Here is a 49,641-nt window from a genome sequence, read left to right as displayed (position 1 = left end):
CTCGGTGCTGTTGCTGTGGAACGCGTTCGACTCCAAGGAACAGCTGAGGGTGGCGGCCGACGCCCGGATGATCGCCGACAGCAAGCGGCGCGCTGCGGCGCTCGGCGACTTCGCGGCGCAGCAACGCAGCACCGCCGAAGAACTGGCGGCACTGCACGAGCTGCGCACCTATCTCGTCAACAAGGCGCTGGGCATGTCGCCGCTGTACGGCCTGGACGCCGGCCTCGGTGCGGTGGAACAGCGCTTTCGGGAGTGGATCGGCCGCGACAAGATCGGTGACGGCCAGGCATACACGCGCATCGCCTGGGTGGATGCGGCCGGGCAGGTGCTGGTCGACACGGGCTACGACCCCGCCACGCTGCTCGAGCCTGCAGGCCCTGCAGGCCGAACCTCGTTCGAGATGCATCTGGAGCAGCGGGCCATCGTGACGGCCGCTCCGGTGGTCTTCAAGGGCGAGCTCGTCGGGACCGTCGTCACGGTCGGCGATATCGGTCAGCTCTATCACTCGCTCATCCAGATGGTTGCCGAGGGCTCGTATCGCGAGACGCTCGTGACCATCGACGGCCGCGAGATCGCCACCCCGGCAGGCCCCCTCGCCTTCGCTCCCGAGCTGGCGGCCGAGCTGGCACGGCTGCCACCGGGCCGGCCCGCCCGCGTCGCGCCCCTGTCGGCTGCGGCTCGGGACGCAGGAAAGGGCGATGCCGTCGCCATCGCGACCCCGGTCCCCGGCATGGCGGCCGTGCTCGTCACGACGCTGTCGCGCGACGAGATCTATGGCGATCTCAGTTCCTCGGTGTTCCTGTTCTCGCTGAGCGCGTTTCCCGTGCTCCTGCTGCTCGCCGCAGTGCGAATGGATCGCCTGCAGGGACGTGCGCGCGCACTGGAGCTGGGCGCCGCCCGCTCGGACGCTCAGCGCCACATCCTGCAAGGGCGCAACGCGTCGCTGTCGGAGGAGATCCGCCGTCGCGAAGCGATCGAGGCCGAACTGCAGCGCCACCGGGACCATCTGGAAGAACTGGTCACCCGGCGAACCGCCGAGCTGAACCGGCTGTTCCACGCGCTGCCGGACAGCTACTTCCGCATGGCGCGCGACGGCACCCTCCTGGAACATCGAGTCGGACGCGAAGCGGGCCTCTTCCCGGTTCCCGAACAGTTCCTGGGCCGCAAACTGCAAGACATCGTGCCGGCGGACACGGCGCAGAAGGTGACGGCGGCGCTCGGCGAGCTGGCGCACGGCGCCGAGCAGTGCATCGCCGAATGCGAAATGACTCTGGCCACGGGGCGTCAGTTCTACGAAGCCCGCGTGTTGCCGCTCGATGAAGACCAGCTCTTGATGGTGGTGCGCAACGTGACCGAGCGCCGTGAGTTCGAGGAGGTCCGAGAGGCCAACCGGCGCGAGGCCGAACGCCTGGCCCGCGTGAAAAGTGAATTTCTGGCCAACATGAGCCATGAGATTCGAACCCCGCTGAATGCCGTTCTCGGCCTGGCCCAGATCGGCACCCGCGACCGCAGCGGCCGCGCAGCGCCCGAGAACTTCCAGGGCATCCTGGACGCAGGCCGGCATCTGCTGAGCATCGTCGACGACATCCTGGACTTCTCCAAGCTCGAGGCCGGCAAGTTGAGTGTCGAGCGGCGTGCTTTCCGTCTGTCGGCTGCCGTCGATGCGGTCGTCGGCCTGGTGGCTGGCCGCACCGCCGCCAAGGGCCTCGCGCTGCCCGTCGCTCTGGCGCCGGACCTGCCCGACTGGGTCGAAGGCGACGCACTGCGGCTGAAACAGATTCTGGTCAATCTGCTGAGCAACGCCGTCAAGTTCACCGATCGCGGCCAGGTGGCGCTGACGGTCCGCGCCGAGGCCGGCTCGGTGGTGTTCGAGGTGGCCGACACCGGCATCGGCATGGAGGCGTCACTGCTCGCGCGCCTGTTCCAGCCGTTCGAGCAGGCCGACGGCTCCACGACCCGCCGCTTCGGCGGCACCGGTCTGGGCCTGGCGATCAGTCACAACCTGGCCATGCTGATGGGCGGCGAGATCCGGGTCGAAAGCCGCCCGGGACAGGGCAGCACCTTCACGGTGCGCCTGCCTTTGTCCACCGCCTCCCCGATCGAGCCGCTACCGGTCGGTGCGACCGCCGAAGGCCCGCGGCTCCCGGGCCTGCACGTGCTGGCCGCGGAGGACAACGACGTGAATCGCCTGGTTCTGCAGGCCCAGCTCGAAAGCGAGGGTTGCCACGTCGTGTTCGCCAGGAATGGCCTGGAAGCGCTGGCCCGCGTCGCGCAGGCGGGCGCGTCCGCCTTCGACGCCGTGCTGATGGACGTTCAGATGCCGCTCATGGACGGCATCGAAGCCACCCGGCGGCTGCGCGACTCGTCGCCCACGCTCCCGGTGATCGGACTGACGGCCTACGCCTTGCCCGAAGAACGCGAGAGATGCCTGGCCGCGGGCATGGTGGACCATGTGGCCAAGCCGGTGGACATCGACCGGCTGGTCGACTGTCTGCTGCATCACGTGATTCGACCGCCGTGCCTGGCTGCTGCGGGTTGATGCCCGTTTGAGCGTGCCGCGCTCGGGCGTGCAGACAAAGCCGGCCGCGATCCGGACATATTGCAGCGCGCAGGCCACGTCACCGAACTGAAATCTGTTTTCAAAGGTGGTGTCACGAAGCGGTCGGATGCTCGGTGCTCGTCCTCACAGGAGAGCGCCATGTACGAAGTTCCCATGCCGACCCAGCCGCTGCACAACCTCACCGGGTCCGCAGCCGCTGTCGTTGCACGCCGGCGGCCGCCCTTGCCCGCGCCGCCGCACTCCGCGGCTCCCGGCGGGCTGACCGTGAGCTGGGCCCGCAGCGAAAACGACATCCGGGATGCGCAACGCCTGCGCTATCGGGTGTTCGTCGAGGAGATGGGCGCTCGCATCGCGACACCGCCCGGCACGCCGGCCGGCATCGACGTCGACTTGTACGACCCGTACTGCGAGCACCTGCTGGTGCGCAGCGCGGGCACACATGGAGAACGCGGCGAGGTGGTCGGCACCTACCGGGTCCTCACCCCGGCGGGTGCGCGCCGTGTCGGCGGGCTGTACAGCGACAACGAGTTCGACCTCACGCGCCTGCGAGCCCTGCGCCCGCGCATGGTCGAGCTGGGGCGCTCCTGCGTGCACCCGGATCACCGGTCCGGCGGCGTGATCATGACCATGTGGGCGGCCCTGGGCACCTTCATGCTCACCAATGGACTGGAAACGATGGTCGGTTGCGCCAGCGTCGGCATGCGCGACGGCGGCCGGCTCGCCGCGGGGCTGTGGCGACAGTTGAGCATCACGAACCTGGCGCCGATCGAGTGGCGCGTCACGCCGCGCCTGGCGTTGCCGGTCGACGACCTGATGCCGGCCGGCGAGGTCGAGCCGCCTGCCCTGATCAAGGGCTATCTGCGCTGCGGCGGTATGGTGCTGGGCGCTCCCGCGTGGGACCCGGCGTTCAACACGGCGGACCTGCCCATGCTGATGCGCATCGAGGACCTGCCGCACCGCTACAAGCGGCACTTTCTGGGCGCGTGAGGCGCTGGCGGCGAGTCAGCGCCAGACCTGCAGGGTCGCTGCGTCGTTGGACGGTGTCACAACGGCCGGCGCCGCTGCGCCGGCGCCACGTCATCGACTCGACACGCCACTGTCACGGTTCAGCCACGCGGCTTGACGAGACTGCCGAAACGCTGCCGCAAGCCCTGGCGCCAGCGGCTGCGGAGCAAGGCCGCGCACTCCGCGAACCCGTAGACGAGCGACGCCAGGATGACCGGTGGCCTAGGTGGAAATCGATCGCGAGAAGCGTGCATGTTGTCTCCCAGTTTGAGCTCGTGAATGTGAAGGACAGAGATGACAACTCGATGGCAGAGCGCTGCGCCGTGAACCGGTCACTGGGCCGTGGGTGACGCCGCCGCACGGCTGCCGACCGAACTCGCCGACATCGCACGACTTGCAAGCGACGCCGGCCCGCATGCCGTAACGCAGACCGTGGCGGAAGTGGTCGTCGACGGGACGCCGCTTCCCGTCTATGCCGTCGTGCTCGGCAGTGCCGACCCCAGCCATCCCGGCGTGGGCTTCTTCGGCGGCGTGCACGGGCTGGAGCGCATCGGCACCGAGGTCGTGATCGCCTGCCTGCGCGCGCTCGTTCAGCGGCTGAAGTGGGACGCGACACTGCAGCGCCTGCTCACGACGCTTCGGATCGTCTTCATGCCGCTCGTCAATCCCGGCGGGCTGTGGCGGGGAACGCGGGCCAATCCGCAGGGCGTCGATCTCATGCGCAACTCGCCCGTGGAATGCGCGCAGGCTGCCCCGCCCCTGCTCGGCGGTCAGCGCCTGAGCGCGGCACTGCCGTGGTACCGCGGGCCCGCCGGCGCGCCGATGCAGATCGAAGCGCAGGCGGTGTGCCGGGTGGTGGAAGAAGAACTGCTGTGCCGACCCTTCGCGCTGACGGTTGATTGCCACTCCGGCTTCGGCCTGCGCGACCGCCTCTGGTTCCCGCATGCCCACACGCCGGTGCCGGTGCGCCACCTCCCCGAGGTGCTGGCACTCACCGAGCTGCTGGACGACAACCTGGCGCACCACCGCTATATCGTCGAGCCGCAGAGCCGGCAGTACCTCGCTCATGGCGACCTCTGGGATCACCTTTACCTGAAGGCCGAACGCGGCGGTCGCGTGCTCCTGCCCTTGACGCTCGAAATGGGCTCGTGGCTGTGGATCAAGAAGAATCCGCGCCAGATGTTCTCGCGCCAGGGGCTCTTCAACCCCCTGATCGAACACCGGCAACACCGCGTGTTGCGCCGGCACATGGGTCTGCTCGAATTCCTGCTTCGAGCGGCGTGCAGCTACCGGGCCTGGTGCCCGGCGCAAGCGCAGCGCGAGGCGCTGCGCGAACGGGCGCTGCAGCGCTGGTACGCGGCAGGCAGGCCGTCATGAGCGCATGGGTCCTGCTGCGCGGTCTTGCACGGGAAAGCGCCCACTGGAGCCGGTTTCCCGAGGCCTTGCAGAGCCGCCTGCCACCCGGTGCGGCGATCGTCGCGCTCGACCTGCCCGGCACCGGCGTCGAACGGTTGCGGCGCAGTCCGGACACGGTGCCGGACATCGCCGCGCAGTGCCGCCGCTCGCTGCAGGCCCGAGGCGTCGCCGGACCGATCCACCTGATCGGCCTGTCGCTCGGCGGGATGGTCGCGGCGGCGTGGGCCCGTCAGTGGCCCGCAGAAGTGCGCGGCCTGGTGCTCGTGAACTCCAGCGCGGCGCCCATCAGTCCCGTTCACCATCGCCTGCGCCCGAGCGCCTGGCCCGCGTTGCTGCGCATCGCGGCGACGCGCGACGCAAGGCGCGCGGAACGCGCCGTGCTGCGTCTGACCAGCACAGGGGGCGCGTCGGACACCGAACTGCTCGAGCGCTGGACCGACGTTCGCCTCGAGCGCCCCGTCTCGCCGTCCAACGCCTTCAGGCAGCTTTGCGCCGCCGTCCGCTACCAGTTGCCGGCAAGGTCACCCGACATGCCGGCGCTCGTGGTCTGCAGCCAGGGCGACAGGTTGGTGAACCCGGAATGTTCGAGACGCCTCGCCCATGATTGGTCTTGCCGTGCGGTGCAGCACCCCTGGGCCGGGCACGACCTTGCACTCGATGACCCGGGCTGGCTGGCCGAGCAGGTCGCCGCATGGCATCGCACGGCGGCGACATCTTCGTGAGCCAGCCCTCACAGCGGAAAACCGCCGACAGACCGTCGTTGTTCCATGCTCGAGCCGCAATCGCAGGACGACGCGCATCCTGCGACGCGAAAGCGAACGAATATCGTCGTGCCGCTCACGGAGTCGCTTTGACCCGCGTGCTGCCGCCGTGCGCCTGAATCGTCGCATCGATACGCTGTTGCGTGAGAAAAAACTCGTCATCGCCTTCGCGCAGCTCCGACCCGATGCCCGATTTGAACCACTGCCGCCGGTCGCGCCTTAGCGCCCCGTGGGACGATCCCACTGCCCGGTCTGCGGCGTCGTCTGTCCGTCGAGGAACGGCTTCAATGCCGTTCGAGACCCCTGCCTGCCCACCGGCGCGATGCACCGCAGCAGGTCCTTTGCCGTCTTCACCTCCCCGCCATTCGGCGTCTCCATTTCTTCTTCGGCATGCCCATTCGTAATGCACAGCGCTGGATGATCGAACGGCGCCCGCTCGAAGCGAACGCGGTCATCGGTGAGCGCGAGAAGGAAGGCAACAAGGTCGTCCTGCTGCGCTTCCGACAGCCCCAGAGGCTGGATATCCGGGTCAAGGTCCGCCCGATTCTCCTCAGCGAAGTCGCCGCCACGGTTGTAGAACTCCACCACCTGCTTGAGCGTCGCGTTCCCGCCGTTGTGGAAATAAGGCCCTGTCAGCTCCACATTTCGCAAGCCCGGCGTCTTGAACGCCCCATCCACCGCGACACGGTCGCCGGGTTGGACATCGGGCTCCTTGGACCGATCAAACGGCTTGCCGAGCAAATGCGTCTTTCCCTGTTGAGCGATCCTCGTTTCCGATAGCGGATTGCCAAAAGGATCCTTGCCGCCGACCCCGAGATCCTCCGATGTCGGGCGCACCCCGATGTTGTAGAAGCCATTGTCATAAACGGCCTGCGCGCCGTCGCCCATGAACATCCGCTCCAGGCGTTCGTTGAGCACGTTGCGAACCGAGGCGTTGGTCAGCTCCGCGCCACCGTGGCAATTGATGCACTTGCCCTGGCCGATGAACACATTCAGTCCCTTGCGCTGCTGGGGGGTCAGAGCCGACTTATTGCCTTCCAGAAACTTGTCGAAGGGCGTGTCGTCTGCAACCAGTGTTGCCTGGTATAGCTGCAGGGAAAGGCCGAAGAACAGCGCGAAATTTGCTTCGATGTGCTCAACGGTCTCCGGCCCCCTAGAGCCTGGTCCTCTCCCGCCGCCCGCCTCGCTCGCCCGCCGGACCAGGTCCATGGATCGCTCTTGGGGCGCCACCCTCACCCGCCCGTTTCTCCAATAGGCCGGCTGAAAGGCCTTGCGGATCAAGTCGCCGTAGGACACGTTCAAGCCGTCGCCGCGAGGATCCGCGACCGGGCCGAGCACGCTGTCAGTTCGATGCACCTTTTGCTTGCCAAGCGGCTTGACCTTGAGCAGGTTGCGACCCAACTCGATGAACGGCCGACCGTTGCAAGACATCTCGAACGCGCTCACCGGAGGCCCTGACGCCTGCGACGCCAGGCTGGAGAAAAGAATGGCTATCGGGATCTGCTGCAGTTGCCCGTCGATCTCCTTGAACACCAACGCGTTCGGGTTTCTGCGACCAAAAGGATCGACGCCATTGAAGTCGCTGACGGCGCGACCGTCCCAAAAATTGCGGAAGTTGAAAACAGCGTTGATCGTCGTGGGCGTGTTGCGCGACTCGACTTGTCGGACGTTCAAAGCTCCCACATGAAACCCGTTGCCACCTTTCTCGACGGCTTCGGGCAAGTCAAGACAGCGGTCTGGCTCCTTGCCGCCGCCGCTGATGAAATCGGCTCGGAACGCGCCCTGAGATGAAGCCACGTCGTTTTTTTCGGAGGTGCGTGAGTCGGCACGGTCGGGATTCAGGTGCCGTGTGAATGGAAAGTCTTCCGCAGTCAAGACGTGGTTGGGCCCGCCGACCTGGAAGGTCTTGTCCCCGGCGATCAGGCCGGGATTGAGCTGATTCCTGATCCGGTTATCCGCGCCGGCTTGGAAGTGGCAGCTCGCGCAGGCCTGCTTGTGATCGCTGCCCACCTGCATGTCCCAGAACAGCGCCTTGCCCAGCTGGATCGCCGCGCGCTTGTCGCGAACGAATTCGCTCAATACCGCGTCGGACGGACCGGGCACCGGGACAGTCTTTAACGAAGCGAGCGGGGCGTCCCCTTCCTGCGCCTGCGTCCATACGCTCGCGCCGAGAAGGGAGCCCACTAGCGCAGCGGCGCCAGCACTTAGAACAACGGATCTGGTGCGCGGCGTCGAAACCGGCCAAAAGTACTTCACCTGGCATCCCCATTGAAAAACACACTGCGAATCCATCCAAACACTGGATCTCCTGGTAATGGTTGTAAGCAGCGGTAAGGCGAACTTTGCCGGCTGCCACCGGCACGCGCCATAGGGAATGCGACGAGCTCTGCGGGCGCCTCGCTTGCTCACCGAGCACCTGTTGCGCGCTAGCGCACCGACGGCTGCTGGCCCCTGTTATCTGCTCTTGTCACGGCGGCGCATCTCGCGCGGCCTCCACTTCCGCAGCGCAGAGGTGATCAGGTCGAGATGCAGCTCACGTTGGCATTTGATCGCCGAGATCGACAGCCCTGAAGCGGTCCCCCGCAAGCCGAAGCCGGAGAGCAAAGACCAACTTGACTGGCCGCTGCATGAACGGCGGCGACATGACCGAATGCGAGGTGCCGACGCGCCAGGTCGTCTTCAGCTTCAGCACCAACTGCTCCGCAGCAATGCACTGTGGCGGTAGGTCAGCGCCGGGCTGGCGATGCAGCGCCCAGGCGGCCTCTTCGACACAACCCTCGACGTAACCCGGCCGTTGCGGGCTGCCTGTTCTGTCCCGAGGTCAGGGCCAGCGCGCCCGCGCCAGCACCCACACACCACCGGCCAGCGGCAGCGCGAGCAAGGCAAAAGCCGAACCCAACGCGCCCAGCGCCGCACCTGCGGCGCCGAACACAGGCGGCCCGATCACGACGCCGAAAAAGGTGAAGAACAGCGTGCCCGCCGTGGCCGTTCCGGCCTGTCCAGAGGGCGCCACGCGGGCCACGGTGGCCAAGTAGACACCGTTCCAGCCCACGGCCGTGGCGCCGAACACGCACAGCAAGGCGATCACCAGCGGCGCCGGGCTGCCCGGCTGCAGCAATGGCATGCTCAGCGCGCAGCCCGCCATGCCCAAGGCCAGACCCAGCAACACGCGGCGAGGGCCTAGCCAGCGGTCTGACACGAAGCCCCAGCCGATGCGCGCCCCCACGCCCGCCACCTGGGAAACCGCCAGGGCGGCGCCTGCGGCGGCCAGTGTCCAGTGCAGGTCGCCGGTGAGGAAGCTGACCAGGTACGAGGTCAGGCTCACCTGGACCATGGAAAAGACGAAGCTGCACAGCGCCATGGCGCGCAGCACGGCATGCGTGGCGACAAATCGCATCGGTGCCAGGACTTGGTGCAGGTCCGGCCAGGGCGCGCCGTGGTCGCGCTCGCGGTCCAGTTCAGGGGCCAGCGGTGCCGCGCTCGCCGCCGCCACGAGGCACAGCACCGCCAGCCCGATCAACGCCCCAACGGCGCCACCCAAACCCGCCAGCGGCGGCACGAACAGGCCGGCAATGACACCGCCCAGCGGCACGCCGGTCTGCTTGATCGAGAACACCAGCGAGTAGTGCCGCGGGTCCGTCGTGCGCGACAGCATCTGGCTGCTGGCCGGCGTGATGGGCCCGTAGCCCAGGCCGATGAAGAAGGCACCCAGCACCACCAGCGGCAACAGGGGCGTGGCGAGCAGCAACAGGCCGGCCGTGCTGCACAGCAAAGCCATCTGGCTGGCGCGGATGGGCCCCCAACGGCGCACAGCGAAGGCGCCGATCTGTGTTGCGAACATCGCGCCCAGGTACACCAGCGCCACGAAAAGACCCACCGCCGCCGGCCCCAGCTGCAGGCTTTGCAGCAGCAAGGGCGCGGCCACCGTGGGCCCGATGACGGCGGCCGACGATGCGGCCTGCACGAAGGTGGTGACGGGCAGCGCAGCGCGGCGCACGCGGTCGCTGCAGGTCATGGCTGCGGCTTCAGACAGAGGCGCGTCGCGTCGCCGCATGAGCGTGGATCAGGTCGGTGAGGCGGTTAGCGAGCATAGATTGCGCTGCCTCACTGCCCAAGTCACGTGGGGCGTGGGCAGCAGACCAGGGACACCTACCGCCAGCAGCAGATGGTGCGGCGGCGGCGGCTCGACGTCGAGCACGCTGATGGCCGCGCCGGCGATTACGCCTTCGCCGGCTGGCCACCGGCATCACGCCCATGGGCACGCGCAACGATCTGGTCGTAGTCCAGCGGCGGCAGGTGCCGCTTGAGCCGCGCGCCGGCGCGAGAAACCTGCGCCGGCAGTGGATGCTGGATCAAGCCCTCGAGCATGCCGGCGGCCTCGATGAGCCCCTGGACGCCGATGCCGGTGTCGTAGTCCATGCACGCCAGCATGTGAACGATGTCCTCGGTGGCGACATTGCCGCTCGCACCCGGTGCGTAGGGGCAACCGCCGATGCCGCCCAACGACATGTCGAAGCGGCGGATGCCGGCCTCGATCGCGGCGATGGTGTTGACACCACCCATCGCGCGCGTGTTGTGGAAGTGCGCGGTCAACGCCAGCGCCGGGTGGCGCGCGATCGCCTGCGTGCACAGCGCCTGCACCTGGGTCGGAAAGGCCATGCCGGTGGTGTCGCACAGCGTGATGCCTTGCACCCCAAGTGCTGCGAAGCGGTCGATCCAGCCCATCACCGTCTCGGCAGGAACATCACCCTCCATGGGGCAGCCGAAAACGCATGACAGCGACACATTGACCGGCACCCCGGCCGCTTGCGCCAGCTCGATCACCTCGGCCAACTGCGCAAACGACTGGTCACGCGTCATGCGAAGGTTGGTCAGGTTGTGCGTCTCGCTGCACGACATCACGAGGTTGAACTCGTCGACCTGCGCTTGCAGCGCGCGCTCGGCGCCGCGCCGGTTCGGGATGAGTGCGGTGTAGACGACGCCGGGCACGCGCCGGATGCGCTGCATGACCGCTTCACCATCGGCCAGCGCTGGAATTGCCTTTGGCGACGTGAACGACGTGACCTCGATCTTCGCGTAGCCCAGGCCGCTCAGCCGATCGATCAGCGCGACCTTGTCGTCGGTGGGGATGAAGCGGCCTTCCATCTGGAAGCCGTCGCGGGTGGCCACTTCGTTGATGAACAGGCGGGTGCGGTTGCCGGTTTGCATGCCGAGTCTCCGGGTGTGGTGTCAGTCGATGCGCGCGGGCCAGCCGGCGCCGCGCTGGAGGTCGGCGTCGTGCTGGCCCAGACGCGGCGCGGCGTGGCCGATGCGGCCGGGCGTCGCGCTCAGCTTGGGCACCACGCCCGGCACCTTGAGCGTGTGGCCATCGGAAGTAGGCGACTCGATGATCATCTCGCGCGCCAGGTACTGAGGGTCGCTGACGATGTCGGCCACGGTGTAGACGCGGCCGGCGGGCACGCCTGCCGCTTCCAGCGTCGCCAGCACCTGGTCGCGGTCGAAGTCACGCGTCCACGCGGCGATGGCGGCATCGATCTCCTCGACGCGCTGGACGCGGCCGTCGTTGTGCGCCAGCGCGGCGTCGTTCTCGAGATCCGGCCGGCCGATGGCCTTCATCAGGCGCTTGAAGATGCTGTCGCCGTTGCCCGCGATCAGCACGTACTGGCCGTCGTTGCTGGGGTAGGCGTTGGTCGGTGCGATGCCGGGCAGCGCGCTGCCGGCGGCACCGCGAACCGCGCCGAAGGCTTCGTACTCGGGCACGAGGCTTTCCATGATGTTGAACACCGCTTCGTACAAGGCCACGTCCACCACCTGCCCGAGCCCGCCGTTCACCTCGCGGTGGCGCAGTGCGGTGAGCACGCCGATGACCCCGTGCAGTGCCGCGAGCGTGTCGCCGATCGACACGCCGACACGCACCGGCACGCGCCCCGGTTCGCCGGTGAGGTGGCGCAGCCCGCCCATCGCCTCGCCCAGCACACCGAAACCCGGCTTGTCGCGGTAGGGGCCGGTCTGGCCATAGCCCGAGATGCGCAGCATGATCAGCTTGGGGTTGTCGGCATGCAGCCGCTCCCACCCCAGCCCCCAGCCCTCGAGCGTGCCGGGCTTGAAATTCTCGATCAGCACGTCGGCCTCGGCGGCCAGCGCGCGCACCGCTTCTTGCCCCTCAGGGCCGCGAAGGTCGAGGCACACCGAGCGCTTGTTGCGCGACTGCACCTGCCACCACACCGAGGTGCCGTCCCGAAGCATCCGCCACTTGCGCAGCGGGTCGCCGACGCCCGCCGGTTCAACCTTGATCACGTCGGCGCCGAACTCGGCCAACGTCTTGCCCGCGAACGGGCCGGCAATCAGCTGGCCCAGTTCCAGCACCTTGAGACCTTTGAGAGCTTCCATCTGCGCGACCCGGTGGATTCGATGGCGCAACTCTAGGTGCCGGTCTTCGCTGCGGGAATTGCCATCTGGCGATTACGTCTTCGCGATCGACGAATGGGGTCTGGCTGCGCCCGCCGACACGCCGAAGGCCGTCGTGGACAAGCTGACCGGCGAGATCGCCCGCATCGTCGCCACGCCGGCGTTCAAGAAGAAGGCCGCAGACCTTGGCGCCAATGGTGACTACATGCCGCCCGCGCAACTGGGAGAGTTAAACAAGGCCGAGCTCAAGCATTGGGCCGAAGTGGCCAAGGCCTCGAAAATTCAGGCCGATTGATCGCGGGCGGGTGACCGTGGTCGACCATCTGGATCATCTCGTGCTGACGACGGAACACGAGGCCGAATGCATCCGCTTCTACACCGACGTTCTCGACATGCACTTCGAAACGTTTGTCGGCGGCAACCCACCCGTCGAGCGCCGTGCATTCACCTTCGGCAACCAGAAGATCAACCTGCACGTCAAAGGCCGCGAGTTTGAACCGAAGGCGCACACACCCGTGCCGGGCTCGCTGGATCTTTGCTTCATTGCAAGCCTGCCCCTCGAAGCGGTTATCGCCCGCTTGCGCGTGATGTGCGTGGATATCGTGGAAGGACCGGTGTTTCGCACGGGCGCGACCTCCAGGATCCGTTCGGTGTACGTTCGCGACCCCGACCTCAATCTGATCGAGATCGCGGAACTTGCGCCATGAACCTGTCCCGCCTCTGGAGAGGTGGGCGCTGCAGTGCGCCTGCCGGGGGGCGGCGACTTGCGCTATTCCAATCTCTATTCCGCGATGCCGCGCCCGATAGCAGCCTTCACTTTCTGGCTTGGAGGGGTGAGTGTCTGCTCGGGCCGCGAGTGTGAATTTCTGAGGTCCCTTAGCTTGCGCGGCTCTCGCTCTCAAAGACGGCTAACCGGCTCGGCGGCGAACTCACACTCGCAGAATCTATCGCGATGACGCGACTACGGCACTCCTACCAATCGGAAACCTAAAAAAGCCGATAGATCATGATGACCAGGCCCTTACGGATCTCTCCCGTGGTGGCATCGACATTCTCAGCACCGAAGCATTGAACAGGTGCGGGGATCTGATCGGCGAGTGCCGGTGCAGCAGGCGGGTTCGGCGCGGAAGGCTCAGGCGTGCTGCTGTCGTCATCACCGTCGCTGCCGGAGCCGTGGAGCCTGTGGGCCCGGCACGATGCGGCGGACCAAGAAAAACGCGGCCGAAGCCGCGTTTCGTGTGAAGCGTCGAACCTTGCTTATTCGATGGGGCGGATGTTTGAAGCTTGCGGGCCCTTTTCGCCTTGCTTGACCTCGAATTCGACGCGCTGGTTCTCGAGCAGGGTCTTGAAGCCCGAGCCCGAGATGTCGCGGAAATGCGCGAACACGTCCGCGCCGCCGCCGTCCTGGGCGATGAAGCCGAAGCCCTTGCTTTCGTTGAACCACTTCACGGTGCCGGTTTGCATGGCCATATAACGTTCCTATTGGTCAAAAGTTAAGGCGCGGCAAAAGCGCCGCGCTCAGTGCAGAGACACTCAAGAAACGCTACCTCGGGGACGAGCAGAAGGCCATCGAACGATGACCGATTGAACAAACCTCTAAGAACCACGTCTTGCGTATACCTACAGGCGAGAGTGTAGTCGCTGGTCCGGCGTCGGAGGCGGCCCGGGCCTTGACTCGAATGCGGATGGTGCCGTCGGCGGTGGGGTCCACACCAGCCTCGTGCCTGGCTCGGGGCCACGAGACCCAGGCCGCAGGCCCAGTTTTTATCGCGGTCTGTTGTACTCGAGGGCCTTGAGCCGTCGGTCAGAAAGCCGATAACCAGCTGACTTCCGACGATGGACTATGAATCTCAAGACCTGGGTCCCATGCGTCCTTGCACTGATGCCATGCACTCAGCATGCCTTCGCTGGCCGCCCGCTAGCCAGCGACGATGCCGGCACGGCGGGCGCCGGTACCTGCCAGCTCGAGAGCTGGGTCGAACATGCGGGCAGCAACCGCTCGCTGATTACCGCCCCCGCCTGCGGCGTTGCACAAGGCATGGAGCTGGGCGTCGATTACGCCCTGCCGCATCCGCGCGACGTCCTTCGTGCAACCGGCGGCCTGGCCCTGAAGTGGGTACCCGAGTCCTGGCGCGCTGAAACGCGGGCAGGCGCGCTGAACTTCGGTCTCAAGCTGAGCGCTTCGTTCAAACGTCCGGCCTCCTGGACCCTGGGCTTCGGCTGGTATGGCCTCGAGTTCTGATCGCTTGGCGCGTTAGTAAAAGAGATTCATGACAGTCGACACAATCTCGGGGGAGCCCGAGGAACTGCTGCAGAGAAGCCGGCCGACTCAGCTTACTGAGGCCGAGCGTCCGGTACTTGCTGCGCGAGCCACCTGGTCGATTCGCACTCTCTTGTTGATGCTGGTCGTTACGACCATGGCACTCGTTGCAGCGCTCCTGATCGACTCGGGGTACCGCAGCTACCGGCAGGCTCAGGAACAAGCGGCCCAGGCAGCGCAGGGTCTGGCACAGGTCACCGCGGACAGTGTCGAAAGCTTCCTTGCCGACACGCGCCTGACGATGTCCAAGCTGGCCGCACGACCGGCCATCCGGCTCATGGATCCCGAACATTGCGACTCGGTGTTCCGCGAGTTCCGGGATCTGTACCCGCAGTTCGCCAACTTCAGTCAGGCCAATATGGACGGTGAGTTGGTCTGTTCGACCTTGCCGCAGCCGGGCGATCGGTACACGGTCATTCGAGATACCGAGTGGTTTCGGTCGGTGGTGCAAAAGCAGGTCTTCGTCGTTGCACCGCCCTATGTCGGGCCGGTGAGCGGCAAGGCCGTGTCGGTGCTAGCTCACCCGGTGCGCGATGCCTCCGGCCGAATGATCGGTTCGATCCAGCTCCCGGTCGACCTGACCGCCTTCAAGCCGGTGGTCGGCAGCAGCAGGCTGCCGCCGTCGACCATCATCACGGTCATCGACTCGGCCGGCACGATCGTCGCGCGTTCGCAGTCGCCGGAGCATTTCGTCGGCAACCGACCCGGCTCTCCGATCATCGCTCAGGTGCTCGCACAACGCTCCGGGACGTCGAGATCCTTCTCATCGGAAGGCATCGAGCGCGTATACGGGTTCCTGCCGATCGCCGGCACCGACTGGTACGCGGTCGCGGGTATCGCAACGGACGCAGTCTTCAGCGAAGCGAAGAAGGCGGCCTTGCGCAACGCGATCCTGGGGCTGGCCATCATCGTCTTTGCCTTCGGGATAGCGCTCTACCTGCGCAGGCAGATCGTCACGCCGGTCATGGCCTTGCGGGATACGGCACAGCGGGTGGCCGGCGGAGCGCTCGATGCGCGCGCTGCAGCTGGCGGCCCTGCCGAGATTGCCGAAGTCGCGGCGCAGTTCAATGCCATGCTCGATGCGCGCGCGGCGCAGATCGCGGCGCTGGCCGACAGTGAAGCGGACCTCCGGATGCTGTTCGAAAGCAGCGTGGAGGCAATCCTGCGCACCTTGCCGGACGGCACGATCCTGCGGGCCAATCCCGCAGCCTGCGGCATGTTGGGTATCGCGGAGGCTCAGCTTCAGGAGAACGGGCGAGAGGAAAACTTCGACGTGAGCGACCCGCGGTGGACCCGATTGATCGAGGAGCGGGCCCGGACAGGACAAGCCAGGGGCGAGCTCACGATGATCCGCGCAGACGGCTCACGGTTCGAGTGCGCCATCTCCTCGTCGCTGTACACGGCCGCCGATGGAGTTGTCCGGACCAACGTCTTCCTACGCGATTTGACCGACCGAATGCAGAAGGAAGAGCTGCGCGCGGGCAAGGAAGCCGCTGACCTGGCCAATCGCGAGAAATCCGCCTTTCTTGCACGGATGAGCCACGAGCTGCGGACCCCGCTCAACGCGATCCTTGGTTTTTCGCAGCTGCTCGAACACGACCGTTCCATCATGTCGTCCGACAAGGCGAAGATGATGATCGGCCATGTGCGCACGGCCGGCAGGCATCTTCTGGCATTGATCGACGAGGTGCTTGACCTGTCGCGCATAGAGGCAGGCGCCTTGGCGTTGTCGCCTGAGCAGATCGACATCGGCCGGCTGATCGAGGACTGCATGGCGCTCACTGCATCGTTGTCCGAGCGCTGCAAGGTCGAGGTGCAGTACGAGTGCGGGGACTCGGCTGGCTGGATATGGGCAGATCAAACACGGGTCAGACAAGTGCTCATCAACGTGCTGACCAACGCCATCAAGTACAACCGCGCCGGCGGATCCGTCCAGCTCCGGCTTGGAGGCGATGCCGAGTGCCTGGAGATTTCCGTACAAGACACGGGGGCGGGATTGAGTGCAAAGCAGATCGCGAACCTTTTTCAACCCTTCAACCGTCTTGGGGCCGAGCGCAGCGGCGTCGAGGGAACAGGGCTGGGGCTCGTGATCGTCAAGCAGCTCATGCAGGCGATGCAGGCCAACATCGATGTGGTCAGCGCGCCCGGTCAGGGCAGCACGTTCACGCTGCGGTTTCCTCGTGGTGAGCCGGCCGATGTAATCTGACGTCGTCGGACGCTTGTTTCCGACAAATCGCGTCGAGCCGCAATCCGTACTCCCATGCCGTCCGTCGTCCCGGTTCTCGCGTTGCTCGGCGCCGTCTTGATGATCTTTTCGGGCACCATGCTGTAACCGCTGGGAGTCTCCTTGTGGGTCGGCAAAAATCCGGCCGCGCGCGACGCCTATCTGGCAGACTTTATTCCGCTCAACACTGCTGCTGACCACGGTCCTCGACCTCACTCCACCGTCACACTCTTCGCCAGATTGCGCGGCTTGTCCACATCCGTCCCGCGCGCGCATGCCGTGTGATACGCCAGCAACTGCAGCGGCACCACGTGCAGCAGCGGCGAAAGCGCGCCGTAGTGTTCGGGCATGCGGATCACGTGCACGCCTTCGCTGCTTTCGATGCGCGTGTCGGCATCGGCGAACACGAACAGCTCGCCGCCGCGCGCGCGCACTTCCTGCAGGTTGCTCTTGAGCTTTTCCAGCAGCGTGTCGTTGGGCGCGACAGTCACCACCGGCATCGCGGCGGTCACCAGCGCCAGCGGCCCGTGCTTGAGCTCGCCGGCCGGGTAGGCCTCGGCATGGATGTAGCTGATCTCCTTGAGCTTGAGCGCGCCCTCCAGCGCCACCGGATAGTGCAGGCCGCGGCCCAGGAAAAGCGCGTTCTCCTTGCGGGCGAACTCCTGGCTCCAGGCGATGACCTGCGGCTCCAGCGCGAGCACGGCCTGCAGCGCCGCTGGCAGATGTCGCAGCGCCTTGAGGTGCGCGGCCTCGGCGTCGGCGTCGAGGTGGCCGCGCAGCTTGGCCAGCGTGAGCGTGAGCAGGAACAGGCCGGCGAGCTGGGTGGTGAACGCCTTGGTGGACGCCACGCCGATCTCGACGCCGGCGCGCGTCAGGTAAGCCAGCTCGCATTCGCGCACCATCGCGCTGGTGGCCACGTTGCACACCGTGAGCGTGTGCCGCATGCCCAGGCCGCGGGCGTGCTTGAGTGCCGCCAGCGTGTCGGCGGTCTCGCCGCTTTGCGAGATGGTCACGACCAGGGTTCGCGGGTTGGGCACGCTGCTGCGGTAGCGGTATTCGCTGGCCACCTCGACGCTGGTCGGGATCTTCGCGATGCCTTCGAGCCAGTACTTGGCGGTGCAGCCGGCGTAATAGCTGGTGCCGCATGCCAGGATCAGCACGGAATCGATGGCGTCGAACACCGCGGCCGCCTTGGCTCCGAACAGCTCGGGCACGATGGCCTGCACGCCTTCGAGCGTGTCGCCGATCGCGCGCGGCTGCTCGAAGATTTCCTTTTGCATGTAGTGCCGGTACGGGCCGAGCTCGGCCGCGCCCGTGTGGGCCAGCACGGTGCGCACCTCGCGCTCGACCCTTTTGTGGCGGCCGGTGACGTCACGCGCGACGATCCAGTGGCGCCCGGGCTGCAGATCGACCACGTCGCCCTCTTCCAGGTAGACGATCTGGTCGGTCACGCCGGCCAGTGCCATCGCATCGGAGGCCAGGAACATCTCGCCGCCCTGCGTACCGACGCCCAGCACCAGCGGCGAGCCCTCGCGCGCTCCCACCACGCGATGTGGCTCGTCGCGGCAAAACACCGCGATTGCGTAGGCGCCGCGCAAACGCAGGGTGGCTTGCTGCACGGCCTCGAACAAGTCGGCCTCGTAGAGCGAATCGACGAGATGGGCGATGACTTCGGTGTCGGTCTGGCTCGTGAACACGTAGCCGCGCGCCTGCAGCTCGGCGCGCAGTTCGTCGTGGTTCTCGATGATCCCGTTGTGCACGAGGGCGATCCGGCCGGGGCGCTGGGCATCGGCCAGGGGGTCGGCGCCGCTCGAGGGCCCGGTCGAGAAGTGCGGGTGGGCGTTGTGCAGCGCCGGCGCTCCGTGCGTCGCCCAGCGGGTGTGCGCGATGCCGGTCGTGCCTTCCACCTTGTCGGCTCGCACCTGGGCGTCGAGTTCGGCGACCCGCGCGGTGCTGCGGCTTCGTCTGAGCGCCCCGTCCTGGTATACGGCCACGCCGCAGGAGTCGTAGCCGCGGTATTCAAGGCGCCGCAGTCCCTCGACAAGCACCCCAACGATGTTGCGCGCCCCGACCGCGCCGACAATTCCGCACATGGTTTTGCTTCCTGATGAAGTTTGACAAAGCCGGATGCTAGGGAACTAGCTCTGGAATGAGCTTCCACTAACATCCAGCTACTGAAAGGTCGTTCCCTCTACGCGAGCGTACGGAATTTTCTTTCATGGATAAGAACTTATTAACTAGGTATATCTATGCCGAGCGAACTGGATAGCCTCGACTTGCGCCTGCTCGCTCAGTTGCAACGCGACGCTTCGTTATCGAACCTGGCGCTGGCCGAAGCCGTGAACGTGTCGCCGGCCACAGCCCACCGGCGCGTAAGCCGCTTGCGATCGCTCGGGTTCATCGAGCGCGTGGTGGCACTCCTGTCACCGCAGCGGCTCGCCGACGCCGGCGTGCCGCTGCTACAGGCCCTGCTCGAAGTCACGCTCGACGTGCAGGCCGCCGAAAAGCTCGACGCCTTCGAGGCGCGCGCCTTGGCCGACGCGGCCGTGCAGCAGTGCTGGCGCGTATCGCCCGGGCCGGACTTCATGCTGGTCGTGGCAGTGCGCGACATGGCGGCGTACCAGGCCCTGACGGCGCGGCTGCTGTCCTCGGATGCCAATGTCCGGAACGTGCGGGCTTTTTTTGCGATCAAGCGAGCCCGCTTCGGCAGCGAACTGCCGCTGCCGGTTCGGGCCCACGCTCAAGGCGGCGACGACGCCGAATAGGCCACGGGCGACGGCGTGCTCGGCGGTGCCGGCGAGAAAGGTGCCAGTGGCGGCAAGGGTCCCAAGCGGCGAAACGGGTCGTCGTCGTTCCGAAAATAGCTCATCGCGCCGCCGGCCAGCAGCACCAGCGTGGCGCCGAGGCCGAGCCACAGAGCCGCACGCTGACCTCGAGTGAGGTGCATGCAAAGGGCCTCGCTCAGGGGCAGACCGTCATGGCGCAGGCTCGACATCACCAGCTCCATGCGCAGGCCCAGGCCGAGCCGGAAATCGCCGCTCGGCTCGCGCCAGCCGAGGCGAACTTCCTCCTCGCGAATCCACTGGTCATGGCCCGCGCGGCGGGCCGGGTCGCTCAACACCTCATGCGCCTTGTTCAGGGCCGCCAGCACGAGCTGGTGGCGCAGGCTGCCCTGGTGGCGGTCCGGGTGGTACTTCTGCACCAAGGCTTTGTAGGCGGCGCGCACCACCTCCGGAGGCGCATCGTGCGCCACCTTCAGGCGTGAGTAATACGTGGCGACCTTGGGCCGGTTCATGGCGCGTCGATGCTAGCGCCGCAGTCGGGATCGGCGCGCGCTGCGGGGGTGCCGTCCGTGCAATCCGCCCGACAGGCGGCGCGGCACACGGTGTCAGCGCTTCTTTTGTGGGCGTTGCCAGCCGGAAATGCTGGCCTGCCGGGCACGGGCCACGGTGAGCTGACCAGGTGGAGCGTCCTTGCCGAGCGTACTGCCGGCGCCGATGGTCGCACCCGCACCGACCGTGAGCGGCGCGACCAGCACGCAGTTGCTGCCCACGTGCACGTCGTCGCCGATCACCGTACGGTGCTTGTTGGCGCCGTCGTAGTTCGCGGTGATGCTGCCGGCGCCGTAGTTCACCCGTTCGCCGACGGTGGCGTCGCCCAGGTAAGCCAGGTGGTTGGCCTTGGCGCCGCGGGCGAGCTGCGCGTTCTTCACCTCCACGAAGTTGCCGATGTGCACTTCGGGGCCGAGATCGGCACCGGGCCGCAGCCGGGCGAAGGGCCCGACCAGCGCAGCTTCTCCAACGCGAACGCCCAGCGACTCGCCGTCGATATGAACAAAGGGGTGAAGCACCGCACCCGCAGCGATGCGCGCGTTGCGAACCACGCAGTTCGCGCCGATCCGCACGCCGTCGCCGACGTGCACACTGCCCTCGAACACGCAGTTCACGTCGATCTCCACGTCGCTGCCGCACACGAGTTCGCCGCGCACATCGAACCTCGCCGGGTCGGCCAGGCGCACGCCGGCTTCCATGAGTGCTTCGGCCTGGGTGCGCTGGAAGCGCCGCTCCAGATCAGCGAGCTGCAGCGGGCTGTTGACGCCGAGCACCTCGGTTTCGCTCGTCGGCTGAGCAGCGACCACCGGCACGCCGTCGGCGACGGCCATCGCGACAATGTCGGTCAGGTAGTACTCGCCCTGGGCGTTGTCCTTGTTCAGCGCGGCGAGCCAGCGCTTGAGCGCTGCCGTGGGCACGGCCATCATGCCGGTGTAGACCTCGCGGATCGCGCGCTGCGCCGGCGTGGCGTCCTTGTGCTCGACGATCGCCCGTACGGCGGCGCCGGTCGTGCCGCTCTGGCCAGGCTCGCCGCCCTCGCGCACGACGCGGCCGTAGCCAGTGGCATCCGGCAACTCGATGGTCAACAGCGCCAGCCGGCGGCCGCAGCAGGCTTCGATCAGCGCGCGGGCGGTGGCTGCCTCGATGAGCGGCACGTCGCCGTTGAGGATCAGCGTCGTGGCATCAGGGCCGTCGTGCAGCACCGGCACCGCCTGCTGCACCGCATGGCCGGTGCCGAGCTGCGGCTCCTGGCGCACGAAGGCAAGCGGTGCCGAGGGAAAGGCCGCGCGCATCGTCGCCTCGACCTCGGCGGCGCCATGGCCCGTGACCGTGATCAAGCTTTCTGCTCCGAGCCCCGTCGCCATCGTCAACACATGCTGCAATAGGGGCCGCCCGGCCAAGGTGTGCAGCACCTTCGGCCGGTTCGACTTCATACGGGTGCCCTTGCCGGCGGCCATGATCACGATGTCCAGCATGCTCGAACTCGGCGGGTTGAAAAGGTGGCGGATTATCGCGGCCGCCCTTGCGCTGATCGCGATGGCGGGCTGCAGCACGCTGCGGCTGGCCTACAACCAGGCCGATACGCTGATGTACTGGTGGCTCGACGGCTACGTCGAGTTCACGCCGACGCAGGCGCCGCAAGTGCGCAACGCCATCGCCGGCTGGTTCGAGTGGAACCGCCGCGGCCAGTTGCCCGACTACGCCGCCCTGCTCGACAGTGCCGCCGAGGAAATCCTGAACGACACCACGCCGGCCCGCGTCTGCGAGCGGGTGCAGGAGATCCGCGTGCGGCTCGACCGCGCCGTGCAGCACGCGCTGCCGCGGGCCGCGGTGCTGGCGGTCGGCTTCGACGCGGCGCAGCTCGACCGGCTGGAGGCCAAACAGGCCGAAGCCGCCGCGGAGTTGCGCAAGGAGTACCTCTCGCCCGAGCCCGCTGAACGGCGGCAGGCTGCGGTCAAGCGGCTGCGTGAGCGCGCTGAGCAGCTCTACGACCGGCTCGACGGCAAACAGCGCGAGCGGCTCGAGCGTGGCGTTGCGCAATCGTCTTTCGATACAGAGCGCTGGCTGGCCGAGCGCGAGCGCCGCCAGCGCGAGCTTGCACAGGCCTTGCGGGCCGTGCAAGGCGGCGCACCCACTGCCGACGGCGTCGCGCCGGACACCCAGCCTCTGCAAGCGATGTGGCACAGGGTCAAGCAATCCCCCGACGCGGACTACCGGCGCTATCAGGACGAGCTCATCGCCTACAACTGCGCGCTGTCGGCCGAGTTCCACAACGGCACCACCCCGGAGCAGCGCCTGGCGGCTCAGCGACAGTTGAGGGCCTGGCGCGCCGATCTTCTGCAACTGGCTTCGCCCGGCTGAGTGTCAAGGCCCAAGGCCGCACGCAGGGCCGAAGCGAAGGGCTCGACCACACAAGACGATCGTCCCGGCTCATGGAGCCGCCCGCCGCAGCGGCCGTTGCACCGGCTTTCCGATCAGCCCGGCGGCAAACTCATCGTCACCGTGCGCGGGCTGATCGCAGGCGTCGGAAAGTCCTTCATCGACGCCTCGAAAAGCAAGGGCAGCAGCGCCGGCGACGACCAGCGGCCGACCACAGTGGCGCGGGTTTCGTAGACGATCCGCTGGCTGCGACGGTCTCGCATCAGAACCGCGGTTTCGCGCTGGATGTCGGGAAAATCGTTGTAGTAAAAGCCCCGCCCGAAGCCGGGGCCGTAGAAGAACGGGTGATGCCGCCGGTGGAACCACCAGTCGTGCCGCCAGTGCATGGCGTGGGCGAAGGGATCGCGGCTGGCCACCTCGAAAGCACGCCCGCCCACCTGGATCAGCACGTCGGCCTCCTCGATCGGCGCACGCACGAAACCGGCCCCCTCGATGGCCGGCAGCGCCGCGGCCTCGATGCGGTCCTGCGCTGCCGGATTGGCCTGCTGCGACGGCAGGCGCTCGATCGCATAGGTGCCCGGCTTGCGTTCGGCGGGCCAGTCGCCCTGGCTGGACACCTCGACGGCCACCGTGCTGATGCCGGCGCACCCGCCGAGCATCAGCACGCCAGCGAGAACGGCAAAGAGAGTGCGTCGTTTCATGTCGAAAGCGTTCCTCGCGGTTCGGTGGAGTTCAGTCGATGCCGTGCCAGCGGATTGCTGTGGCCCCGGCCGACGCCGGCGCGCACGCCTCGTCGTCTTCGTCGAAAGCCTTGTCGCCCGCGGCATCGGGCCGGCCTGTGGCTTGGAGGCCCTGGAACGGGTAGAGGTTCCGGTCCTGCAGGTGCGAGGGCACCACGTTGGCCAGCGCGGTGGCCATGTTCTCGACGCGGCCCGGGAATTGGCGCTGCCAGTCGCGCAGCATCTGACCGATCTGCATGCGTTGAAGATTCTCCTGGTTGCCGCACAGCGTGCAGGGAATGATCGGAAAGGCGCGGTGCGCGGCCCATGCGGAGAGGTCGTGCTCGGGCACGTAAGCGAGCGGGCGGATCACCACATGCTTGCCGTCGTCGCTCACCAGCTTGGGCGGCATGCCCTTGAGCCTGGCGCCGAAGAACATGTTGAGGAAGAAGGTCTGCAGCATGTCGTCGCGATGATGACCGAGCGCGATCTTGGTCGCGCCCAGCTCGCTGGCCACGCGGTACAGGGCGCCGCGGCGCAGGCGCGAACACAGGCTGCACATCGTCTTGCCCTCGGGGACCAGGCGCTTGACGACCGAATAGGTGTCCTGCGTTTCGATGTGGAAAGGCACGCCGAGCTTGCCGAGATACTCGGGCAGTACCTCGGCCGGAAAACCGGGCTGCTTCTGGTCGAGGTTTACGGCGACCAGCGAAAAGTCGATCGGTGCACGCCGCTTCATCTCCATCAGGATGTCGAGCAAGGCGTGGCTGTCCTTGCCGCCGGAAACGCAGACCATCACCTTGTCGCCCGGTTCGATCATGTTGAAGTCGCCGATGGCCTGGCCGACCAGGCGATGCAGGCGCTTGGCAAGCTTGTTGGCTTCGAGGCGGCTTTTCGCTCCGGCGGCATCCCTGGCCGAATCACGCCGGCCGGCTTCGGTTTCGATCACGGCACTCATGCCTGTCGCTCCTGCCTGAAATGAAAGACCTCGATCCCGACCGCCGCGCAGTCGGCATAGACGTCGGGCTTCTCGGTCGAGACGCGCACAGCGCGCACTTGGGGGTGCCCGAGCAGGTGCACCGCGATGGCATCGCACAGCGTCTCCTGCAATTCGATGTGGTCTTCGCCGGCGCACTCGGCGATCACGGTGCGAATGAAGTCGTAGTCGACCACCTCGTCGAGGCGGTCGCGCTGCGGTGTGCTTGCCGCCAGCGGCACGTAGAGATCGACATTGACCAGCAAACGCTGCGCCGCCTGCTTCTCGAAGGCATGCACGCCGATGCGCGCGTTCACGAGGTGATCGCGCAGGAACAGCCGTCGGCAGCCGGCGAGCCGCGGGTCCGCGAGCAGGCCGTTCATCGCACCGCCCCTTGCGCCAGGAACAGCACGTCGCGCGGCTGCATAGCGAGGTGCTGGCCGCCATCGACGAGCAGCGTGGTGCCGGTGATGGCCGGCGACTCGATGAGGAAGCGCACCGCGCGCGCCACGTCGCGCGGCGTGGACGAACGCTGCAGCGGTGTCATGCCCTGGGCGCGCGTGAACTCCGCGTCGGTCATCGGGCCGGACGGCAGGGTCACGCCGGGTGCGACGCCGACCACGCGCACGATGGGCGCGAGAGCCTGCGCGAGCAGCGTCGTCGCACTCGCCAGCGCGGCCTTCGACAGCGTGTAGGACAGATGGTCCGGGTTCGGATTCCACAGCTTCTGGTCGAGCAGATTGACGACGCAGCCCTCCCGTCCGCTGCCGGACAGATGCGCATGCAGCGCACGCGCCAGCAGCAAGGGCGCAGCCGTGTTGACCTGCCAGTGCGCCGCCAGCGCGGCATGCCCGAAGCTTTCGATGTCGTCGTGCTCGAAGCGCGAGGCGTTGTTGACGACCGCATCGACACGGCCCATGACGGCCACCACCGCGGGCAGTAGCGCGTCGCAGTCGGCCTCGATGGCCAGATCGGCAGCAAACGCCTCGGCGCGTGCACCGTGCTCGACGGCAGCGACAAGCGTGTCGGCGCATTCGTCCGCAGTGCGGTGACTGTGCAACGCCACGTCGAACCCGTGCGCCGCGAGCTCAAGCGCGATCTCGCGTCCGAGGCGCCGGGCGCTGCCGGTGACGAGCACGACGGGGCGGATAGAAGCGCTCATGCGATACGACAATGCCAGGGTGAAGACGACCGAAGTCAGTGTATCTAGCGCCCCTCCTTCGAGCTGCGGCGGGGCCTTGCGCGAGCGCATCGCCGACGAGATTGCCAACGCCGGCGGCTGGCTGGGTTTCGAGCGCTACATGGAACTCGCGCTGTACGCGCCGGGCCTGGGCTACTACGCGCGCGACGACCGGCAGTTCGGGGTGTCGGCCCGCTCGGGGAGCGACTTCGTCACCGCGCCCGAGCTGAGCCCCCTCTTCGGCCGCGCGCTGGCGCGTCAGATCGGCCAGGCGCTGGAGGCGACGGGCACCCGTGAAGTCTGGGAATTCGGCGCCGGCTCGGGAGCGCTGGCGGCCCAGTTGCTGGGCGAGCTGGGCGAGCGCATCGACCGCTACGTGATCGTCGATCTTTCAGGAGTGCTGCGCGAGCGCCAGCGCACGGTGCTGACCGAGCGCGTGCCGCAATGGGCGCCACGCGCCGTGTGGCTCGACGCGCTGCCGCCGACCTTCGAAGGCGTGGTGGTGGGCAACGAAGTGCTCGACGCCATGCCAGTCGCGCTGCTGCACTTCGACGGCCGCGAATGGCACGAGCGTGGCGTCGCCCTGCACGAAGGCCGTTTCGTGTTCGCCGACCGGCCGACCGACCTGCGCCCCCCGCTGCCGGGCAACGCCGTGCCGGGCGCGATCACCGAACTGCCACGCCACGCCGGAGGCTTCATGCGCACGCTGGCGCAGAGGCTCGCGCGTGGCGCCGCCTTCTTCATCGATTACGGCTTCCCCGAGGCGGAGTACCACCACCCGCAACGCAGCGGCGGCACGCTCATGTGCCACCGCGCGCACCGCATGGACACCGACCCGCTGCAAGACGTGGGCGAGAAGGACATCACCGCCCATGTCGACTTCACCGCCATGGCGCTCGCCGGTCAGGACGCCGGCCTGCACGTGCTGGGCTACACATCGCAGGCGCGCTTTCTCATGAACTGCGGCCTGCTCGAACACCTGCAGGCGGGCATCACGGCGGGCGACATCAAGCCGGTCGCCGCGGCGCAAAAGCTGCTGGCCGAGCACGAGATGGGCGAGCTGTTCAAGGTGATCGGCTTTGCAGCCGGCGCCCCGTTCGACGCGCTGGGCTTCGCGCGCGGCGACCGCAGCCACACGCTCTAGGAGCCGCTCTTGCTTCGCTGGCTGATCGTCGTCGTGCTCGCTTTGATCGTGCTGAACGGCCTGCGGCCGTGGCTGGAGAGGATCGGTTTCGGCCGGCTCCCCGGCGATTTCCGCTTCCGCTGGCGCGGGCGCGAATGGTCGTTGCCGATCGCCTCCACCGTGCTGCTGAGCTTCATCGCGATGGGGATCGGGCATCTCCTTTGAGGGGGTTCGCTCAAGGAAGGATCGACCAGCGGTGCCGGCAGCGGCGGCAACACACTTGCACTTCGTCATCGACCGGCTGTTCCGCAGTGACTTCGAGTCGTCCGTAGGCCTCGCACTCGGGGCAGATCGCCTGATTCGCCGTAGCCTCGGCGTGCATCAGCAGGAACAGGTAGCGGCGCAACGACCACAGACCGACGCCGGCACACAGCAGCAAGGACAAGGCGTCGCTCAGCCGCTCGGCCACCGGACTGTTGCGGTCGTAGAGTTCGAGGGCCATGAGCAGGCCCAGGCAGGACACCAGCGTCAACGCCAGATGAGCGTGGCCCAGGGTCAATTCGCGCTCGTACCACTTGCGAAAACCCAGCTTGCGGATGCCGTCCGCCAAACCGAAACGCCACCTGCCCATGGTCGCCCGCTCCCGCAATCACACGCCGGCATCGTGGCACACCCGGCTCCGCCTACTCGGCAGCCCGGCTTTTGCGGCTTTGAGCGCTTTTTTGGCGTGCGCGCGATGGCTATAATTTGCGGCTCAGGCGCTTTAGCTCAGTCGGTTAGAGCGACGGAATCATAATCCGCAGGTCCGGGGTTCGAATCCCTGAAGCGCCACCAAAATTTCGAAGGCTTGCAGGTCCACGACTTGCAGGCCTTTTGTTCGTCTGGGGCGCGCTACTGACGCGTCTCGCCTGCGCCGCGGTGTACGCGGCCGCGTACACCGCCACTGCTCGCCGCTGCAGCAACCCATCGCGCAAGCCCATGCTCTCCCGACCCACCCGCGTCCTGTCCGTCATCGCGCCGATGACACAGCTCAACACGCCGTATCCGTCGACGGCTTACCTGACCGGCTTCCTGCGCTCGCGCGGCGTCGATGCGGTGCAGGAAGACTTGGCGCTGGCGCTGGCGCTCGAGCTGCTGTCGCCGGGCGGTCTGGTGGCGATCCGCGGGCGTATCGCCGAGCTGCCGGCGTTGGGGCGCACGCGGCAGGTCGAGGCCTTCGACGAGCACTTCAACCGCTATGCGCAGACGATCGGCCCCACGGTGGCGTTCCTGCAGGGGCGCGACGCCACGCTCGCGCACCGCATCTGCAGCCGCGCTTTCCTCCCCGAAGGGCCGCGCTTCGAGTCGCTCGAGGTGTACGTCGACGACGACGGCGGCGACCCGATGGCCTGGGCCTTCGGCGCGCTGGGCGTGCAGGACCGGGCCCGCCACCTGGCCACGCTGTACCTGAACGACATCGCCGATGTCGTGCGCGATGCGGTGGACCCGCGCTTCGAGTTCGTGCGCTATGCGGAAAGCCTCGCGCAAAGCCAACCCAGCTTCGACCCGCTGGCCGAGGCGCTCGCGGCGCCGCTCAACCTCGTCGACCGCATGTTGAGGGAGTTGACGCTGGCCGCGCTGACGCGTCACCGGCCCACGCTGGTGCTGGTGTCGGTGCCCTTCCCCGGCGCGGTGTATGCGGCGTTTCGCATCGCCCAAGCCATCAAGTCGCACGACCCGGAGATCGTCACCGCGCTCGGCGGCGGCTTCGTCAACACCGAGCTGCGCGAGCTGACCGAGCCGCGGGTGTTCGACCATTTCGACTACCTCACCCTCGACGCCGGCGAGCGGCCGCTGCTCGCGCTGCTCGAGCACCTGGCCGGCAAGCGTTCGCAGAGCCGGCTGGTGCGCACGTTCACGCGCGCAGCGGAGTCGAACGCCGTGCGCTACATCAACTTCGTCGAGCCCGACGTGCCCTTCGCCGAGGTCGGCACGCCCACCTGGGACGGCCTGCCGCTGGAGCGCTACCTGTCGCTGCTGGACATGCTCAACCCCATGCACCGGCTGTGGTCCGACGGGCGCTGGAACAAGCTCACGGTCGCGCACGGCTGCTACTGGAAGAAGTGCAGCTTCTGCGACGTGAGCCTGGACTACATCTCGCGCTTCGATGCGGTCACCGCGGAGACGCTGGTGGACCGCATCGAGACCGTCGTGGCGGAAACCGGCCAGACCGGCTTTCATTTCGTCGACGAGGCCGCGCCGCCGAAGTCGCTGAAGGCGCTGGCTGCCGAGCTGCAGCGCCGGCGCCTGGCGATCTCGTGGTGGGGCAACATCCGGTTCGAGAAGTCGTTCACCCCCGAGCTGTGCCGGGCGCTGGCCGACAGCGGCTGCATCGCCATCTCCGGCGGGCTGGAAGTCGCCTCCGACCGGCTGTTGACGCTCATGAAAAAGGGCGTCTCCGTCGATCAGGTCGCCCGCGTCACCCGGGGTTTTTCCGATGCCGGCATCCTGGTGCACGCCTACCTGATGTACGGCTTTCCCACCCAGACGGTGCAGGACACGGTCGACGCGCTCGAATACGTGCGCCAGCTGTTCGCGGCGGGCTGCATCCAGTCGGGCTTCTTCCACCGCTTCGCCTGCACGGTGCATTCACCGGTCGGCCTGGACCCGGCAGCCTACGGCGTGACGCTGCAGCCGCTGCCGCCCACGAGCTTTGCCAGAAACGACATCGGCTTCATCGACCCGACCGGCGTGGACCACGACGCCCTGGGCGTCGCGCTGAAGAAAGCGCTCTACAACTACATGCACGGCATCGGGCTGGAGGAAGACGTGCGTAGCTGGTTCGACCAGCCGGTGCCGAAGACCCGGATTGCGCGGCACCGCATCGAGCGTGCCCTCGCCACACAGGCCCTGTCATGACCCGCGCGCTCCGCCTGCACGGCGCTGCCTCAAAGCGCAACAACGCCCTATGAAGTACCTGCGGGGTTATCCACCCGATCTGCTGGCCCGGGTGAACGAGCTGTTGGCGCAAGGCCGCCTCGGCGAGTCTGTGAGACAGCGCTATCCCGAAGCGCACGACGTGCGAACCGATCCGGCGCTGTACGGCTACGTGATGGATCTGAAGAACCGCTTCCTGCGCGGCGCCCCGCCGATTGCCAAGGTGCTCTACGACGGCCGGCTGGAGCTCACCCACAACGCCCTGGGTACGCACGCCACCGTGTCGCGCGTGCAGGGCACGCGGCTCAAGGCCAAACGCGAGATCCGCGTGGCGGCGGCGTTCAAGGACGCGCCGGCTGCATTTCTGAAGATGATCGTCGTGCACGAGCTCGCGCATGTGAAGGAGCGCGAGCACGACAAGGCCTTCTATGCGCTGTGCGCACACATGGAGCCGGCCTACCGCCAGCTGGAGTTCGATGCGCGGCTGTGGCTCACCGCCTGCGAACTCGAGGCGCCGGCCGCCCGCTGACGGGTCCCAGCAATACGGCGCCCACGACGCGCCCGACTTGCATCAGCCGCCTGGCTTGCGGTACCCGTCCTCGATCCAGGCGCCGGCGCTGGCGGCGTTCAGCCTGAAACCTGCCGCCACGCGCACGCTGGCCAGCGGCTCTCCGGCGGCGTCGGTTGCACCCAGCACGGCGTAGGGATCGTCTTCGTCGGCAACGATGTCGAGCGTGACGCTGATGCGGCCGGAGGGCGCCGCCACGGTGATGCGCTTGTGAAGCTGCGCCTGCAGCTGCTGCTCGTGCCGGCGCAGCACCTCGCACGCTGTCTTGACCAGCGTGTGAAAGGCCGAGACGTCCAGCGGCTTGGGATTCTTCTTGTCGCGCCCCATCGTCCAGGGGCCGACCAGCGCCGGCTCGGGCTCGCCCTGCTTGATCATCTCGACGGCCCAGCCCTCGTCGTCCTCGTTCTTGACGACGCGCGCGGTCCAGCAATCGTCGCGCCACAGCCGGGCCTCGTGCACGGGTGCGGCCGGGTCCGCATCGATGGAATCGTTCGGGGTGTTCAATGTCATGGGCGAAATCTTACGATCGACGCAACCTCAGCCGATTCATGAAAAAGACGAGGCCCCTTTCATGCCGGCGAGGCTGGCGGCAAGCCGTCCGCTGCGTCATGCTTGCCAAACAAGGAGTTCCATGACCCCCACCGCCTCCCCCCGCGCCGGCCCGCCACTGTGGCTGCTGGCCGAACTGACCTACCGCTGCCCGCTGCACTGCGTGTTTTGCTACAACCCGGTGGACTACGCGCGTCAGGAAGACGAGCTCTCCACCGAGCACTGGCTGCGCGTGCTGCGCGAGGGCCGCGAGATGGGCGCCGTGCAGCTGGGCCTGTCGGGCGGCGAGCCGCTGCTGCGCGATGACCTGGAAGTCATCGTCGCCGAAGCGCGGCGGCTAGGCTTCTACACCAACCTGCTGACCTCCGGCGTCGGCCTGACGGCAGCGCGCGCCAAGGCCTTGAAGGACGCCGGCCTGGACCACGTGCAGCTGTCGTTCCAGGACTCCACCCGCGAGATGAACGACTTTCTCTCGCACACCAAGACCTTCGAGCTGAAGAACAAGGTGGCCAAGATCATCAAGGACCAGGGCTGGCCGATGGTGATGAACGTGGTGATCCACCGCATGAACATCGACCACATGGACCGCATCATCGGCATGGCGCACGAAATGGGCGCCGAGTACCTGGAACTCGCCAACACCCAGTACTACTCCTGGGCCTATGTGAACCGGGAACAACTGCTGCCCACGCACGCGCAGTTGAAGAAATCCGAGGAGATCACCGACGCCTGGCGCGCGAAGCTGGGCCAGAAGATGCGCATCTTCTACGTCGCCCCCGACTACCACGAAGGCAAGGCCAAGAAGTGCGTCAACGGCTGGGGCAGCATGTTCCTGACCGTGGCACCGGACGGCGTCGCCCTGCCCTGCCACACCGCGCGCATGCTGCCGGGGCTGGAGTTTCCGAACGTTCAGGCGGTCCCGCTGAAGGAGATCTGGTACGACTCGGAAGGCTTCAACCGCTACCGCGGCACCGGCTGGATGAAGGAGCCGTGCGCGAGCTGCGAGTTCAAGGAAGAAGACCTCGGCGGCTGCCGCTGTCAGGCCTACATGATTGCGCAGGACGCCGCCGCGGCCGACCCGGTGTGCCGCTTCAGCCCCGAGCACGGCCTGGTGCAGGAAGCGGTGCAGCGCGCCGAGGCGCTGGCGGCGACCGAAACGCCGCAGTCGATCAAGGAATATCCGCTCGTATTCCGCGATCCGGCCAACTCCCGGCGGCTCAGCCCCGCAAAAACCGACCCGAAGGCCGACAAGCTTCCGGCCTGAACCGCCCGCAGAGCCGCTCATTGCAGAAAATCATTAGGCTGCATTCATGGATCGAGGACTACCGCAGCTCGCGACTAGGGGGCACCATGCGTTTCATGGGAAGCGGCATGCATGTCGTGCCCACCTCGCAGACACCGCCTCGGTGCTGTGCAACCGATCAAGGAGTAAGACCATGAACTGGACCAAGCCCCAAGCCACCGACCTGCGTTACGGCTTCGAAATCACGATGTACATCTCGGCCCGCTGAGAGCGCGTCGCGCTTCGGGGTTCGCCCCGGAGTCAGAAAAAGCCCGCTGCAAGCGGGCTTTTTTGCGTCCTGCGAAAGAAGGAGTTCGCAAGCGCGAGGGCGCACGATTCGGCGCCGAAGCGCCGACGGGCGAGAAGTCGCCTCTCTGGATCGGAAGGCGCTCCCCGTGTGAGCATCGGGCCGTGCACAAGAACGGGGAACAGGCATGGCGGGTCCGCTGGCGGGTTTGAAGGTGGTCGAGATGGTTGGGCTCGGCCCGGCCCCGTTTTGCGCGATGCTCTTCGCCGACATGGGCGCCGAGGTGATCCGCATTGACCGGCCAGGGGCCGTGGGCACACTCGGACTGCCACCGCGCCTGGACATCCCGGCGCGAGGCCGGCGCTCGCTGGCCATCGATCTGCGCCGGCCCGGCGCCGCCGACGCCGTGCTCGGCCTGATCGAGCGCGCCGATGTGCTGATCGAAGGCTACCGCCCCGGCGTGATGGAGCGCCTGGGCCTCGGCCCCGACGTGTGCCTGGCCCGCAACGCGCGTCTGATCTATGGACGCATGACCGGCTGGGGGCAGCACGGCCCGCTGGCCGCACGCGCCGGCCACGACATCGACTACATCGCGATCAGCGGTGCTCTGCATGCCATCGGCGGTGCGCAGACCGGCCCGGTACCGCCGCTCAACTACGTGGGCGACTACGGCGGCGGCGCCATGCTGCTGGCGTTCGGCGTGCTGTGCGCCCTGCACGAGGCGCGCGGCAGCGGCCGGGGCCAGGTCGTCGATGCGGCCATGACCGATGGCGCCGCGCTGTTGTCGGCCATGTTCTACGGCTTGCATGCCGGAGGTGCCTGGCAGCCGGCGCGCGGCAGCAATCTGATCGATGGCGGCGCGCCCTTCTACGCCACGTATGCCTGCGCCGATGGCAAGCATGTCGCCGTAGGTGCGCTCGAGCCGGCCTTCTATGCCGAGCTGCTGGAGCGCCTGGGATTGGAGGATGTCGAAGCCGAGGCTCAGATGGACCGCAGCCGCTGGCCGGCCCTGCGCGAGCGCTTTGCCGGGGTGTTCACGCAACGCACGCGCGATGAGTGGTGTGCGGTGTTCGAAGGCAGCGATGCGTGTTTCGCGCCCGTGCTCGACTGGAACGAGGCGCCGCTGCACCCTCACAACCGGGCACGCAGCACCTTCATGGAGATCGACGGCATCACTCAGCCGGCGCCGGCGCCCCGCTTCAGCCGCACGCCGGCCGAGCGGCCGGCCGGGGCGGTACAGGCAGGCGCCAACGGGGCGGACATCCTGCGCGATTGGGGTTGTGCCGAACGCACCATCACGCAACTGCAGCGCGACGGTGTCCTATGAAGCCGATTGCATCGAGCCGACGCCCGTGCATGACCCGCACCCGAAGGGTCGAGCGCTACGGGCGGCAGACGATGCGCGAAGGCGGCGGCATGGCCAATGTCACGACCGTCGAGCGGCTCCGAGCGCCGGCCCCGAGCACCCGGCGCCTACAATTTCCGGCAGCGCGCAACCCCTCGCGTGCACGGCGCCCGGCTCGAAGCGGGGCGCTTTTCCCGCAGGCACTGCGCCTGCGACAGCCACTGGATCAACACCATGTACCGCTGTACTTCTGCCGCCCTTCTGACCGCGCTCGTCCTGAGCGCGCCGCTCGCCGCCACCGCTCAGGTGCCGCGCAACTTTCCGCACAACGCGCTCAAGGGCACGATCGCCTTCGGCGCGCCGCCGGAGGTGCTGCTCAACCGGCAGCCCGCGCGCATGGCGCCGGGAGTGCGCATCCGCGGCGGCGACAACATGCTGGTCATGTCCCACAGCATCGTCGGCCAGCGTTACACGTCGATGTACACGGTGGACACGGTGGGCCTGATCAAGGACGTGTGGCTGCTGCGCACCGAGGAGCTGAAGCTGCCCTGGCCCAAGACGGCCGCAGAGGCGGCACGCCTGCGCTTCGACCCGATCGCGCAGACATGGACCAAGCCCTGAGGCGGCAGCAATGAGCGAACAACACGACGCCAAGACCGGTGGCGGCAAGAAGGTGTTCATCAAGACCTTCGGCTGCCAGATGAACGAATACGACTCCGACAAGATGGCCGACGTGCTACGTGCGGCCGAGGGCTACGAGCCGACGACCGACGTGGAGCAGGCCGACCTGATCCTCTTCAACACCTGCTCGGTGCGCGAGAAGGCACAGGAGAAGGTGTTCAGCGACCTGGGCCGCGTCAAGCACCTGAAGGCACGCGGCGCGCTGATCGGCGTGGGCGGTTGCGTCGCGAGTCAGGAAGGTGCGGCCATCGTCGAGCGCGCGCCGTACGTCGATGTGGTGTTCGGCCCGCAGACGCTGCACCGGCTGCCCCAGATGCTGGCTGCGCGCGTCGCTCAGCAGCGCCCGCAGGTTGATATCAGCTTTCCGGAAATCGAGAAGTTCGACCACCTGCCGCCCGCGCGGGTGGAAGGCGCAACAGCCTTCGTCTCTATCATGGAAGGCTGCTCCAAGTACTGCAGCTACTGCGTGGTGCCCTACACGCGCGGCGAAGAGGTTTCGCGGCCCTTCGACGACGTGTTGACCGAAGTGGCCGGCCTGGCCGAACAGGGCGTGAAGGAAGTGACGCTGCTCGGCCAGAACGTCAACGGCTACCGCGGCACGATGGGCCGCGGTGACAACGGAGGGACGAAGATCGCCGACTTCGCGCTGCTGATCGAGTACGTGGCCGAGATCCCCGGCATCGCGCGCATCCGCTACACCACGAGTCATCCGAACGAGTTCAGCCAGCGCCTGATCGATGTCTACGCCAAGGTGCCGCAACTCGTGAATCACCTTCACCTGCCGGTGCAGCACGGCAGCGACCGCATCCTCGGCGCGATGAAGCGCGGCTATACCTCGCTCGAATACAAGTCGACGATTCGCAAGCTGCGCGCCCTGCGGCCCGGCATCAGCCTGTCCACCGACTTCATCGTCGGCTTTCCCGGCGAGACCGAAGAGGACCACGCGCGCACGATGAAGCTCATCGACGACGTCGGCTTCGACCACAGCTTCAGCTTCGTCTTCAGCAAGCGGCCGGGCACGCCGGCTGCGGCCCTGCATGACGAGACAACACCGGCCGTGAAGTTGGCGCGACTGCAGCAGGTGCAGGCGGCTATCGAGGCCAACGGCCGGCGCATCGGCAAAAGCCGCGTCGGCACGGTGCAGCGCATCCTGGTCGAAGGCCCGGCGCGCAAGCTCGGCAAGGACGGGCCGGAACTGATGGGCCGCACGGAGTGCAACCGCATCGTCAACTTCGCCGGGCCGGCGCGGCTGGTCGGGCAGATGATCGACGTGACGATCACCGAGGCTTACCCGCACTCGCTGCGTGGGGCGGTGCTCACGCGCGAGGACGCGGCTGTCGCAAGTTGACGAAGAGGCTTGATCATCATGGACAACACGGTGAAGGCAGACCCTGAGCACTTGGCAAAGGTCTGTCGCAGGTACGGCATCAGTCGGCTCGCGTTGTTCGGCTCGCGGCTGAAGGGCGCGGCGCGCTCAGACAGCGACGTGGACCTGTTGGTCGAGTTTGAACCCGGCGCGACGCCCGGCCTCATGCGCATGGCGGAGATCGAGCAGGAGCTGTCTCCGCTCTTCGGTGGCCACACAATCGACCTGCGCACCGCCGACGACCTGAGCCGCCACTTTCGGGATCAGGTGGTCGCGCACGCCGAAGTGCAATACGCGCAATGAATCTGACCGAACCCGACCGCATCCGGTTGCGGCACATGATCGAGGCCGCCGAGTCGGCGCTCGAATTTTCTGCAGGACGGCAGCCCACCGAGTTCTTCACGAACAAGATGCTGTTGTTCGCCGTTGCACGCGCGGTCGAGATCGTCGGAGAGGCAGCCTCGAAAGTCAGTCCTGCCGGCCGGGTGCTGATGCCCTCACTGCCATGGAAGCCGATGGTCGGCATGCGCAACAGACTGGTTCATGCCTACTTCGACATCGACGCGACTGTCTTGTGGAAGACGGTCAGCGAGGAACTCCCACCGCTGCTGGCCGAATTGCGGACCTTGGAACAGCAGTCAGCGCAACAGTGACGGAGACAGGCGCTCGCACGACGCATGGAGCGCAGTCAAGTGCCGCAATCGGCTGACGGGAGTCAGGCGCCTCTGCCGGCGCCCGAGGCAGCGATGCTTCGCAGTGCCGCGCACAGACGCTCGACATCGTCGGCGCTGTGCAGCGCGGAGAGTGAGACACGCAGCCGCGCCGAGCCCTGCGGCACCGTGGGGGGGCGGATGGCGGGGACCCAGATGCCCTGCGCCTCCAGCGCGGCCATCACCTCCAGCGCCAGCGCGCTCTCGCCGAGCAGCAGCGGCCGGATCGGCGTGTCGCTGTGCGGTGACTGCCACGGCAGCGCGACCAGGCCTGAACGCAGGCGCTCACCCAGTCTGACGAGCTGTTCGCGCCGCCAGCCTTCCGACTCGATCACCCGCAGGCTCGCGCGCAAGGCCTCGGCCACCATCGCCGGCGCGCCGGTCGCGAACATGTACGTGCGCGACTTCTGCATGAGCCACTCGATCACCGGCTCCGGCCCGGCCACGAAGGCACCCGCCACGCCGGCCGCCTTGCCGAGGGTGGCCATGTAGATCAGCCGCTCCGGCATCGCGCCGGCGCGCAAGCCCCAGTGCGAGAGGCTGCCGCGCCCGCCTTCGCCCAGCACGCCGAAGCCGTGCGCGTCGTCGATCAGCAGCCAGGCGTCGAAGCGCTCGCACAGCTCGAGCAGTTCCGGCAGCGAAGCCAGGTCGCCGTCCATGCTGAAAACAGCATCGGTGACGACGAGCCGGCGCCGTGCGCTGCGCGTGGCGATCAGCGCCTCCTCCAACGCCGCCATGTCCTTGTGCGGAAAGACCTGCACCTCGGCGCGCGACAACCGCGCGCCGTCGATCAGGCAAGCGTGGTTCAGCGCATCCGAGAGCAGCGCGTCGCCGCGTTCGACCAGCGCGGGAATGATCCCCGTGTTGGCGGCATAGCCGGCATAGAAGTACAAGGCGCGCGGCAGGCCGACGAAGCGCGCGAGCTCGTCTTCGAGCGCCGCATGCGCCGGGCTGTGGCCGCAGACCAGCGGCGAGGCGGTCGCGCCGACGCCGTAGCGCGCTGCCGCAGCCTGTGCAGCTTCGATCAGCGCGGGATGCTGCGCCAGGCCGAGATAGTCGTTGCTCGCGAAAGCCAGGCGCGGCAGGCCATCGGCGAGCAGCATGGCGCCATCTTGGGGCGCCACCACGCGACGGCGGCGACGCAGCCCGCTCGCATCGAGCGCCTGCAGCGCGGTGACGAAGGTTTCGGTCGGCGTAGCCATCGGCTCAATCGGGCAGTTGCAGCAGCCGCAAGCCGCGGGTCTCGGCCCCGGGCTGCCAGGGCCAGTCGGCCAGCAGCGGCGCGCCGAGTTGCTCGCGCAGGTAAGCGAGGTTCGCCTCCTGCTCGGCCATCGTCGGATCGATGCGGTTGGCGATCCAGCCGGCGAGCCGCAAGCCGCGGGCCTGGATCGCGTCGCGCGTGAGCAGCGCATGGTTGAGGCAGCCCAGGCGCAGGCCGACGACCAGGATCACCGGCAGGCCGAGCGCAGCCGCCAGGTCGGCGCCCGTCTCGTTCGGCGACAGCGGCACGAGAAAGCCGCCCGCGCCCTCGACCACGACCGCGTCGGCCTGCGAGGCGAGTTCGCCGTAAGCGCGGACGATCGCCTTGATTTCAATGGAGCGGCCAGCGCGCGCCGCGGCAATGTGCGGCGACAGCGGCTCGGCGAGCAGCACCGGGTTGTCCAACGTTGCCGGCACTGCCACGTTGCTGGCCGCACGCAACGCGAGCACGTCCTCGTTGTGGCCCTGCGTGTCGGTGCCTGCGGCGACCGGTTTCATGCCGATGCAGCGCGGGTGAGCCGCACGCAGCGCATGCAGCAGCGCGCAACTCGCCAGCGTCTTGCCGACGCCGGTGTCGGTTCCTGTGACGAACCAGCCGCGGCTCACGTCAGTGGCCCCACCGCACTTCGCAGGTCCCGCGAGGCATGAAATGCTCTCTGAACAACGCGGCCAGAACTCCCTCTCCCGCGTGCGAGAGAGGGTTGGGGTAAGGGGCGGTGCAGCGCGCCATACCCTCATCCCCCGCCTTCTCCCGCGAGCGGGAGAAGGGGCCAACACGCTGCAACGATCGTTCCGGAAAGTCCAGTTTCATCTTCGCGGCCCCACCGCGCTTTGCACGACCTGCGCTGGGCGAAACGCGCCAGCTCGTACACGGCCGGCGGACGATGATCGGATGGATCAATGCTCCGATGGAGGAGTCAGCGCGAGCAAAGCCGGATTCGGATGCCCGGCTTTGCGGCCAGCACGGTGCTCTTTCAGCGTGCCGCAAAAGACCGGCCCAGCCGGGAGCGGGGTCGCCGACGCAGTGAGTAGGACTTTGCCGAACGAAGTCGGCGACCCCGCTTCCGGCTGCGAGGCGCAACGACCGCGACGACCAGCAGCTCGGCGCCGCGCTCATGACCCGCACACCGCATGGAGCGCGCGCAGCGCACCGCCAGCCAACTGCTCCAGCGCCGCGTTGTCGAGCACGTAGGGCGGCATGAAATAGAGCGTGTTGCCGATCGGCCGCAGCAGCAGGCCCTGTTCGCGCGCCTCCAGGTGGTAGGCGCCGGAGAAACCGTCGATGCCGGCGTCGTCGATGTCCCAGGCCCAGAGCATGCCGAGCTGGCGGGCGTCGCGCACGCGAGGGTGCGCGCTCAGGGGTTCGCACAGTTCATTCAGGCGAGCCGCCGTCACGCGGTTGCGCTCGAACACCGGCTCGCCGTCGATCCCTTCCTCGAACAGGTCGAGCACAGCCAGTGCCGCACGGCAGGCCAGCGGGTTGCCAGTGTAGGAATGCGAATGCAGGAAGCCGCGCGCCACGCGGTCGTCGTAGAAGGCCTCGAACACCGCGTCGGTGCACAGCACGACCGACAGCGGCAGCGTTCCTCCGGTCAGGCCTTTTGACAGGCACAGGAAGTCGGGCCGCCAGGGCGCCTCGGCGCTTGCGGCCTGCTGGTGGGCGAACAAGGTGCCGGTGCGACCGAAGCCGACTGCGATCTCGTCGCAGATCAGGTGCACTTCGAAGCGACTGCAGAGCGCCCGCGCCAGGCGCAGGTACTCCGCGTCGTGCATCGCGAAGCCGGCGGCGCATTGCACCAGCGGCTCGAGGATGAGCGCGGCGGTGCGCTCGTGGTGCTGCGCCAGATAGTCGCCAAGCGCGGCGGCAGCGCGACGCGCGCAGGCCGCTGCGTCCTCGCCCGGCGCGGCCTGCCGCGCATCGGGCGAAGGCAGCGCCGCGCTCAGCCGCACAAGCGGTGCATACGCTTCGCGGAACAGCGCGATGTCGGTCACGGAAAGCGCCCCGACCGTCTCGCCGTGATAGCCGCCCACCAATCCGACGAACTCGCACTTCTGCGGCCGGCCGGCGTTGCGCCAGTAGTGCGCGCTCATCTTCAGCGCAATTTCGGTGGCCGAAGCACCGTCGCTGGCGTAGAAGGCGTGGCCCAGGCCGGTCAGCTCGCCCAGCCGCTCGGAGAGCGCGACCACCGGCTCGTGCGTCAGGCCGGCGAGCATCACGTGGTCGAGCGTCGCAAATTGATCGGCGAGTGCGGCACGAATGTGCGGGTGGCCGTGGCCGAACAGGTTGACCCACCAGGAACTCACCGCGTCCAGATAGCGCCGCCCGCCGGTGTCGACAAGCCACGGCCCTTCGGCGCTCGCAATGGCCAGCAGCGGCTCGCGCTCGTGGCGCTTCATTTGCGTGCAGGGATGCCAAACAGCGCGGCGGCTGCGCTCGGCCAGGCTCGGCGCACCCGGCGTTGCGGAATCACTCACCGCCGTTGCCACCGTTTGCGCCGTCGCTTCCGTGGCCGTCATCGTGGTGGCCCGATGCACCCCCGGCGCTGCCGGCCCTGGCTCCGTCGCCACGGCGACCGGGCCCCCGGTACACGCAGCGGTCGCCGCTGCTCTGCCGCGCCACGCTCACGCTGGCAACAGCCGGCACCTGCGCCGCAACGCGCTTGTAGATGAACACGCACAGGTTCTCGAGCGTCGGCATGCCGAGCCCGGGAACCTCGTCGAGAAAGTGGTGGTCGAGCTGCTCGCGCACGGCGGCGATGGCGGCGCGAAGCACCGCCAGATCGACCACCATGCCGGTCGCCCGATCGGCCTTGCCGCTGACGCAGACCTCGGCCGTGTAGGTATGGCCATGCACGCGCCGGCTGCCGTCGGCCTCGTTGCGCTCGACCTCGCGGCGCAGCGTGTGGGCCGACTCGAAATAAAAGGACTGGCTGAGTTCGAACATGTCGTGAGTGTCCCGGGTTCGGTTCAGCCGGCGCTGGGCCGCCCGCCGCCAGAGGCGGCAGGCGTTCGTGCCGTCCAAGCCGACGCAGGTCGGCCTGGAGCCGCGGCACTCGGTTCCCGAGCCGGCTGAGCGCCCCTCGGGGGCCGTGAACGCAGTGAGCTGGGGGTCGTCATTTCAGCGGATGCCGATGACCTTGTGAGTCTGCAAGCTCAACTGCCAGCGCGGATGCGCCAGGCACCAGCGCACTGCCCATTCAGTGTTCGCAGCGAGTTCCGGGCCGTCCATGGGCTGCACGCGGCGGTGCGCGAAGTCCAGCGATTCCAGCGCGGCCAGGTCGATCCCTTCCTGCGGCACCACTACCTTGAGCTCCTGCCCCGAGCGCTGCAGCAGCGGCGCACCGGCCTTGGGGCTGATGCACAGCCAATCGATGCCGTGCGGCGCCACCTGCGTGCCGTTGCTCTCGACCGCGACTTCGAATCCCTGCTCGTGCAGCGCGGCCAGCAGCGCCTCATCCACCTGCAACAGCGGCTCGCCCCCCGTCAGCACGACAAACCGTTGTTCGCGGCCGGCCTGTGCCGGCCAATGCGCCGCAACCTGCGCCACCAACTCCGCGGCGCCGGCGAACTTGCCGCCGCCGCTGCCGTCGGTGCCCACGAACTCGGTATCGCAGAAACGGCAGACCGCACTCGCCCGATCTTCCTCACGCCCGCTCCACAGGTTGCAGCCCGCGAAGCGGCAGAACACCGCCGGGCGCCCGGCGTGGTGGCCCTCGCCCTGGAGTGTGTAGAACACTTCCTTGACGCTGTAGGTCATCGGGGCACCTGCGGCGCGCGCAGCGGCTTGCAGGCCGCTGCCGCTCGGTGGGCTCGCCGCATACGGCTCGAAAGCCCCGCCTCGCCCCTACGCGCTGCGCGCGGTCCCGCCGAGCGGGAGCATGAGCCCTTGGGGCTGAGTGCCGCGGCTCCAAGTCCGCCTGCGCGGACTTGGACGGCACGAAGGCCAGCCGACTCTGGCGGCTGGCGGCCCGGCGCGCTCATGAGGCAACTCCCGCGCTTCGAGCTGCCGTAATCGCCTTGGAGAAGAACTGTCGACTCATCGCGGCGCACTCTCTCAACGCCGCGCCCAGCCGGCCCAGCCGAGCGCCGCGGCGCAGGCCACCACCATCGCGGCGTAGGTCGCCATGGCGCCGTCGCGCCCGGTCAGCAGCAAGCCGCCGACGAGCGCCAGCAGCGCCGCGGCACTCGCCCAACCGCCCAGCCGCAGCAGCGGCACGGGCTTGAGCGCCCGCCGCCAAACCAGCTTCGCCAGCCCGGCGGCGACGAAGCCCAGCATCAGCGCGGGCAGCACGAAGTTCATGAGGTGGATCAGGGCGAGGGAGGCAGTCATGGCGGCGGGCGGGCCGGCGAAGCGGGCCGGGCGCGGGGTGGTGCGCGAAGCTCGGGGCCGCTGTCGGCAGCGCAATGCCTGGAGAAGACCCGCATTTTATAATCGCGGCATGTCGGTGTTTGCGCTGGGCCTGAACCATACGACCGCGCCGCTCGATCTGCGCGGTCGTTTTGCGTTCACGCTCGAACAGATCGCACCGACCCTGCAGGGCCTGCGTGAACGGCTGGTCCCTTTCGGCCGCTCGCCGGCCGCCGAGGCGGCCATCATTTCCACCTGCAACCGCACCGAGCTCTACTGCGCCGCCGAACCGCACCTGATGCGCCCGGCGCTCGAATGGCTGGCCGGCGTGGGCGGCATCGGCGCCGATGCACTCACTCACCATGCCTACGTGCTGCAGGGCAGCGAGGCGGCGCGCCATGCCTTTCGCGTGGCCAGCGGCCTGGATTCAATGGTGCTTGGCGAGCCGCAGATCCTCGGGCAGATGAAGCAGGCGGTGCGCGAGGCCGACGCCTGCGGCATGCTCGGCAGCACCCTGCACCAGTTGTTCCAGCGCAGCTTCGCCGTGGCCAAGGAGGTGCGCACCTCCACCGAGATCGGCGCGCATTCAATCAGCATGGCCGCCGCCTCAGTGCGGCTGGCGTCGCAGCTCTTCGAGGACCTGCGCGAAACCCAGGTGCTGTTCGTCGGCGCCGGCGAGATGATCGAGCTGGCCGCCACCCACTTCGCCGCGCGCTCGCCGGCCAAGATCGCGGTGGCCAACCGCACGCTGGAGCGCGGCGAGAAACTGGCGATGCGCTTCGGCGCCGAGGCGATGCGTCTGAGCGATCTCCCGGCGCGGCTGCACGAGTTCGACGTCATCATGTCGTGCACCGCCAGCTCGCTGCCGCTGATCGGCCTGGGCGCGGTCGAGCGAGCGCTCAAGGCGCGCCGGCGCCGGCCGATGTTTATGGTCGATCTCGCCGTGCCGCGTGACATCGAGCCCGAAGTTGCGCAGCTGGGCGACGTCTACCTCTACACCGTGGACGACCTCTCGGAGATCGTGCAGGGCGCCGGCGAGAAGCGCCAGGCCGCAGTGGCGCAGGCCGAAGTCATCATCGAGACCGGCGTGCAGAGCTTCGTGCACTGGCTCGATCAGCGCGGCACCGTGCCGCTGATCCGCGCGCTGCAGGCGCAAACCGACGACTGGCGCAGCACCGAGATCGCCCGCGCTCACAAACTGCTCGCCCGCGGCGAAAACGTCGACGCGGTACTCGACGCGCTGGCCCGCGGCCTGACGCAAAAGATGCTGCACGGCACGCTGACCGAGCTGGGCAGCGCCGCACCGGCGCAGCGCGAGCAACTGAGCGAGACCGTCTCGCGCCTGTTCCTGCGCGGGCCCGAGCCCCGCGGCGCCGCCTTCCCGCTCGACGAGAACGGCGAAGCGCTCTAGCGTCGCAACCGCACGGCCGCGTTCCTTGCGGCTGCGTTCCTCTCGCGGCGGCACACTTCTTTGCCCGTCTTCCTCCTCATGAAACCCGCCCTGCGCCAGCAACTCGACCGCTACACCCACCGGCTGGCCGAACTCGACTCGCTGCTGGCCGACCCTTCGGTGATGCGCGACGCCGCGGGCTTTCGTGCGCTCAGCCGCGAACATCAGGAGGTCGCCGGCATCGTGGAGCGCCGCGAGCGGCATGCGCAGCGTGAGCGCGATCTGTTTGCCGCAAACGAGATGGCCGCCGACCCGGAGATGGCCGAGATGGCCGCCGAGGAAATCGCCTCTGCTCGAGACGAACTTCAGCGCCTGGAGGCCGAACTGCAGCGCCTGCTGCTGCCGCGCGATCCCGACGACGCGCGCAACGCGTTCCTGGAAATCCGCGCCGGCACCGGTGGCGACGAGTCGGCCCTGTTCGCCGGCGACCTGCTGCGCATGTACAGCCGCCACGCCGAGCGCCAGGGCTGGAAGCTCGAGCTCGTCAGCGCCAGCGAGAGCGATCTGGGCGGCTACAAGGAGGCGGTGCTGCGCATCGAGGGCCCGGCGGCGAGCGCGGGCTCGCTGGAGCTCGGCGTGTTCGGCTGGCTGCGCTTCGAATCCGGCGGCCACCGCGTGCAGCGCGTGCCGGCCACCGAGACGCAGGGCCGCATCCACACCAGCGCCTGCACCGTGGCCGTGCTGGCCGAGCCGGACGAAACGCAGGAGGTCACGCTGAACCCGGCCGAGCTGCGCATCGACACCTACCGCGCCAGCGGCGCCGGCGGCCAGCACGTCAACAAGACCGACTCGGCCGTGCGCATCACGCACCTGCCCACCGGCCTGGTCGCCGAATGCCAGGACGACCGCTCGCAGCACCGCAACAAGGCCAAGGCGATGGCCGTGCTGGCGGCGCGCCTGCGCGACCGGGAGCGGATCGAACGCGAGGCCCGTGAAGCGGCCACGCGCAAGGGCCTGGTCGGCAGCGGCGACCGCAGCGACCGCATCCGCACCTACAACTTTCCGCAGGGCCGGCTGACCGACCATCGCATCAATCTCACGCTGTATCAGCTCGGCGCCATCCTCGACGGGGACCTCTCTGCGGTGCTGCGGGCGCTCGTTGCGGCGCGCGAGGCCGAGCAGCTGGCCGAGCTGGAGATCGGCGACCGGTGAGCACCGGCCCGTCCGGCCTGCACACCGTGGCCGCCGCGTTGCGCACGGCACGCGGGCACGGCGTCGATCGGCTCGATGCGCAGGCGCTGCTGAGCGCCGTGCTCCGGCAGCCGCGCGCGTGGCTGCTCGCGCACGACGAGGCGGCGCTCGACGGCGAGGCACAGACGCGCTTGCAGGCACTGCTGGAACGGCGCGCGCAGGGCGAGCCCCTCGCCTACCTGCTCGGCGAGAAGGAGTTCTTCGGACTGCCGCTGGCCGTGACGCCCGACGTGCTGGTGCCGCGGCCCGATACCGAGACGCTGGTGGAATGGGCGCTCGAACTGCTGCCGGCAAACGGCCGAGCGCGAGTGGCCGACCTCGGCACCGGCAGCGGCGCCATCGCGCTGGCGCTGGCGCGGCATCGGCCGCTCGCGCGGATCACGGCGGTCGATGCCAGCGCGCCGGCATTGGCGGTTGCGCGGGGCAATGGCGAGCGGCTCGGCCTGGCGGTCGAGTGGCTGGAGAGCGACTGGTTCGAGGCGCTGGCAGAGCGCCGCTTCGAGTTGATCGTCGGCAATCCGCCTTATGTGGCGGAAGGCGACGTTCACCTGAAAGCGCTTCGGCATGAGCCGCCACAGGCGCTGACGGCGGGTGCGGATGGCCTGGCGGCGATCCGCCGGATCGTGGCCGAGGCGCCTGCGCGTCTGACGGCAGGCGGCTGGCTGCTGTTGGAGCACGGGTTCGAGCAGGCCGAGGGTGTGGCCGGGCTGCTTGCCAAAGCCGGCCTGCAGGAGATTGCGACACGCCGCGACCTGGGTGGCCGGCAGCGTTGCACGGGGGGCCGGGTTCAGTCTGGCCAGCTTTCCTGCCCGCGGTGATTTGCCGAGGTTCGGCGGGGCGGAGTCTTCAGGCAGTCTTGAAACGCTGATCAGACTCGCAGTTCCGGCTGGTCCTCACCCCACCCTCTCCCACAGGGAGAAGGAGCCAGTCAGAACCCCAGACTCGCCAGCAGGTCATCCACCTCGCCCTGGTTCTGCACCACGTCCGTGCGGCCCTGCGGGTCCACCACCGGCCCGTGGAGCAGCGTGGCCTCGACCTTTTGCGCCTGCTCCGGCGGCGCGGCCTGCAGCAGCAGCTTGACCAGGCTGTCTTCCAGGTCGCTGGCCAGGGCCACCACCTTGGCGACCACTTGGCCGGTCAGGTCGTGGAAGTCCTGCGCCATCATGATGTCGGTCAGGTGGCCATCGATGCGCGCCGTGGCGGCCTCGACGTCGCCCACGAAGTTCATCACCGCGCCCGAGGCCACCGCCTTGACCGGATCGGCCACGATGGCCGCGGCGATGCGGCGCGTCTCGGCGGCGATGTGGCTGTGCTCGGTCTTGGCATGGTCCACCGAGTTGAGCACCTTGTCGGCAGCCGCGCCGGTTTTCTCGGCGATGTAGTTCAGCCGGCTGCGCGCGTCGGGCAGGCCCTCGGCAGCGCTTTGCAGTTTGGGCATGACGCCGAGCTGCGACAAGGTGTCGTGCAGCTGACGAGTGATGTGCCCCAGCTGCTGGAACACCTCGGGCGAAGCAGCAGCGGCGCCGACGGCAGGAGCGGCGCAGGCGCTTGCGCTCGGGGCCGTCTTCACGGCCTCATCAATCAACAGCATGTCGATGTCCTTCAGGCCGTGGCCGCGAGTTTTTGCATGATCTTCTGCACCTTCTCTTCCAAGGTGGCCTTGGTGAAGGGCTTGACGATGTAGCCGGCGGCACCCGTCTGGGCGGCCAGCACGATGTCTTCCTTGCGCGCCTCGGCGGTGACCATCAGCACGGGGATGTGCTTGAGGCTGTCGTCGGACTTCACCGCCTTGAGCAGGTCGAAGCCGTTCATGTTGGGCATGTTGATGTCGCTGACCACGAAGTCGAACTTCGTGTTCTTGAGCATCTGCAACGCCACCGCGCCGTCTTCGGCTTCTTCGGCATTGTTGTAGCCGATCTCCTTGAGCAGGCCGCGCACGATGCGCCGCATGGTCGAGAAGTCGTCCACGATCAGGAATTTGAGGTCGGGTGTGCTCATGGTGCTGGGGTCCTCGCGAGGAAACGGGTGTCGCGGATGAGGCGGGGTCTACAAGGGTTATCGGGTGATGGCCGGCGCACTTGAGGCCGTCGCCGCCATCTCGACGGGCAGCGCGAGCAGCTCTGGCGGCAGCGTCGGCAAAGTCGGCAGCGTCGGCAGCTCGGGCGGTGCTGCATCGGCCTCGTTCGGAACGACGCCGTGCAAGCGGTCTTCGGCGTCGCGGTTCATCACGATGATGCTGATGCGCCGGTTGATCGGGTTGAGCGGCTGCTCGCGGTCGTATAGCAGGCTGGCGGCCAGGCCCTGCACGCGCAGCACTTGCGCATCGGCCAGGCCGCCGGCGAGCAGTTCGCGCCGCGAGGCATTGGCGCGGTCGCTCGAGAGCTCCCAGTTGCTGTAGCCGGCCACGCCCGAGCCGAACGGCGCGGCGTCGGTGTGGCCCTCCAGCGTGAGCTTGTTGGGCACCTCGGTCAGCACGCCGGCGATGGTGCGCAGCAACTCGCGCATGTAGGGCTGCACCACCGAGGAGCCGGTCGTGAACATCGGCCGGTTCTGCTCGTCGACGATCTGGATGCGCAGGCCGTCCTGCGTCATGTCGAGCCGCATCTGCGACCCGAAGGGGGCCAGCCTCTCGCTGCTGGCGATCAGGTCCTCGACACGAAGCTTGAGCGTCAGCAGCTGCTGCGCTTCTTCTTCCTTCTGCCGTGCCTTCAGGGCCCGCAGCGTGTAGTGCTTGCGCTGCGCTTCGACATCGCCCTTCTTGCGCTGGCCATCGCTCAGGGTAAGGTCCTCGCCGCCGCCGCGCAGCACGCTCGACGAATCGCCCGAGCCGGCGCCGCCGAGCATGGAGATCTTCACCGGGTTGTTGAAGTAGTCCTGGATGCCCTTGCGGTCGCCTTCGGTGGTCGAGCCCAGCAGCCACATGAGCAGGAAGAAGGCCATCATCGCCGTCACGAAGTCGGCGTAGGCGATCTTCCAGGCGCCGCCATGGTGAGCGTGGCCGCCCTTCTTGACGCGCTTGATGATGATTGGCTGCAGCTTTTTCGCGTCACCGGCCATGCTCGGCTCTCCTTCGCGGCAGTCGAATCGGGACGGCGATCACTTCTTGCCCTTCACGTGACTCTCCAGCTCGACGAACGTGGGCCGCTCCGTCGAGTACAGCGTCTTGCGGCCGAATTCCACCGCGATGGCGGGCGCGTAGCCCTGCATGCTGGCCAGGAGCGTGGTCTTGATGCACTGGAGCTCCTTGCTGCCCTCGTCGAGCTTTTGCTCGAGCAGGCCGGCGAGCGGCTCCACGATCGCGTAGGCGAGCAGGATGCCCAGGAAGGTGCCGACCAGCGCCGAGCCGATCATCCCGCCCAGCACCGCCGGCGGCTGGCCGACCGAGCCCATGGTGTTCACGACGCCCAGCACCGCCGCGACGATGCCGAAGGCCGGCAGGCCACCGGCCAGGCGCGTGAGCGCGGCAGCGGGCTGGTGCGCCTCGTGGTGGTGGGTCTCGATCTCGGTGTCCATCAGCGACTCGATCTCGTGCGGGTTGAGGTTGCCGGAGACCATCATGCGCAGGTAGTCGGTGATGAACTCGACCACGTGGTGGTCGCGGCCAACCGCGGCGTACTTCTTGAAGAGCGGCGAGTTGTTCGGGTCCTCGACATCCTTCTCGATGGCCATCAGGCCTTCCTTGCGGGCCTTTTGCAGGATGTCGTAGAGCAGCGCCATCAGCTCCATGTAGCGCGCCTTCGTGTACTTGGAGCTCTTGAGCAGCATGGGCATGGCTGCCAGGGTCGACTTGAGCACCTTGGGCTGGTTGCACACCACGAAGGCGCCGAGCGCACCGCCGGCGATGGCCATCATCTCGGTCGGCAAGGCGGCGGCGATCACGCCGACATTGCCGCCGTGAAGGACGTAGGCGCCGAAGATGCAACCCAGCGCGATCGCGTATCCGATGATGACGAACATGTGGGGGAGTTCCGTACTTCGTGGTGGCCGCCGTTCGAGGCCATGGCCCGAGCAGCATGAGCATTTATCGGCCGCCGCGCCGCCGGCTTGAGACGGCCCTGACGTCCCCGGCCCGCTTCGAGAACACGCGAAGCCGATAACAAGCCGACGCCGCGGGAAGGAAAAAGCGGGCTCCGGTCTCGCGACGGGAGCCCGCAATGCACCGCGGTGCACCCAGGAGACAACGAACAGAAAACGCTTGCGTTGGTATCGGCGCAGGCCGCCGACAAATCAGGCCGCGCCGTTGGAAGACCGGCGCCGCCGTGACGCTGTGCTCGGAACGCGTGAAGGACTCAATGCAGGTGCAGCGACCCCGCCGCTTTGCCCTTGCCGGCGCGTGCGGGCGGATTGCACAGGCCGCACACGAAGTGCTTGCCGATCTCGTGCGGATGGGTCACGAAGTGGCCGCCGCACTTGGAGCATTCCGTCATGGTGAGCATGCCGTTGTCGACGAATTTCACCAGCCGCCAGGCACGCGTCACCGACAGCAACGGCTCCAGCCCCTGCTCTTTAGTCTGCTCGAGGTACAGGCGGTAGGCCTTGATGACCGAGTCGATCTCGTCGAGCGCCGCCGCCTTGTTCAGGTACTCGTGGATGTTGAGAAAGAGGCTGGCGTGGATGTTGGGCTGCCAGGTCATGAACCAGTCGGTCGAGAACGGCAACTGACCCTTGCTCGGCGACTTGCCCGCCACTTCCTTGTACAGGCGCAGCAGGCGCTCGTAGCTCAGGTCGGTCTCCGACTCCAGCACCTGCAGGCGCGCGCCCAGGTTGATCAGCGTGACGGCACGTTCGATTTGCCGGGCTTCGGTGAGGATGCTCTTGTTGCGCATGCGTGTCTTTCAGCGGCGATGGTTCGTGACGAATTGCGCGGTTTGCGGATCAGGCGGCTTCGCGATGGCGCCCGGCCATCAGGATGTTGGCGTGCAGGCGGCTCACGCCGTCGTTGGCAGCCGACTTGCCGTGGTTGGTGAGCAGGCTCCAGACCAGCTCGTCGTCCACACGCATGCGGCACAGAAGCGTGTTGCCCGAGGCGATCTTCATCATCTGCGCGGGGCTGAGCAGGTCGATCAGCTCGGCCGTCTCTTCCGAGACGCCCAGGCGGAACAGCGCCTCTTCACGGTCGGCGCGGATGAGGCTTTGCGCCAGCATCAGATAGGACAGATTGGCTTCACGGATTTCCATCAGGATCTGTTCGGTGTTCATGGCGGCGTCCTCGGTTCGGTGTGTCTGGCGGAGATGTCTGGCGGGTGTTCGGGGTGTTGCTTTCGCGTTCACCGTGGAGAGAACTGTAGTGAGGCAGGCGCGCGGCCTGAATAGGGGCGGCGCTGT

General features: G+C 67.7%; 50 protein-coding genes, 1 tRNA gene and 1 pseudogene. 25 read left to right on the top strand and 27 right to left on the bottom strand.

Features of this window, described 5'->3' with window-relative positions; genetic code table 11:
• The 4 genes from H0W40_RS05935 to H0W40_RS05920 all read left to right on the top strand — a co-directional run.
• A partial coding sequence (locus tag H0W40_RS05935; RefSeq protein WP_292444188.1) for an ATP-binding protein occupies positions 1 to 2,539 on the top strand: 2,539 nt, incomplete at its 5' end.
• A 159-nt stretch (positions 2,540 to 2,698) separates the two neighbouring features.
• Entirely contained in the window at positions 2,699 to 3,547 is an 849-nt protein-coding gene (locus H0W40_RS05930) for a GNAT family N-acyltransferase (RefSeq protein WP_292444185.1), read from the top strand.
• A gap of 360 nt (positions 3,548 to 3,907) precedes the next feature.
• Positions 3,908 to 4,942, top strand: a complete 1,035-nt coding sequence (locus H0W40_RS05925; RefSeq protein ID WP_292444182.1) for a M14 family zinc carboxypeptidase — start codon at positions 3,908 to 3,910, stop codon at positions 4,940 to 4,942.
• Positions 4,939 to 5,703, top strand: coding sequence for an alpha/beta fold hydrolase (locus H0W40_RS05920; RefSeq protein WP_292444180.1), 765 nt, complete (start codon positions 4,939 to 4,941; stop codon positions 5,701 to 5,703). The genes H0W40_RS05925 and H0W40_RS05920 overlap by 4 nt, the downstream gene beginning before the upstream one ends.
• Positions 5,704 to 5,961: 258 nt before the next feature.
• Here the strand turns inward: H0W40_RS05920 and H0W40_RS05915 are convergent, their stop codons facing one another.
• From H0W40_RS05915 to H0W40_RS05895, 5 genes are all read right to left on the bottom strand, one after another.
• Positions 5,962 to 7,926, bottom strand: a complete 1,965-nt coding sequence (locus H0W40_RS05915; RefSeq protein ID WP_292444177.1) for a cytochrome c peroxidase — start codon at positions 7,924 to 7,926, stop codon at positions 5,962 to 5,964.
• Between the two features lie 349 nt (positions 7,927 to 8,275).
• Positions 8,276 to 8,434, bottom strand: a complete 159-nt coding sequence (locus tag H0W40_RS05910) for a hypothetical protein (protein WP_292444174.1) — start codon at positions 8,432 to 8,434, stop codon at positions 8,276 to 8,278.
• 129 nt (positions 8,435 to 8,563) lie between these two features.
• The gene (locus tag H0W40_RS05905) at positions 8,564 to 9,757 is read right to left on the bottom strand and encodes an MFS transporter (protein ID WP_292444171.1); all 1,194 of its coding nucleotides are present in this window, start codon (positions 9,755 to 9,757) and stop codon (positions 8,564 to 8,566) included.
• Positions 9,758 to 9,960: 203 nt separating this feature from the next.
• The gene (locus tag H0W40_RS05900; protein WP_292444168.1) at positions 9,961 to 10,950 is read right to left on the bottom strand and encodes a hydroxymethylglutaryl-CoA lyase; all 990 of its coding nucleotides are present in this window, start codon (positions 10,948 to 10,950) and stop codon (positions 9,961 to 9,963) included.
• Between the two features lie 21 nt (positions 10,951 to 10,971).
• Positions 10,972 to 12,132, bottom strand: a complete 1,161-nt coding sequence (locus tag H0W40_RS05895; RefSeq protein WP_292444165.1) for a CoA transferase — start codon at positions 12,130 to 12,132, stop codon at positions 10,972 to 10,974.
• Between H0W40_RS05895 and H0W40_RS05890 the strand changes: the two genes are divergently transcribed.
• On the top strand, positions 12,032 to 12,445 hold the full coding sequence (locus H0W40_RS05890; RefSeq protein ID WP_292444162.1) for a tripartite tricarboxylate transporter substrate-binding protein: 414 nt from the start codon (positions 12,032 to 12,034) through the stop codon (positions 12,443 to 12,445). The two genes, H0W40_RS05895 and H0W40_RS05890, sit on opposite strands and share 101 nt — an antisense overlap.
• A gap of 16 nt (positions 12,446 to 12,461) precedes the next feature.
• On the top strand, positions 12,462 to 12,857 hold the full coding sequence (locus H0W40_RS05885) for a VOC family protein (RefSeq protein ID WP_292444192.1): 396 nt from the start codon (positions 12,462 to 12,464) through the stop codon (positions 12,855 to 12,857).
• A gap of 550 nt (positions 12,858 to 13,407) precedes the next feature.
• Here H0W40_RS05885 and H0W40_RS05880 read toward each other — a convergent pair.
• Positions 13,408 to 13,620, bottom strand: coding sequence for a cold-shock protein (locus H0W40_RS05880; RefSeq protein WP_292444160.1), 213 nt, complete (start codon positions 13,618 to 13,620; stop codon positions 13,408 to 13,410).
• 373 nt (positions 13,621 to 13,993) lie between these two features.
• On the opposite strand from H0W40_RS05880, the gene H0W40_RS05875 reads away from it, so the two are divergent.
• Both H0W40_RS05875 and H0W40_RS05870 read left to right on the top strand, forming a co-directional pair.
• Positions 13,994 to 14,392: a hypothetical protein gene (locus H0W40_RS05875; protein ID WP_292444157.1), complete on the top strand. Its 399-nt coding sequence runs from the start codon at positions 13,994 to 13,996 to the stop codon at positions 14,390 to 14,392.
• Positions 14,393 to 14,420: 28 nt separating this feature from the next.
• Positions 14,421 to 16,676, top strand: coding sequence for an ATP-binding protein (locus H0W40_RS05870; RefSeq protein ID WP_292444156.1), 2,256 nt, complete (start codon positions 14,421 to 14,423; stop codon positions 16,674 to 16,676).
• A gap of 230 nt (positions 16,677 to 16,906) precedes the next feature.
• Here H0W40_RS05870 and glmS read toward each other — a convergent pair whose 3' ends face one another.
• Complete coding sequence (glmS, locus tag H0W40_RS05865; RefSeq protein WP_292444153.1) at positions 16,907 to 18,787, bottom strand: glutamine--fructose-6-phosphate transaminase (isomerizing); 1,881 nt, start codon at positions 18,785 to 18,787, stop codon at positions 16,907 to 16,909.
• 156 nt (positions 18,788 to 18,943) lie between these two features.
• Here glmS and H0W40_RS05860 point away from each other — a divergent pair, with 156 nt between their 5' ends.
• Positions 18,944 to 19,459 carry an Lrp/AsnC family transcriptional regulator gene (locus H0W40_RS05860; protein ID WP_292444151.1) on the top strand — a complete coding sequence of 172 codons (516 nt, stop codon included), beginning with the start codon at positions 18,944 to 18,946 and terminating at the stop codon, positions 19,457 to 19,459.
• Here the strand turns inward: H0W40_RS05860 and H0W40_RS05855 are convergent.
• Together H0W40_RS05855 and glmU are read right to left on the bottom strand one after the other, a co-directional pair.
• Positions 19,435 to 19,989, bottom strand: coding sequence for a J domain-containing protein (locus H0W40_RS05855; protein ID WP_292444148.1), 555 nt, complete (start codon positions 19,987 to 19,989; stop codon positions 19,435 to 19,437). The genes H0W40_RS05860 and H0W40_RS05855 overlap by 25 nt on opposite strands.
• Before the next feature lie 93 nt (positions 19,990 to 20,082).
• The gene (gene glmU / locus H0W40_RS05850; RefSeq protein ID WP_292444147.1) at positions 20,083 to 21,501 is read right to left on the bottom strand and encodes a bifunctional UDP-N-acetylglucosamine diphosphorylase/glucosamine-1-phosphate N-acetyltransferase GlmU; all 1,419 of its coding nucleotides are present in this window, start codon (positions 21,499 to 21,501) and stop codon (positions 20,083 to 20,085) included.
• On the opposite strand from glmU, the gene H0W40_RS05845 reads away from it, so the two are divergent.
• On the top strand, positions 21,482 to 22,387 hold the full coding sequence (locus tag H0W40_RS05845; RefSeq protein ID WP_292444144.1) for a DUF6279 family lipoprotein: 906 nt from the start codon (positions 21,482 to 21,484) through the stop codon (positions 22,385 to 22,387). The genes glmU and H0W40_RS05845 overlap by 20 nt on opposite strands.
• Positions 22,388 to 22,500: 113 nt before the next feature.
• Here H0W40_RS05845 and H0W40_RS05840 read toward each other — a convergent pair whose 3' ends face one another.
• From H0W40_RS05840 to H0W40_RS05825, 4 genes are read right to left on the bottom strand one after another with little or no spacing between them, the layout of a single operon-like run.
• Positions 22,501 to 23,106: a DUF4136 domain-containing protein gene (locus tag H0W40_RS05840; RefSeq protein WP_292444142.1), complete on the bottom strand. Its 606-nt coding sequence runs from the start codon at positions 23,104 to 23,106 to the stop codon at positions 22,501 to 22,503.
• A gap of 31 nt (positions 23,107 to 23,137) precedes the next feature.
• A complete protein-coding gene (gene ttcA / locus H0W40_RS05835; RefSeq protein WP_292444139.1) occupies positions 23,138 to 24,082 on the bottom strand; it encodes a tRNA 2-thiocytidine(32) synthetase TtcA in 945 nt (314 codons plus the stop codon).
• On the bottom strand, positions 24,079 to 24,483 hold the full coding sequence (locus tag H0W40_RS05830; protein ID WP_292444137.1) for a dihydroneopterin aldolase: 405 nt from the start codon (positions 24,481 to 24,483) through the stop codon (positions 24,079 to 24,081). The genes ttcA and H0W40_RS05830 overlap by 4 nt, the downstream gene beginning before the upstream one ends.
• Positions 24,480 to 25,262 carry an SDR family oxidoreductase gene (locus H0W40_RS05825; RefSeq protein WP_292444135.1) on the bottom strand — a complete coding sequence of 261 codons (783 nt, stop codon included), beginning with the start codon at positions 25,260 to 25,262 and terminating at the stop codon, positions 24,480 to 24,482. Before H0W40_RS05825 ends, H0W40_RS05830 begins: the two co-directional genes overlap by 4 nt.
• Before the next feature lie 19 nt (positions 25,263 to 25,281).
• On the opposite strand from H0W40_RS05825, the gene H0W40_RS05820 reads away from it, so the two are divergent.
• Positions 25,282 to 26,424 carry an SAM-dependent methyltransferase gene (locus tag H0W40_RS05820; RefSeq protein ID WP_292444133.1) on the top strand — a complete coding sequence of 381 codons (1,143 nt, stop codon included), beginning with the start codon at positions 25,282 to 25,284 and terminating at the stop codon, positions 26,422 to 26,424.
• A gap of 9 nt (positions 26,425 to 26,433) precedes the next feature.
• Entirely contained in the window at positions 26,434 to 26,628 is a 195-nt protein-coding gene (locus H0W40_RS05815) for a DUF2905 domain-containing protein (protein WP_292444130.1), read from the top strand.
• Positions 26,629 to 26,638: 10 nt separating this feature from the next.
• On the opposite strand, the gene H0W40_RS05810 is transcribed toward H0W40_RS05815, so the two are convergent.
• A complete protein-coding gene (locus H0W40_RS05810) occupies positions 26,639 to 27,034 on the bottom strand; it encodes a hypothetical protein (protein ID WP_292444127.1) in 396 nt (131 codons plus the stop codon).
• A 126-nt stretch (positions 27,035 to 27,160) separates the two neighbouring features.
• Here H0W40_RS05810 and H0W40_RS05805 point away from each other — a divergent pair.
• The 3 genes from H0W40_RS05805 to H0W40_RS05795 all read left to right on the top strand — a co-directional run bounded on the left by H0W40_RS05805 (position 27,161) and on the right by H0W40_RS05795 (position 29,848).
• Positions 27,161 to 27,237: transfer RNA gene (locus tag H0W40_RS05805), tRNA-Met, on the top strand.
• Between the two features lie 144 nt (positions 27,238 to 27,381).
• A complete protein-coding gene (locus H0W40_RS05800) occupies positions 27,382 to 29,301 on the top strand; it encodes a radical SAM protein (RefSeq protein WP_292444125.1) in 1,920 nt (639 codons plus the stop codon).
• Between the two features lie 49 nt (positions 29,302 to 29,350).
• On the top strand, positions 29,351 to 29,848 hold the full coding sequence (locus H0W40_RS05795; protein ID WP_292444123.1) for a YgjP-like metallopeptidase domain-containing protein: 498 nt from the start codon (positions 29,351 to 29,353) through the stop codon (positions 29,846 to 29,848).
• 42 nt (positions 29,849 to 29,890) lie between these two features.
• On the opposite strand, the gene H0W40_RS05790 is transcribed toward H0W40_RS05795, so the two are convergent.
• The gene (locus tag H0W40_RS05790; protein WP_292444120.1) at positions 29,891 to 30,397 is read right to left on the bottom strand and encodes a hypothetical protein; all 507 of its coding nucleotides are present in this window, start codon (positions 30,395 to 30,397) and stop codon (positions 29,891 to 29,893) included.
• Between the two features lie 121 nt (positions 30,398 to 30,518).
• Here H0W40_RS05790 and pqqE point away from each other — a divergent pair, with 121 nt between their 5' ends.
• The 7 genes from pqqE to H0W40_RS05760 all read left to right on the top strand — a co-directional run bounded on the left by pqqE (position 30,519) and on the right by H0W40_RS05760 (position 36,010).
• Complete coding sequence (gene pqqE / locus H0W40_RS05785) at positions 30,519 to 31,700, top strand: pyrroloquinoline quinone biosynthesis protein PqqE (protein ID WP_292444117.1); 1,182 nt, start codon at positions 30,519 to 30,521, stop codon at positions 31,698 to 31,700.
• A 46-nt stretch (positions 31,701 to 31,746) separates the two neighbouring features.
• A complete protein-coding gene (pqqA, locus tag H0W40_RS20005) occupies positions 31,747 to 31,947 on the top strand; it encodes a pyrroloquinoline quinone precursor peptide PqqA (protein WP_367153747.1) in 201 nt (66 codons plus the stop codon).
• Between the two features lie 205 nt (positions 31,948 to 32,152).
• A complete protein-coding gene (locus tag H0W40_RS05780; RefSeq protein WP_292444114.1) occupies positions 32,153 to 33,292 on the top strand; it encodes a CaiB/BaiF CoA-transferase family protein in 1,140 nt (379 codons plus the stop codon).
• A 252-nt stretch (positions 33,293 to 33,544) separates the two neighbouring features.
• Positions 33,545 to 33,931, top strand: a complete 387-nt coding sequence (locus H0W40_RS05775) for a hypothetical protein (RefSeq protein ID WP_292444113.1) — start codon at positions 33,545 to 33,547, stop codon at positions 33,929 to 33,931.
• A 10-nt stretch (positions 33,932 to 33,941) separates the two neighbouring features.
• On the top strand, positions 33,942 to 35,339 hold the full coding sequence (gene miaB, locus H0W40_RS05770) for a tRNA (N6-isopentenyl adenosine(37)-C2)-methylthiotransferase MiaB (RefSeq protein WP_292444112.1): 1,398 nt from the start codon (positions 33,942 to 33,944) through the stop codon (positions 35,337 to 35,339).
• An 18-nt stretch (positions 35,340 to 35,357) separates the two neighbouring features.
• The gene (locus H0W40_RS05765) at positions 35,358 to 35,660 is read left to right on the top strand and encodes a nucleotidyltransferase domain-containing protein (RefSeq protein ID WP_292444190.1); all 303 of its coding nucleotides are present in this window, start codon (positions 35,358 to 35,360) and stop codon (positions 35,658 to 35,660) included.
• 35 nt (positions 35,661 to 35,695) lie between these two features.
• Positions 35,696 to 36,010 carry a HepT-like ribonuclease domain-containing protein gene (locus H0W40_RS05760; RefSeq protein WP_292444111.1) on the top strand — a complete coding sequence of 105 codons (315 nt, stop codon included), beginning with the start codon at positions 35,696 to 35,698 and terminating at the stop codon, positions 36,008 to 36,010.
• Between the two features lie 62 nt (positions 36,011 to 36,072).
• On the opposite strand, the gene bioF is transcribed toward H0W40_RS05760, so the two are convergent.
• The 6 genes and pseudogenes from bioF to H0W40_RS05730 form a co-directional block, all read right to left on the bottom strand.
• Positions 36,073 to 37,269: an 8-amino-7-oxononanoate synthase gene (gene bioF / locus H0W40_RS05755; RefSeq protein ID WP_292444109.1), complete on the bottom strand. Its 1,197-nt coding sequence runs from the start codon at positions 37,267 to 37,269 to the stop codon at positions 36,073 to 36,075.
• Between the two features lie 4 nt (positions 37,270 to 37,273).
• Positions 37,274 to 37,933, bottom strand: coding sequence for a dethiobiotin synthase (gene bioD / locus H0W40_RS05750; protein WP_292444108.1), 660 nt, complete (start codon positions 37,931 to 37,933; stop codon positions 37,274 to 37,276).
• A 507-nt stretch (positions 37,934 to 38,440) separates the two neighbouring features.
• Complete coding sequence (bioA, locus tag H0W40_RS05745; RefSeq protein ID WP_292444107.1) at positions 38,441 to 39,802, bottom strand: adenosylmethionine--8-amino-7-oxononanoate transaminase; 1,362 nt, start codon at positions 39,800 to 39,802, stop codon at positions 38,441 to 38,443.
• 106 nt (positions 39,803 to 39,908) lie between these two features.
• Positions 39,909 to 40,271 (bottom strand): annotated as a pseudogene (locus H0W40_RS05740) (6-pyruvoyl tetrahydropterin synthase family protein); the annotation flags it as partial.
• Positions 40,272 to 40,445: 174 nt separating this feature from the next.
• A complete protein-coding gene (gene queE / locus H0W40_RS05735; RefSeq protein ID WP_292444105.1) occupies positions 40,446 to 41,084 on the bottom strand; it encodes a 7-carboxy-7-deazaguanine synthase in 639 nt (212 codons plus the stop codon).
• A 297-nt stretch (positions 41,085 to 41,381) separates the two neighbouring features.
• Complete coding sequence (locus H0W40_RS05730) at positions 41,382 to 41,657, bottom strand: hypothetical protein (RefSeq protein ID WP_292444103.1); 276 nt, start codon at positions 41,655 to 41,657, stop codon at positions 41,382 to 41,384.
• A 109-nt stretch (positions 41,658 to 41,766) separates the two neighbouring features.
• Here H0W40_RS05730 and hemA point away from each other — a divergent pair, with 109 nt between their 5' ends.
• The 3 genes from hemA to prmC all read left to right on the top strand — a co-directional run bounded on the left by hemA (position 41,767) and on the right by prmC (position 45,134).
• The gene (gene hemA / locus H0W40_RS05725; RefSeq protein ID WP_292444101.1) at positions 41,767 to 43,086 is read left to right on the top strand and encodes a glutamyl-tRNA reductase; all 1,320 of its coding nucleotides are present in this window, start codon (positions 41,767 to 41,769) and stop codon (positions 43,084 to 43,086) included.
• A gap of 78 nt (positions 43,087 to 43,164) precedes the next feature.
• Positions 43,165 to 44,277, top strand: coding sequence for a peptide chain release factor 1 (gene prfA, locus H0W40_RS05720; RefSeq protein ID WP_292444099.1), 1,113 nt, complete (start codon positions 43,165 to 43,167; stop codon positions 44,275 to 44,277).
• Positions 44,274 to 45,134 carry a peptide chain release factor N(5)-glutamine methyltransferase gene (gene prmC / locus H0W40_RS05715; RefSeq protein ID WP_292444097.1) on the top strand — a complete coding sequence of 287 codons (861 nt, stop codon included), beginning with the start codon at positions 44,274 to 44,276 and terminating at the stop codon, positions 45,132 to 45,134. Before prfA ends, prmC begins: the two co-directional genes overlap by 4 nt.
• A gap of 110 nt (positions 45,135 to 45,244) precedes the next feature.
• Here the strand turns inward: prmC and H0W40_RS05710 are convergent, their stop codons facing one another.
• The 6 genes from H0W40_RS05710 to flhD all read right to left on the bottom strand — a co-directional run bounded on the left by H0W40_RS05710 (position 45,245) and on the right by flhD (position 49,515).
• A complete protein-coding gene (locus tag H0W40_RS05710; RefSeq protein ID WP_292444095.1) occupies positions 45,245 to 45,907 on the bottom strand; it encodes a protein phosphatase CheZ in 663 nt (220 codons plus the stop codon).
• 11 nt (positions 45,908 to 45,918) lie between these two features.
• Complete coding sequence (gene cheY, locus H0W40_RS05705; protein ID WP_292444094.1) at positions 45,919 to 46,314, bottom strand: chemotaxis response regulator CheY; 396 nt, start codon at positions 46,312 to 46,314, stop codon at positions 45,919 to 45,921.
• 57 nt (positions 46,315 to 46,371) lie between these two features.
• Positions 46,372 to 47,373 carry a flagellar motor protein MotB gene (gene motB / locus H0W40_RS05700; protein WP_292444091.1) on the bottom strand — a complete coding sequence of 334 codons (1,002 nt, stop codon included), beginning with the start codon at positions 47,371 to 47,373 and terminating at the stop codon, positions 46,372 to 46,374.
• A 39-nt stretch (positions 47,374 to 47,412) separates the two neighbouring features.
• The gene (gene motA, locus H0W40_RS05695) at positions 47,413 to 48,273 is read right to left on the bottom strand and encodes a flagellar motor stator protein MotA (protein ID WP_292444089.1); all 861 of its coding nucleotides are present in this window, start codon (positions 48,271 to 48,273) and stop codon (positions 47,413 to 47,415) included.
• A 332-nt stretch (positions 48,274 to 48,605) separates the two neighbouring features.
• A complete protein-coding gene (flhC, locus tag H0W40_RS05690; protein WP_292444086.1) occupies positions 48,606 to 49,142 on the bottom strand; it encodes a flagellar transcriptional regulator FlhC in 537 nt (178 codons plus the stop codon).
• 49 nt (positions 49,143 to 49,191) lie between these two features.
• A complete protein-coding gene (flhD, locus tag H0W40_RS05685; RefSeq protein WP_292444083.1) occupies positions 49,192 to 49,515 on the bottom strand; it encodes a flagellar transcriptional regulator FlhD in 324 nt (107 codons plus the stop codon).
• Between the last annotated feature and the right edge of the window lie 126 nt (positions 49,516 to 49,641).

The sequence above is a fragment of the Methylibium sp. genome (genome assembly GCF_013817345.1).
Classification (GTDB): Bacteria; Pseudomonadota; Gammaproteobacteria; order Burkholderiales; family Burkholderiaceae_C; genus Methylibium.
Note: the sequence above shows the minus strand (reverse complement) of the source record. Positions and strands in the feature narration are given on the sequence as shown.

Coding starts and splice junctions, on each gene's coding strand:
- H0W40_RS05760 (WP_292444111.1), top strand. CDS start 35,696: ATGATCGAGGCCGCCGAGTCGGCGCTCGAATTTTCTGCAGGACGGCAG.
- H0W40_RS05765 (WP_292444190.1), top strand. CDS start 35,358: ATGGACAACACGGTGAAGGCAGACCCTGAGCACTTGGCAAAGGTCTGT.
- miaB (WP_292444112.1), top strand. CDS start 33,942: ATGAGCGAACAACACGACGCCAAGACCGGTGGCGGCAAGAAGGTGTTC.
- H0W40_RS05905 (WP_292444171.1), bottom strand. CDS start 9,757: ATGACCTGCAGCGACCGCGTGCGCCGCGCTGCGCTGCCCGTCACCACC.
- H0W40_RS05795 (WP_292444123.1), top strand. CDS start 29,351: ATGAAGTACCTGCGGGGTTATCCACCCGATCTGCTGGCCCGGGTGAAC.
- glmS (WP_292444153.1), bottom strand. CDS start 18,787: ATGTGCGGAATTGTCGGCGCGGTCGGGGCGCGCAACATCGTTGGGGTG.
- H0W40_RS05810 (WP_292444127.1), bottom strand. CDS start 27,034: ATGGGCAGGTGGCGTTTCGGTTTGGCGGACGGCATCCGCAAGCTGGGT.
- pqqE (WP_292444117.1), top strand. CDS start 30,519: ATGACCCCCACCGCCTCCCCCCGCGCCGGCCCGCCACTGTGGCTGCTG.
- H0W40_RS05855 (WP_292444148.1), bottom strand. CDS start 19,989: ATGAACCGGCCCAAGGTCGCCACGTATTACTCACGCCTGAAGGTGGCG.
- H0W40_RS05900 (WP_292444168.1), bottom strand. CDS start 10,950: ATGCAAACCGGCAACCGCACCCGCCTGTTCATCAACGAAGTGGCCACC.
- H0W40_RS05895 (WP_292444165.1), bottom strand. CDS start 12,132: ATGGAAGCTCTCAAAGGTCTCAAGGTGCTGGAACTGGGCCAGCTGATT.
- flhC (WP_292444086.1), bottom strand. CDS start 49,142: ATGCGCAACAAGAGCATCCTCACCGAAGCCCGGCAAATCGAACGTGCC.
- motB (WP_292444091.1), bottom strand. CDS start 47,373: ATGGCCGGTGACGCGAAAAAGCTGCAGCCAATCATCATCAAGCGCGTC.
- H0W40_RS05825 (WP_292444135.1), bottom strand. CDS start 25,262: ATGAGCGCTTCTATCCGCCCCGTCGTGCTCGTCACCGGCAGCGCCCGG.
- hemA (WP_292444101.1), top strand. CDS start 41,767: ATGTCGGTGTTTGCGCTGGGCCTGAACCATACGACCGCGCCGCTCGAT.
- H0W40_RS05730 (WP_292444103.1), bottom strand. CDS start 41,657: ATGACTGCCTCCCTCGCCCTGATCCACCTCATGAACTTCGTGCTGCCC.
- H0W40_RS05790 (WP_292444120.1), bottom strand. CDS start 30,397: ATGACATTGAACACCCCGAACGATTCCATCGATGCGGACCCGGCCGCA.
- ttcA (WP_292444139.1), bottom strand. CDS start 24,082: ATGAGTGCCGTGATCGAAACCGAAGCCGGCCGGCGTGATTCGGCCAGG.
- H0W40_RS05710 (WP_292444095.1), bottom strand. CDS start 45,907: ATGCTGTTGATTGATGAGGCCGTGAAGACGGCCCCGAGCGCAAGCGCC.
- H0W40_RS05870 (WP_292444156.1), top strand. CDS start 14,421: ATGACAGTCGACACAATCTCGGGGGAGCCCGAGGAACTGCTGCAGAGA.
- H0W40_RS05880 (WP_292444160.1), bottom strand. CDS start 13,620: ATGGCCATGCAAACCGGCACCGTGAAGTGGTTCAACGAAAGCAAGGGC.
- H0W40_RS05930 (WP_292444185.1), top strand. CDS start 2,699: ATGTACGAAGTTCCCATGCCGACCCAGCCGCTGCACAACCTCACCGGG.
- motA (WP_292444089.1), bottom strand. CDS start 48,273: ATGTTCGTCATCATCGGATACGCGATCGCGCTGGGTTGCATCTTCGGC.
- glmU (WP_292444147.1), bottom strand. CDS start 21,501: ATGCTGGACATCGTGATCATGGCCGCCGGCAAGGGCACCCGTATGAAG.
- H0W40_RS05845 (WP_292444144.1), top strand. CDS start 21,482: ATGATCACGATGTCCAGCATGCTCGAACTCGGCGGGTTGAAAAGGTGG.
- H0W40_RS05775 (WP_292444113.1), top strand. CDS start 33,545: ATGTACCGCTGTACTTCTGCCGCCCTTCTGACCGCGCTCGTCCTGAGC.
- H0W40_RS05920 (WP_292444180.1), top strand. CDS start 4,939: ATGAGCGCATGGGTCCTGCTGCGCGGTCTTGCACGGGAAAGCGCCCAC.
- cheY (WP_292444094.1), bottom strand. CDS start 46,314: ATGAGCACACCCGACCTCAAATTCCTGATCGTGGACGACTTCTCGACC.
- pqqA (WP_367153747.1), top strand. CDS start 31,747: ATGGATCGAGGACTACCGCAGCTCGCGACTAGGGGGCACCATGCGTTT.
- bioF (WP_292444109.1), bottom strand. CDS start 37,269: ATGGCTACGCCGACCGAAACCTTCGTCACCGCGCTGCAGGCGCTCGAT.
- flhD (WP_292444083.1), bottom strand. CDS start 49,515: ATGAACACCGAACAGATCCTGATGGAAATCCGTGAAGCCAATCTGTCC.
- prfA (WP_292444099.1), top strand. CDS start 43,165: ATGAAACCCGCCCTGCGCCAGCAACTCGACCGCTACACCCACCGGCTG.
- H0W40_RS05780 (WP_292444114.1), top strand. CDS start 32,153: ATGGCGGGTCCGCTGGCGGGTTTGAAGGTGGTCGAGATGGTTGGGCTC.
- H0W40_RS05860 (WP_292444151.1), top strand. CDS start 18,944: ATGCCGAGCGAACTGGATAGCCTCGACTTGCGCCTGCTCGCTCAGTTG.
- H0W40_RS05840 (WP_292444142.1), bottom strand. CDS start 23,106: ATGAAACGACGCACTCTCTTTGCCGTTCTCGCTGGCGTGCTGATGCTC.
- H0W40_RS05830 (WP_292444137.1), bottom strand. CDS start 24,483: ATGAACGGCCTGCTCGCGGACCCGCGGCTCGCCGGCTGCCGACGGCTG.
- H0W40_RS05800 (WP_292444125.1), top strand. CDS start 27,382: ATGCTCTCCCGACCCACCCGCGTCCTGTCCGTCATCGCGCCGATGACA.
- queE (WP_292444105.1), bottom strand. CDS start 41,084: ATGACCTACAGCGTCAAGGAAGTGTTCTACACACTCCAGGGCGAGGGC.
- H0W40_RS05875 (WP_292444157.1), top strand. CDS start 13,994: ATGAATCTCAAGACCTGGGTCCCATGCGTCCTTGCACTGATGCCATGC.